We start from the raw sequence: 47100 nt of genomic DNA, 5'->3' as shown, positions 1-47100 counted from the left end.
CTGGTGCAACAGGCGCAATTGGTCCGCAAGGCCCTGCAGGAGCCACAGGTGCTCAGGGTTTAAAAGGTGATAAAGGCGATACTGGAGCGGCTGGTGCAACAGGTGCAATTGGCCCACAAGGTACTGCAGGAGCCACAGGAGCCCAGGGTTTGAAGGGAGATAAAGGAGATATCGGAGCAACAGGTGCACAAGGTACTGCAGGAGCTGTGGGTGCAACAGGTCCTCAAGGCCCTATTGGTCTAACCGGCGCTACTGGTCCTGCTGGGGTAGCTGGTGCGCAAGGCTCTCAGGGACCGGTTGGAGCTACAGGCGCGCAAGGCCCTGCAGGTACCAATGGCGTAGGAGGTGTTTCGCAAGCTGGTACTGGAATCAGTATTACGGGCGCAGGAACTGCAGCTAGTCCTTATATTATCAATAACACTATAATTGATACTGATAATCAAACCATTACTGCTTTTAGCTTAAATGCAGCCACAAAAATATTAACACTTACTTTGCAAAGAGGAAATACAATGACGGTAGATCTTTCTACATTGGCACCTGCAAGTACTGCTGATAATGGTTTAAATAAATCAAGCACTACCAATACCCAATTGGGAGGGCCGTTAACCGGAGCAACTACGATCACTACTACTGCTGCAAATACATTGGCCATTCCAGGTTTGCAAACTGGCGCTGAAACGGACAAAGTAGTAACGGTTACCTCAACAGGTGTTTTACAAGCCTTAAAGGGTGCATTGCCCAAGTTCTTTTATGCCCCTTCTGTAGTGGTGCCTACGCACGACTCGAACGGGGTTCCATTGGTAGGGAATCAGACTTTGGATATTTATAGCAAGTATTCGCAGCAATTTGGTTTCTCTGGTGGAATTGGCCAGGCCAGAAGCAACTCTTCTTCTACGCTGCCGGTATTGCCAGCAAGCGAATTGGATTATTTCGTTACCTATTTCGATAATACGGTATTCAATACTGTAACGGTTTCTGCTGCTGGTGTAATTACTTATACTGTTAAACCAACAGCAGTAGCAACAGAAGCTTCGTTCATGAACATTGTATTTAAAGTTAAATAGCATGAATAGGATAAAGAGAATGTGCAATAGGTTATTTAATTTAAAACAATTGGGCAAAATAGTTACACTGAGCTTAACACTTTGTTTGTTCTTCTGGAATAAACAAAGTGCACAGGCACAGAGTTCTTATGGAGATTTTCCTTATGCCCAATCTTTTACCTCAGGTACCAAACCTTCCGAAGTATCTACTCCAACCGGAGCGGGAACTAACGATGTGGCATTTACCACTAATGGTTTACGTTTAACACGTGCTGCCAACAGCCTTTTCGGTGCTATTTTTATAAATAACAGACAGTTTTCTTCTAAAAACGGAGTTAAAATTGCATTTGAGTTTGGAATGTACGGTGGAAACGGAGCAGATGGTATTTCAATGTTTCTATTTGATGCAGCAGTAACTAATCCGGTTATTGGCGCTCCCGGTGGTGATTTGGGTTATAATTTTGCCCGTGCTAATGATTCTTGGGCAGCAAATCGTAAAGCTGGTCTTACCGGTGCTTATTTAGGCGTAGGTATAGATGCTTTTGGGAACTTTAAAACTAAGCAGTTTCAAACTGATAAAAGATGGAATGGAGTAAGCCTGGCTGGTTCAAGTCATGTTACCTTAAGGGCAGCTGCCGGACCAGTGATTAACAATACCGGTCAAGGTCAGGGTTTTACAGGTTATCCGGTAATGATTACCCAATCAACTTTGGCAGTACCGACAGGTAATGGAGGTGCTATTTTAAATCAAACTGGCGGAGGTTATACCTTTTCTACGGGACCATCAACAGGTTTCGACCTTAAAACAACAGGCCTGGGTGCCACAACAGCTGATGCCGATTATAGAAAGGCATTTATAGATTTAGTTCCTAATAATGACCTTTTAGGCAACAATAATGGGTTTTATATAACAGTTAAGATCCAACATGGGAGCACCATTACTACGGTGATTGATAATTACCTCTACCGTACTTCTTTTACCTATACCGAAAATGCCAATGCAGCCGGTAATACCGATTATAATACCAATAGTAATACTGGTGCTGATACACAGCGAACCTTATCTGCTACTGTTCCCGATTTTTTACGCATCGGTTTTGCTGCCAGTACAGGTGGTTTAAACAATATCCATCTGATCAAAAACTTAACGGTTACCTTGCCCTATGCGGCTGAAGCAGCAGATGATTTGGGTGCTACTTGTAGAAATATACCAGTAGTTGTTGATCCTTATGCCAATGATATAGCTTATGCTGGTCTCATACTTTTATCGCCAGTGCCAACTGCATCGAAGGATAATATTGATGCCAGCCAATTCAGGTTTTTGAACAGCGATGGTACTACTGCAACCAACCCTTTCTCGGTAACCAATAACCAAGGTACGTTTACCTACAATGCTACAACAAAGAAAGTGACCTTTACCCCAGCTGTAGGCTTTATCGGTACGGCATCCATCAACTATAGTATTAAAGGGATAACGGTTCCAGTTGTGGGTGGTCCTTATGGCGATGAGGCTTATCGTTCTCAGAATGCCACGATTACGGTTAGGGTTTCCAAATGCCAGGTCATCACCAACCCCATGTTGCCTTCAGGTAACGAATAACCGCTGAAGCGATAATTCATTCAACATGAAAATAAAAACATTACAAATATTAATTATTATCCTGCTGCTTTTACTGGGCTACCAAATAGAGGTTCAGGCGCAAACAGGGGCAGGGAGTAGTACTGTTGATAATTCGACTGTTTATATTGCAGCCGGAACAACCGAGCTTCGTTTCTCTGAGGAAACTTATTTTGGGCCTGATGCCGACTGGACTATCGACGGCACGCTGACCATTTACAGTAAAAATGTATGGATTGCCCCCGGTGCAAAATTTAGCGGTAAAGGGAAGATTATCATTTACAATCCGGGCGATAATCCTTTTTACACCGATATGCCATCGGGTCCAACACAGATTGATGGCAACAATGGTAATTTCATTAACCTCATTATCGAACACCACAATACAAGCAACATTGTTTTAGCCAATGTTACCGATCCGGGATACAATACCAAAAATCCGGTTGGAGCAGATGGGGCTACACTAAACATTGCCGGAACATTAGATATGGCTGCTAACGGAGCCGACATTATATTAAACGGTAATAATTTAGTTTTCAATGCTAGCGGTAAAATCAGTAATTACAGCATGTCGCGGATGGTGGTTACCGAAAACAGTTTAACCGGCCATATGGTTAAAGATATTAACGCCAATGCTGCATTTGTATTTCCGATAGGCATTGCAGAAGGCGATTATACACCCGCAACATTAACGCCCAAAATACCAACACGGATTTTTGCCAGTGTTCAGAATTATAATGCCGACAATAATATACCCGGCACCGATATGATAAAAGGGATGGATAGAACCTGGAATTTATATGCTGCTACTCCGACTACTGCAACCGTTACTTTACAGCACAATACCATTACCAATGGCTCGGGTTTTATTGATGCAAAGGCTTCCATTACCCAGTATTTAGGCTTTGGTAAATGGGATGTAAGCGCAACAACCAACCCTGCTCAGGGTGTTCATACCCGCAGTAACGTAAGCATAGCGGGCGATATGCTGGCCAATGGAGCCTTTTTTACCAAGCACTCGCTCGATGGTACTAATTTAATTATTCCCAACCTGTTTACGCCAAATGGCGATGGCAATAACGATACCTTCGAAATCCGCGGACTCGAATTTTTTGATGCGAATGATCTCGTTATCGTAAACCGCTGGGGAAATGAAGTGTATAAAGCAAGTAACTATCAAAATAACTGGACCGGTGAAGGCCTTAATGAGGGCACGTATTATTACGTACTGAGGGTTAAAGCAGATGCATCTGCTGCATGGCAGGTGTATAAAGGATACATCACATTAATCAGGGCATTTAGAAGATAATTGGTTGAGGTTCGATTGCCTTAAACCGATGTATGTACATCATCACCATGAAAAAAATACTCACCATAACAGCCTTAATTTTATTGACTAAGCTTTCTTCTGCACAGCAGGATGCACAGTTTAGCCAGTACATGTTTAATGGCATTTACATTAACCCTGCCTATGCAGGTTACCGCGAACAGTTAAACGTACATGCTTTTTATCGCAACCAGTGGACAGGGTTAACGGGTTCGCCAAAAACCATGTCGGTAGCGGTTGATGCCATTGCCAATAACGGAAATGTCGGGCTGGCCCTGCAACTCTCTGGCGATAGGCTTGGCGCACAAAGAAACCAGTCTGTTTATGCCAATTATGCCTATCGCATTCGTTTAAATGCCGATGGAACTTCGAGGCTGGCCCTGGGTTTGGGTGTAGGGGCAGTTCAGTTAGGAATTGATGGCGCAATGCTTAACCCCAACGATTTTGAAGTTTACCAGCCTACTGGCATGGAAAGCACCATTGTGCCCGATGCCCGTGCCGGTGTTTACTTCGCTAACGACCAGTTATATGCCGGTATTAGTGCCGATAACCTCGTTTCGCAGTATATAGATATTGATCGCTATGCCTTTATTCCGCAACCCAAACCACATTATTACCTTACTGCAGGCATGCTCATTCCCTTATCGCAGGATATCCTGTTAAAACCTTCTTTTTTATTGAAAGACGACCGTGGAGGACCAAGCAGCATAGATTTGAATGCCTTTGTAATTTTAAACGAAAAGCTCTGGTTGGGAGGATCGTACCGCACGGGAATTAAGCTGTACAATAAAGACTATCTGCAAAAAGATTTAAGCAAAATGAATTCGGCAGTGGCAGCAGTACAACTGTTTCCAACCAACAACCTGAGGATTGGTTATGCCTACGATTTTTCTATTGGTGCCCTGCAGCAATATAGCGGCGGAACACATGAAATATCAATCAGCTATTTTTTCAATAAAAAGAACATGCGCATGTTAACCCCAAGAATTTTTTAAGCCATGGCTCATTTATCCATACCAAACTTTATTGCTGTTAACTACAAAAGATTTTTAGCTACGGCTATGTTAACCTTGCTGCTCCTTTTTGGCGCTAAACCTGGCCAGGCGCAATACGTGCTCAATGCTGCCGATGCCCAATACGAGCTTTTTAATTATAGCAAGGCCATAAACCTTTACGAACAGGCCTACCAAAAGAAACCAACGCAGTACACCGCCGAGCGGCTTTACCATTGTTATGCCTTTATCAACGATTACAAACAGGCCGAAAGCTGGAGTGCCATTGCCGCTGCAATGCCAGATGCGAAACCCGAAAATATACTGGCCTATGCCAAAGCCTTACAGCAAAATAGTAAGTACACCGAAGCCAAACAGCAATTTCAAAAATACGCTGCTACTGGCGAAACCGTTGCCCCTGCCGATATAAACCGCTGGTTATTGAGCTGCGATTCTGCTTTGTATTGGATGAAAAACCCCACATCGGTTATCATTACCAATGCCGCTAAACTTAATTCTGCCCAATCAGACTGGGGGCTTAACACGTTTGGTAACGGCGTAACTTTTGCTTCCGATCGCGGTGCTGATGGTTCAGTACAAAACGGTTCCGATCGGCCCTTTTTTAAATTTGATGGCACAAAGAAACCCGATAAAAATATTTACGGCTGGACCGGAAACCATTATTTACGCCTCTATACACAAAGGGAATTAACCGATAGCGTAAGTCCTTTTCCTATTCAAACCCACACCGATTATCATATGGGGCCTGCCAGCTTTACGCAAAGCGGAAAGGAAATGTATTTCACCTTAACCAAAATCCCAAAGCATCCGGTTTATGTAAAAGGCAAACTGGCTACCGTTAACGTAGAAATCTATTCGGCTAAGTTAGATGAAAAGGGAAATTGGGGTAGTCCTCTCGCTTTTAGCTATAATAAAGTGGATGAATATTCGGTTAGCGATCCTTTTATCAGTGCCGATGGCAATACCCTTTACTTCAGTTCAACTATGCCCGGCGGCCTGGGCGGGGCAGATATTTATTTTTGCCTGAAAAGAGCAGATGGTACCTGGCAGCTTCCCGTTAATTTGAAAGCACTGAATACTGCCGGTAACGAACGTACACCTGTGTTGGGCGGGCATCAGGATTTTTATTTCAGTAGCGATGGTCGGGTAGGTATGGGCGGATTGGATATTTATAAAGCCAATCTCGTAGGAGATAAAATCAGTAAGATCGAAAATATGGGCTACCCGCTCAATTCGCCTCAGGATGATTTTGCTTTTCTGAAAACTAATGCACTAAACGGATACCTGAGCTCCAATCGCACAGGTGGCTTAGGAAACGATGATATTTACAGCTTTACTGCACCTCAATTATTGGTATTTAAACTTACCGGAATTGTTTTCGATAAACGTACTAACCTTCCACTCAACAATGCGTTGATTACGTTAAATAAAACCAATATACAAAACCTGAAAGTGTTAACAGGTGATGATGGTACATTTCAGTTCAATTTAGAAAAATCGGCTGATTATGAACTTACGGGAGAGAAAACCGCTTACCGCAACGATTTGGCCCAGGTAACCACCAAAGGCCTTACCACCAGCACCATGCTTAAGCAAAATCTGTATCTGGAAAAAATAGAGCTCGAGAAAGCAATTAAGCTGGAAAATATTTATTATGATTTCGATAAATCTGATATCAGGCCTGATGCAGCTATTGAGCTTAACAAACTGGTTAAAATTATGAAAGATAACCCAACCATTTGGATTGAGCTGGGTTCGCATACCGATAGCCGGGGTAACGATCAATATAACATGCAGCTATCGCAAAACAGGGCCAATGCTGCCGTTCAGTACATCATTAACCAGGGCATTGCCCCGAACCGGATTACTGCTAAAGGTTATGGCGAATCGCAACTGCTTAATAAATGTGCTAACGGTGTAAAATGTACAGCAGCCGAACACCAGTTAAACCGGAGAACCGAATTTAAGATTGTAAAATTATAAAACGTTGCTGTGCAGCAAGCGGCTTTTAGCGTTAGGGATAGACTAAAAAGCCCTTGTTTGCATGGCTTCGTTTTTTAGCAATTATTCTAAATACACCATAACCATAGGGTTTATATTTTCTCCTTATTAACAACTAATTAATTTCGGAACTCCTACGGATTTTCTTCACATGTTATCGAAGCAATTCCGAAGAAACAGGCTATATTAACCTTTGTTTACAGGCTTAATTTAAGGTTGCCAATTTATTTCACCACCTAAGACATGTAAGAATATTAAAGGTTGGAACGAAGACACGATTGCAATTTATTTACCATTTAAGACATATAAGCTCATGTAAGGGTAATTGTACTTATATGAAACTTATATGTCTGATATGGTTTTTGTTTTACATGGTAATAAATTGAGTTGTCATCCTGAGCTTGTCGAAGGATCTGCCTTAACCTAATTCAATCATTCAAAACTCAATTACGCCAATACCTCTTCGCGCATTTCCTGGGCTGCTGCCACCATTTCAATCAGTGCTTTTTTGGTTTCATCCCAATGGCGGGTTTTTAATCCACAATCAGGGTTTACCCAAAGCTGATCGGCAGGAACCACAGCTTTCGCTTTTTCCAAAAGCTGCACCATTTCTGCTCTTGAAGGTACCCTTGGCGAGTGGATATCGTACACACCAGGCCCAATTTCGTTCGGGTATTTAAAGTCGGCAAAGGCATCAAGCAGTTCCATTTGCGAACGCGAACATTCAATTGTAATTACATCGGCATCCATATCGGCGATATTTTGGATAATATCGTTAAACTCCGAATAGCACATGTGAGTATGGATCTGCGTTTCGTCTTTTACACCGCTTGCCGAAATTTTAAAGGCCGTAACCGCCCATTTCAGGTAAGCCTGCCAATCTGTTTGGCGTAACGGAAGGCCTTCGCGTATGGCTGGCTCATCAATTTGAATGACTTTTATTCCTGCATTTTCGAGGTCTACCACTTCATCGCGGATAGCCAGTGCAATTTGGTTACAGGTAACTGATCTCGGCTGGTCGTTACGTACAAAAGACCATTGCAATATCGTAACCGGACCGGTTAACATGCCTTTTACAAGGATTGGGGTTAACGATTGCGCAAATGCTGTCCAGTAAACCGTCATGGCTTTAGGGCGGTCTACATCACCATAAATAATAGGGGGTTTAACGCAGCGGCTACCGTAGCTCTGTACCCAGCCATTTTTGGTAAAGGTAAAGCCGTTAAGCTGCTCACCAAAATACTCTACCATATCGTTACGCTCAAATTCGCCATGTACCAATACATCAATGCCAATTTCTTCCTGCCAGCGAATGGCTTCTTCGGTTTCCTTTTTTAATAAAGTATCGTATTCGGCAGGTGTAATTTCTCCCTTTTTAAATTGTGCCCTCCAGTTTCTAACTTCGGTAGTTTGTGGAAAAGAACCGATAGTTGTAGTAGGGAAAAGCGGCAGTTTTAAAATATCCTGCTGTGTCTTTTTCCTGATCGAAAAGGCATTTTCGCGTTCTGCATCTTTATCGGTAATGCCACTTACCCTTTGCTTTACTGTTGTGTTATGGATCAGCGTAGAAGTTCTGCGGCTTTCAATGGCGTTTTTGTTTTCAGTGAGTTTAGTCAGTGCCTCCTGACCGGGGGTTTCATCAGCCAATGCTTTGAGGGTAACCACCTCATCAATTTTCTGTTTGGCAAAGGCCAGCCATTGCTTAATTTCGGGGGTAAGGGTTTCCTCGTTGGTTTCCAGGTCCAGATCGCAAGGCGAATGCAATAATGAGCACGAAGGCGCAATCAATACGCGGTCGCTACCCAGTTGGGCTACTGCTTTTTTGATGATGGCTAAAGATTGCTCAAAATCATTTTTCCAGATATTTCTACCATCAACCACTCCAAGAGATAAGCTTAATGTAGCCGGAATGGCATTTAGTACTTCATCCAGCTGCTCAGGGCAACGTACCAAATCGATGTGTAAAGCCTGTACAGGTAAGCCGGTAGCCAGTGCAAGGTTATCTTTTAAGCCCTCAAAATAAGTGGCTACCAATACCTTAAGCTGCGGAAATTGTTTCCTGATTTCGGCATAAACATAATTGTAGGCTGCACGGGCTTTTTCGTTAATATCTAACGCTAAAAACGGTTCGTCGAACTGGATCCACTCTGCTCCCTGATCTTTCAGCTCTGTTAAAATCTGGAGGTAAACCGGTAACAGTTTCTTAATCAAGTCGATTTTATCAAAACCGGTTTCTTTTTCTTTGCCCAGTAACAGGTAAGAAACAGGCCCAATAATTACAGGTTTGCTGTTAATGCCCAGTTGTTTTGCCCTTACAAATTCGTTTACAATTTTGCCTGAGAAAAGGTTAAACTCCTGGTTTTTATAAAATTCGGGTACAATGTAATGGTAATTGGTATCGAGCCATTTGGTCATTTCCATGGCGGTAATGTCTAAACCATCTTTCTGGTAGCCCCGGGCCATGGCAAAATACAAATCGAGTTCGTTATTGGTTTTCTGCAGTACCACCTGGTTATAACGTTTTGGAATGGCGCCTACGGTTAGCGACATATCCAGGATCTGGTCGTAATAAGAAAAATCGTTTGAAGGAATCAGGTCGATACCTGCCTCTTGTTGTAGTTTCCAGTTTTGATCGGCAATGTTACGGCCTTTGCTCAGCAGCTCTGCCAAAGTAATTTTGCCGGCCCAATATTGCTCGCTGGCTTTTTTTAGTTCTCTGTTGCTCCCGATACGCGGGTAGCCTAGGTTGTGGGTTTGCATTTTTTCAACTTTTTAAATGGTTAATAATCATTGTAAAAAGCCCCTTGTTAATTTCGCAATGCAATAAGGAAGGAAGTATGAAGGAGCGCAATGCCACGGAAACAGGGCACAACAAGCCCATAAAGGTTTTGTACCAGTGTAACAGCATTTGTCTGACATCAGGCTTCAATCGCGAAAGCATTGTCAATTCCGGAACAGAAAGGTATCCTGACTTGTAACCGTTTTATCATCTATGGATGTTTTTGATAAAATCTTAAATGTTACTTACAGTTGCGCGACAGTTCGTGATTTACACACGATTCCCTTTTCACTTCCGGTTATTGAAATATATACAAGAACTCTTTTGCTTACAATCAGTTTTTAATTCTTTTCAAAGGTAGTTAAGTGGATATTAAAACTATTGATTGTGAAATAATAAGGTTAAACAGCTGTTTTTGTGTTGTTTTTTAGTGTATTTTGCTTTTGAGTACTTAGATTTGGCAGCAAAAAAGAAAAATATTCTATGAGCGAGCTTGATGAAACTGATTTATTACTGTTGAAGATTTTAGGCAATAACTCCAGTTACACCACAAAAGAGCTGGCAGCGCAGGTAAACTTATCGCCGTCGCCGGTTTTTGAAAGGGTAAAACGGTTAGAAAACAATGGCTATATTAAAAAATACATCGCTATACTGGATGCGGAGAAATTTAACCAGGGCTTTATTGTTTTTTGTAACATTAAACTGAAACAGCATGACCGAAAAATCGGCCACCACTTTGTGGCCGATATTTTAAAAATAGATGAAGTTACAGAATGTTATAATGTTTCTGGCGACTATGATTTTATTTTGAAGGTATATGCGAGGGACATGAAACACTATCAGGATTTTGTTTTCAATAAACTCGGCTCAGTAGAAAGTATTGGGAGTACACACAGCACTTTCGTAATGGCCGAGATTAAAAATTCGCATAACATTAATTTTTAAGGGGCTGTGGCATTCTTTCGTTTGTCTACAAGTTTGCCACACTGAGCCTGTTGAAATGCCTATTTAAACTGGTAAGTTTTAACATAATCAAATACAACCTCGTCGGGATATACGCCCTTGGTGTAGTCGCCGCCAAAACCAGTTAATTCGGTACTTAAGATCATGTATTCTGAAATACCCGACAGGCCTTTACTTGTGCGGAATACTTCGGTTCCATCAACAAAAAAGACGTATTCTACGTTGTTCCAAAGTAATCCAAAAGTGTGAAAATTATTGTCGTTAATGGTTTCGCTGGGTACAATTTTACTTTCGCTTTTGTGGGTTGCACCGTAGCCTCCCCAATGTACGGTATGGTAAGTGGCGTTTGGATTCGGCTTCAGGTATTCAAAAATATCAACTTCTGCACCCACTGCAAGTGCATTATCTGGCTGTGAACCCATTGTATTTGTTTGTAGCCAAAAAGAGGAGTGTGTACCAAGCGATTTTTGCATTTTAGCCCTGCATTCAAAATAACCGTACTTCTGGGCAAACTTACCATCGGTACACAGTTGCCCAACATAATATTTTCCATCAGTATCTTTAATCGTTTGTATCACCAGATTTCCTTTGCCATCAAGCGAAATGGTTTTATTGCCCGAAACAGTAGCATATCCCCTTACGGTTCCATCAGCCCTGTAAGCCCATTTCGTTGCATCGATTGTTGTGCCGTTAAAATCATCAACAAAAACAGGAGTCATCTGGTGAATAAAGTCGGCTGGTTTTAAAGGTTTTTGGAGAAATGGATCCGTTTTTTGCGAAAGCGTTGGTACTTCGGGAACATCATTTTTCTTGGCGCAGGATAAAAGTAGAACGGCGATTAAAATTGAAACTGTGTTTTTCATAATACATTTAAAATTTGGTTACAGGATAAAGGTGTACCTTTTTTAGAATAAGCAGGGGCTAAAATCCTTAACAAATGGGGCGAAAAATACAAAGATATTATGGGTAATATGGATGACCTGTTGCAGCAGGTGCATAGGCCTGTAGGTAGGAAGCTGCTTGTGGCCTGTAAGCTTAACATTTTCTTAATGTTCACCAAACTTAAAGGGTATACTGTCCAAATACCTTTGCCGAAAAAAGATTTATGAAACGAATAGTTGCCCTAATGGCCTTGTTGTGGCTTTCGGCGGGATATGTATCGGCACAAGAAAACCATGTGGTATTGATTAGTATAGATGGCTTACGCCCCGAATTTTATTTAGATCCGCAATGGGGCATGATTAATGTACGCCAGGCCATGCAAAACGGAGCATATGCAGAGGGCGTAAGGGGCAGTTTCCCAACGGTTACCTATCCTTCTCACACCACCATTGTAAGTGGTGTATTGCCAGCCAAACATGGTATTTATTATAACACACCTGTTGAACCGCTGGGCATTTCGGGCAAGTGGTTCTGGTATTACAAAGACATTAAAGTACCTACCATCTGGACAGCAGCTAAAGATGCAGGTTTAACAACCGCAGGGGTGAGCTGGCCGGTTACCGTTGGTGCGCCAATTACGTATAACCTGCCTGAGTATGTAATTCTTCCACAAGGTAAAGGAGAGAAAAAAGACGAGATTAAAGCCATGTCTTTGGAATCGAACCCTAAAGAGCTTTTTCAGGAAGTACAGGATTATGCGGTAGGTAAGTTTAACGAGGAATATGGTGCTTCGGTTGATTTTTATACCAGCGACCAGAATAAATCGCGCATGGCAGCCTATATTTTAAGAAGATATAAGCCAGCTTTCCTGGCATTGCACATTGCACTTTTAGATCACTTTGAACATGAGCAGGGCCGCGATGGAGATAAAGTAAGATCGGCTATCGTAGGGGCAGATGTGGCTATTAAAACCATTATGGATGCGGTAGAGGCATCGGGTATGAGCAAAAACACTACTTTCATCATTACCGGCGACCACGGTTTTGTTGATATCCACACACAGTTTAAACCTAATGTAGTACTAAACAAGCTTGGCCTTTACGATGATGCCAATAAAGAAGGCTGGAAAGCTTACTTTCAGCAAAGCGGTGGATCTGCCTTTTTACACCTTAAAGATCCAAACGATAAAAAAAGCGTAGAGCAGGTAAAAAAAGCATTAAGCCAGTTACCGGAAGGCATCCAAAGAACTTTCCACGTATTGGATAAAGAGGGGATTGCTAAAGCACAAGTCGATCCAACAGCTGTTTTAGCGCTTGCTGCAAATCAGGGTTTCAGCTTTGGAGCTTCGGCCACGGGCGATATGCTTGCTCCGGCCAGCGGTGGTACCCATGGCTACCTTCCAACTGATTTTAAAGAGATACAAACCGGTTTTGTTACTTTCGGTAAAGGAATAAAAGCAGGTGCTGTTTTGCCCTTAATTGGTCAGGAAGATATTGCACCTTTAATTGCAAAATTGCTTAACCTGAACCTAAAAACAGATGGCGTGTTATACCCGGGCATACTGGCTCCGGTAAAGAAATAACAGGCAAATAACTGGTTAAAAAAATAAAGGGCTTCGAAAGTATATTTTCGAAGCCCTTTATTTTTAATCTTTTTTTTAACAGGTTTAAAATACGCCAATGTAGTGGTTTCCTGTTTTGTTAATCAGTTTAGCGCCTTTGGTTACGTTACCCGTTCTGCTGTTGATGATGTAAATGTTGCCATCTTTACCAACTGGGGTTACAGCTACAAAAACTTCATCGCCATTTACTACCCAACCCTGATATTGAAAAAAGTAAAGATCGGGTTCATAAGGTAAGGTTACCTGTTTAGCGGTTTTGGCATTTAAATCTACCCTTGCAATAAAACTTTGTTGTTCGGTGGCATTAAAGGCTGAGGCAGCTGCTCCATCATGCGTGTACATGATAAAGGCAATTCCGTTTCGGGCATATGTCCAGCTTTCTATGTAGGCTCCTTTAACACCTAAAGCTGCATCTAAGCTAAATTTATAGGCGTTATCGTATTCGTTATTTGGGTTAATACGCAGGATATGTGAACCTGCCTCTTGCGTAGCCTGGTAAATGTAACCATCTTCGGCCAGGTAAGAATTGAAATTGCGATAACCATTGGTGTTACCTGTGCTCACAGTAGAACTGATTAAAGTTGGGTTTTTTAGTGATGGATAATCAACCAGTAACGATTTTGCAGGGATTTTAACAGTCCCCGAATTATCAGCAATGCCCGTTGCGGTATTGTACTTGCTTTTAGAAACACCAATAATTAACTTGTTACCCGCTTTGTTTAATACCGGGCCATCTAAACGTCCAATGTAAAAACCCTGAGCCTCTTCGGTTGCTAAAAGCGGAATTTCATACTGCTCGTAAGTTTTAATGCCTGCAGCCTGCAGGTTTAAAGACAATACTGTTGATTTTGCCCTTGCATATTTATAGGTTATTCCATCCGCTTCTGTAGTAATTTTTACACCCGAAACGTTTACTGCAACACCAGTTTTATCGTTATCGAATAGTTTCACCCAGCGGGGTGAAGTAGTTGCGTAGCTGGAAATATTTACCTTGTCGCTTAATTCAGCATAGCTGCTACCACCATTTACTTTATATTTAGAAAACTCTCCTCCGTTTGGTCCGGTGTAAGCAATGTTAAAAAGTGTACTTCCATCAAGCGATGATTGTAAACGGGCAGTACGTTGCGACCTTACTGGAAAACCATTGGTATAAACATCTATAGATTTGTTGGGGTCTTTGGCATCGTTTACACTTACCGAATACACCATTGTTCCACCATTACCATCTCCCGGGGTAGTACCCATCAAAGCACCCGAAAGGGTAATCCAGCGGCTGGAGTTGCCCAGGTTTTCTTCCGGCTCTGGTATTTTATTATTTTTCGAACAACCTGAAATAGTAGTTGCCATTGCTACAGCTCCAAGCATCAAGAGCTTTAAAAATTGCTTTTTCATATTAATGATTAATTAGATTTAAAAATTGTTAATGGTATAGTTAAACTTTAAATAAAATGCTCTTCCAGGTTTTTGGGCGGCAAAATTATCGTAAGCCTCTTTGTTAAATATGTTTTTGGCGTCGAAACTGATCACCATCCTTTGGTTAGGGAAACGGTAGCTGGTGCCTAAATCCTGTATAAACTGGGTAGGGGTAATGTTAAATTCGTCGCGTTTAAGCTGCCAGATGGTTTCGAAGGGGTGTACATAACCGAAATTGTAATACAGGTTTAAAGCCGATTTTTTCTGCAACAGATTATCTATGCGGTATTGTACATTACCGTTTGCGGTAAAGAAGGGTTCGTTTGGAATTTGATTGCCGTTAAAGAGCGAAGCTCCATCCTGCAGCAATGCATTGAATCTCGACAAGTTCAGTACCACATTCAGTTTACGGTATATGTAGTTTACTTCAGCTTCGAATCCGATAGATCGTACGCCGGATAGGTTTACATTGTTGGAGGTTTCCATATTGGTAATATTCCGGTCGCTTGATAAAAGCACGATTTTATCTTTGGTGTTACGTAAAAAACTACCTCCTGAAATAGAAATGCGATGTTGGTTAAAGCGAAAGGTACCTGCACGGAAGCCCAGGTTAAAATTATTACTGATCTCTGGACGGATAGATGGATTGGCCACTAAATTGTCGGCCTGGTTACCGAATATCTCCGATTCGCCGGGCATTCTTACTGCTTTCTCGGCCGAGGCGATAATAACAAAGTTGGGTTTAAGGGAATATGAAGTGGCAAAACCATAACCAGTGGTATTTCGGTCGTCGCTGGTTATCCTTTCTATACGGGTAGGCTGTCCGTTTACATTTTGTTGTACGGGGTCTGTCCGGTCTATTTTTTGTTGATAGTATTTACCAAATAAACTGGTTCTTAAACGGCCTTCAAAAGCTTCCATTTCGTATGAGAAAGCCGAAACATTTTTAGTCAGGTCGCTGGTCGACAGATAATTTCGTTCCAATATGGTTCTCAGCTCGTCCATATCCTGCCTGTCTACCACATAAAACATATGGTTAAAAACTACTTTATGGTTTTCGGCAATATTGTAACTTAAACTGGCGCGTAAAGTCGCAATTTGCCTGCTGATGTTGTTCATGGTTGGGGCAGCCTGTTGTGCACCACCAAGTGTGCGCAAGGGTTCGCCTTTTATGCCAATTACTTTCTGCCCATCCCAGTTGTAGCGGTAACTTACCGTATCCTGAATGTATTGATGCCTGTCGCTGTAAACACCGTTAAAGCTAAAATTTAAGCCTTTTAACAACAGGTCGTTCTTTTTATAATCGAGACCAATTACATGTGCCTGCGATTTTGAAAATCTGCCCATATAAGGCCTGCTCATGTACTGGCCATGTTGTACCTCATCGTAAGTATCCGAAACGTTATAGTTTACCATCAGGTTGTCGGCCCATTTTACATCGGTAAAACCCAGTTCGAAACGGCCACCATACGATTTGTAGGCATCATTAAACCGCTTTCCCCGAGTTTCGATCATCTGGCCGTTGGGCTGTTCATTACGTACAAACTTGCCCCATACCTCATAATCGTTATCAGAGTAGCTGTAAAAACCTGATCCGCGTACCGTAAAACCAGATTTGGCATCGCGGTACATGCCGCTTAAATCGGCCTGTTGGGTATTAAAAGAGCCATAAGAAACTGAGGCATTTAAGTTGTTGCGCAAACCGCCTTTTTTTAAAATCACGTTAATGCCTCCGCCCAGGTAATCGCCGGCAAGGTGCGCAGGCAATACGCCTTTATACACTTCTATCCGCTCAATCATAGATGGTGGAATATTGTTGAGGTTGAAAGAAGAACCATAGGTAGAAATCTCTATTCCATCAATAAAAATTCCAATGGCGCGGCCTGACATTCCGTTTAAGTTGTAATTTGCTTCAGAACCGATACCGCCACTCTGGCGAACCCTAACTCCAACAGTTCTATTAAGAAGTTCGTTGGTTTGTAAATTCCGTAATGATGCTGCTTTGGTATCAATTACATTCACGGCAAAACCCGAAGTTTCGATCTTCCTTTTTTCTGTTTTGCCCTGCACGGTTACCTGCTCCAGCTCGCGATCGGAAATGGTTAGCACCTTTGGGTTTAGCACAGTTTTATCTTTATTAATATTAACTGCGAAGTTTTTGTGGCGTATTTCAACAGAACTGATAATCAGCGTATAATTGCCATATTTCACTGCCTGCATCTCATACTTGCCATCAGCATCTGTCATGGTTTTTCTGTCAAGCTCTTTCAGTAAAACAGTAGCACCGCTAACCGCTTCGCCCTGCTCGTTGGTTACCTTGCCCCACAGGGTGCCGGTTTGGGCTGATGCTGCGGAAGTGATACAGGATATGATGAGGATTAATAAACAGTGTTTCATTAAATAGTGTAATTTTTTATATTTGTTCTTTAGAATAGGTCTTAATAAGAATAACTTTGCCGCAAAGATAAAAGCTGAATATGACGCAATCGGGAGAAGAACTAACGCTTAAGGGAGAATATAAACACGATATAGAAAGTGTGTTTTCGTTTAATAAAGCGATTGCTTTCAGCTATATTATGGATGTAGCAGACCGGAAGAAGATCGAAATCAGGATGAGCCATCCGGATGATGAGCAGTTAGAAGTTTTTCAAATGATTTTTGTGTTGAAAGGGAATGTCACCGTCCACACCTCTGATGCACCGGATAAGGTAAATATCAGTGTACATCAACACAACCTTTGCCGGGTAGCCATTCAGTCGGTGCGCATGGTTATGAGCGATAGTAGCGACGAAGTGGTTTGTATTAACCTGAGTGCTGCTTTTTTAAACCGGTATGTACCGGTTAACCATCCGGCACATCGCAGACTCATGGCTGTACGCACAGGCAAGGAGGCCCCGGTCATACTTTCACCAGTAAACTTGTCTGTTACGCCCGAAATTGGTACAATTTTGCAACGACTGAGCGATGCAGCTCAAAGTAATTTCTGCGATCAGTTGCTGCTCGAATCTAAAGTAATTGAACTACTGGCGCTGCAACTTGGACAATTTGAGCAGCTTCAAAGTAGTATAGGTACGCCAAAGCTTAAAACCGAAGAATTAGAAAGGATGCAGGAAGCACGGGAAATCTTAATACACCATGTTGGAGAAAAGCTGTCGTTACGTACCCTGGCCCACCTGGTGGGTACCAACGAGTTTAATCTTAAACGCGATTTTAAAACTGTTTTCGGTAATACCGTATATGGTTACCTCAATCAGTTTAAAATGGAAAAGGCCAGGTCAATACTCCTGGCAAAAGATATTACCATTGCCGAGATTGCTAAAAAGGTAGGCTACAAGCATGCTACACACTTTACCAGCGCATTTAAAAAATACTTTGGCTACTTGCCCAATAAAATTAAAGCAGGCAAATTATCGTTATTGATCTTCATGGAAGATATTATTGTGCTTTTTGATAATCTCTTTTGTGCAATAGTTTAGTAGGAATAGTTTTCTATCAAACCATAGAAACTCCTTGGTTTCCTTTTGTACCAGTTGAAATCTAAAGACTGATTTTTTACAGTAATTTTTGGTAGCAGAAGAATCGTAATCCCGGGCGTTTGGCCAGTGTAATTTCTCCACTAAATGCATAACCTAATTTGGGGAACAGCGCTTGTGTAGCCTTATTCTCACTATTGGTATCTACCCTTAAAATGGTAATGTTACGTGTTTGCGCCACAGTTTCTGCCTGCTGCATTAAGGCCCGGGCAATGCCTTTGCCCTGTAAATCGGGGTTTACCGCCAGGCGGTGGGTTACAATGGCATTTTCGGTAATATCCCAGCCGGCATCAGCATATTCGGGATCCTGATCGGTAGTAATGGCTGTAACCCCTGCAATTTGATTGTCTATTTCAGCTACCCATAACTGCGCCAGCGCAATGTCTTTCTCAAATACTTCGGGGTTTGGATAATCGTTTCCCCACTGGAAATTTCCTGCAGCCTGCATTAAGGGCACTACTTTACGTACCAATTGCATTATACCTGCTATATCTGTCGTTTCGGCTAATCTGATTGTCATGGACCAAAGATAGCAGAATGAAGAAAAGCATCGTTCATCGCTATGTCAGAACAGGTTTTTACAGAGGATAAATTTGTGCAAAAGAAATAAACCACAGATAAAAAGAATAACCACAGATTTAAATAAATGATCTGTGGTTATCTGTGGCAAAAAACAGGAATCTTTTTTTCCCGGTTAGTTATTCAAAATCTCTTTGGTTTTTGATAGAGTTTCGGCTGCTGTTGTTTTAGGCAGATTACTGATCTCGAACTGTTTCAAAGCATTTTCAAGCTGTTGCAGTTTTTCGCTTTGGTTTTTATCAGTATATTCTTTTCTAAGTAGTTTTATTTTTTCAAAATCCTGTGCGCCTTCAATCATTTTTTCGAAACGTACCGAGCTAAATGGTCCCGGGTAAACCAGGTAAGTGTCGCCGGCAGGCCATGCCGTAAAACGCGTATCGGTTAACGGACTTTTGGTCCAGCTGTTAAAGGCCCAACGCAAGTAACCATCCATGTTTTTGTTGGCGGTGTACCAACCCATCCAAACCGACTCTGCCGGCGATGAAAAACTAAAAGCATTTGGGTAAGGTTCGGTACAGCAAGTGTACCAGGTGCTTATTTTGCCCGCTGCATGGCGGTTTTTCAATACCTCGGCAGGGTATTCCCATTTAGAGGCAATGCAATAGTTAAAAATATCTTTTTCAATTTCCTGGTGATATTCGCCGGCCAATGCGATTTTCCATTCGCTATCAATCGATTTTAGCAGGCTGATTACACTTTTCATGGCAGGCATAGGCCTTTCGTCCATGGCAATGTAGGTTTTGTTAAACCAGTTTTTCTGTTTCAGGTGGCGGGTAAAATCTTTAAGCATGGTGCCCCAAAAAACGTTGTAACCTGGGGTGCCAATGGCTTCCGTAAAAACAGCTTCTTTGTTGGTGCTCTCGTCGAAATAGCTGAATGCAATTTTCCAGGGTACCATACTGTAGCAGTTAATGCGCTGGTTAATGCCGCAGCTCATGGTAAAAGCTACATATTTATCAAACAGGCTATAATCGTAACTCCAGCTACCATCTTTTTTCTTCGTCCATTTAATCAGGCTGGGGTAGTCGTCGTAAGTTTGGTGTCCCCAGGGTTCGTTTACAATGCTGGTGGTAATGGTTTTTTGTCCGGCATTAGCCAGCATTTTATAATAATCTTTCATTAAGTCAAAATGCTCGTTGCTCCATAATTTTACCTGGTGCACCCGTGCAATGGCTGCCGGATGTTGCCAAAGGTCTAAATCGTAAGCCCACTGCTCTGGCGAAGTTAAGGTTCTGTCTACCAACCTAACCGAAATTTCGAGGCTGTTTGCTTTATCTCCGTTAATGCTAACGGTTCCTTTATAAATACCAGCTTTTGCTCCCTGCGGAACTTTTATGCTTAGCCAAACCGGTTGGGTACTATTAGGCGTTAAAGTAAGTACTTTAGTTTTGGTATCGATAAGATCGGCAACGTACGAAGAATCAAAATCTTTCGATTTGCGGTAACCGCAACCATCTCTGAATTCGTCGGTAATTACATATTTGATAAAGCCTGTTGATAGGTTTTCTTTTTTAATGGTATTACCTTCAGGGCTTTTTAAATCGCTTATATTCAAGCTTACCGGGGCGGTGCCTTTTGTCCAGATCAGGATTTGGGTGTTTAGGATTTCGCCTTTCCAGGAGTTAAATACCCAGCTTTTGTTGTTGTTTACCGTTGGCGGCACCTCGCGGGCAAAGCGTTGGTTGCTGCTGGCAAAGCTTAGGTTTAATCCGGCAGGTACTTTTGCCCATTGGGCAGTAACAACATCTGTACTTAATTTGGGTGCTTTTTGGAGGGCCAGACTGGCATCTTGCGCATTAACCGTTGCAGCGGTTAACAGGGTTAAAATAAATAGAGAAAACTTCATAATCCACAAGTTAACAAATTGTAAATCATACTGTAGAAAGCATTTTTAGCGCAATCGTTTGTGTGATTGTAACAAAGATGATGCAAGACGGAAGGCAAGAGGTAGAGGGCTGGAAGGTTAGGAGGTTGAAGGGAGGGGGGCAAATAAAAAAATACCCGTTTGTATATCTAGTATATCGCCAAAATGGCAATCTAGTGCTTTACATCTTTACGAAGCAGTTTGCTCACATGGCTTTCATCGGTAAGGTCGAATTCGGCTGCAATTTGCTTCAGTCCAAATCTCCCACTGGCCATCCGCTGTTCGATTAAATGCTTGCGGTAATCGTTAATGTAGCTACGAAGTGTGAATCCGGTGTTCCGCTTGAAATACGGCCCAATATAATCTTCAGAGCGTTTAAAGTGGGCAGCCATTACGCTTGCTTTTAACTGCTTAGGCTGGTAAATGTGTTTATGCAGGTAACAGAAAAGGGCCTGTATATCTTTTGTGCGCTGGCTATTGCTTTTAATTTCGGGCATGTTGCGCTGCATAATATGCGCTAGGGTAAGGATTTGTGCCCAGATCAGCATTTCATTCTGCAGCATATTGTGCTTTAATGCCAGTACAAGCGTAATGATCTGGTCGGCAACCTGTTGGTCTTCTTCTGAGAAATTAAAACCTGAAAGGTGGGTTTCCCGACTCTTGATCAGGTATTCTAATTGCTTGATCCCTAGTAGACTAATGTCGTTTTGATGGATGTAGATATCGGTGAATTTCATATAAATAAAATGTGTCTTCTCTTCGATCTCAAAATAGTGTTCATCATCAGGGCCGATTAAAAACAGGTTGCCCTGCCGATAGGCAATCGGTAACTGGTTAATGAAATGAACACCAGAACCCGATTTGACATAAATCAGCTCATAGTGGTTGTGCCTGTGTACTGGGTACGGCCATGCTGTTGCCTCGAACTCCGAAACCACAAGAGGTTGAAACTGGATATATCGCTTAATCATAGATTTATACAAATTTATCAAAGTATTTTACAAAAGTGCCTGTGGTTTTATCGTTCACCTTTGCATAGTAATAAATAAAACAGCAATGAAAAACATTAAAACCGCACTCGTAGTAGGTGCAAACGGGGTAATTGGAAGTAAGCTGATTGAGCATTTGGAAAGTTTGGGCAATTGGAATATTATCGGTTTATCGCGTAGAGGAGGCTTAAGCACAAATAAAACACAATACCTCACTGTTGATTTACTGAACGAGGCTGAAAGCAAGCAGCAATTGCATAAACTGCACGGGGTAACACATATTTTTTATGCTGCGTACCAGGACCGATCAGATTGGGCTGGCCTTGTTGCCCCAAATATGGCAATGCTGGTTAATGTAGTTAATGCGATCGAAAGTGTAGCAGAGAACCTGCAGCATATAAGTTTAATGCAAGGTTATAAGGTTTATGGTGCACACTATGGGCCATTTAAAACGCCTGCAAAAGAAAGTGATGGTGCACATATGCCTCCTGAGTTTAATGTATCGCAGCAAGAGTTTTTAACAGAACATCAAAAGGGTAAAAAATGGACCTGGTCGGCGCTTAGACCTTCGGTTGTTGCCGGAACGGCCTTGGGTAATCCTATGAACCTGGTGATGGTTATAGCTGTATATGCTTCAATTTCAAAAAAATTAGGTGTACCCCTTCGTTTTCCGGGTAAACCTGGTGCATACGATAAGTTGCTGGATATTACCGATGCCGGATTACTGGCAAAAGCTACGGTTTGGGCTGCTACAAATACAGCATGTGCCAACCAGGCTTTTAATATTACCAACGGCGATTTAATTAGATGGAATGACCTTTGGCCTAAAATTGCCACCTACTTTAAAATGGAAACTGCTGCTCCTTTACCAATGCCTTTACAGCAAGTGATGGTCGATAAGGCAGAAATATGGGCAGACATACAGGCCAGTTATGGTTTAGCCGACACTAGTTACGAAGCAGTATCGTCATGGGCTTTCGGCGATTTTGTTTTTTCATGGGATTACGACTTCTTTTCGGACGGAACCAAAGCAAGAAGAATGGGGTTTAATGAATATATAGACACTGAAAAAATGTTCTTCGACTTATTTGATGAACTTAAGCATCAGAAAATTATTCCTGAAATTTAGGGTTAAGTTAAAATAGTGGTTTAAAATAAAAAGCAAAGCAACCTGCTGGTTACTTTGCTTTTTATTTGGATATATCTAAAGGTTATACATCCCGCCATCCACAATCAGCTCCGATCCTAAAATAAATGAAGAATCATCAGAGGCGAAGAAGGTAATTGTTTTGGCAATTTCTTCGGCATCGCCAAACCTGCCTACCGGAATTTTTTGGGTAAGGCTGTCGCCCATTTGCTTTAAATCTTCTGTCGATAAACCAAGCTTATCTGTACTATGTAAAGGCGTAACAACCGGGCCAGGGCTTACAGCGTTTACCCTGATTTTGCGATCGGTTAATTCGGCCGAGAGGTTTTTGGCCAGGGTTAGCAAAGCTGCTTTACTTGCGGCGTAAACCGTTGCACCTGCCATGCCAATGTGCGCGTTTATCGAAGTGTTTAGTATTATCGATCCACCATTATTAATTAATGGTAATAATTGTTGTAAACTAAAATAAGCACCTTTAAAATTGATGTTCATAATTTCATCAAATGTTTCTTCGGTCATGGTGGCCAGCGCATCAAACTTTCCTACTCCTGCATTTATCACTACAATATCTAGTGTTGGTGTAATGGTTTTTACCTGCTCGGCCAGTTTGGTAACTTCTTCCATGTATGCGCTATCCGAAATTATGCCGTAAGCATTGTCACCCAGTTTGGCTAATGCTTCATTTACCGATTTCTCGTTTCTGCCTGTAATAATTACTTTGGCGCCCTGAGCTAAAAAATCTTTTGCTGTTGCGAAACCTATACCGCTGTTTCCTCCTGTAATGATGGCGGTTTTACCTGCTAATTTTTTCATATCTTTATGTTTTAATAGCTCAAAGAGACGGTAAATCCCCATGCCCATCAAGTAGGTACTTTTTGGTTCGGTACGTACTTTTTTGTAAGAAATGCCCCGAGTTTCTTTAAATACCTGTAGCAAAATTTTATATGACAAAGAAAAGACAAGCCTATTATACCTGTTCAATGGAAGCTGCCTTAAATGTAATTGGAGGGAAGTGGAAACTAACGATTTTAAACCGTCTATTATCGGGGCCTAAACGGTATGGAGAGCTTCATCGCAGCGTTGCAGGCATTACCGAAAAAATGCTTACCCAGCAGTTGCGCGAGCTGGAAGAAGATCGGGTAATTGCCCGCACAATTTATCCGGTAGTACCACCCAGGGTAGAATATGCTTTTACCGAATCGGGAGAAAAACTGAGCGATGTTTTTAAGGCTTTAGAAATATGGGGGAGTAATTTTCAGTACCGCATTAACCCGATATCAGGTAATGCAGATCACGATAAAAGCTGTTATGCCTTTAAAGAAGAAGAGCAGCCAGATCAACTTATCCACAACCCATAAGCACATGCCGGTTTAATTTAAAGGAAAATCGGATATTTGCAGCTGCTTATCCTTTATTCCTTTATGAAACCCTACCTGCAGCTTTTCGATTTTTCGAAGAAAATCAATTACCGGACTGAAATTCTTGCAGGCTTAACCGTTGCCATGACCATGATTCCCGAATCGTTGTCGTTTGCCATACTGGCTGGCTTCCCACCGCTAACTGGTTTATATGCCGCTTTTATTATGGGGCTGGTAACGGCCATTTTGGGTGGCAGGCCAGGTTTGGTTTCGGGCGGTGCAGGAGCAACGGTAATTGTGCTGATTGCTTTAATGAAAACGCAGGGTATCGAATACGTTTTTGCTGCCGTAGCCCTCGCGGGGGTAATTCAGATTTTAGTTGGCTTGTTTAGGCTGGGCAAATTTGTAAGGTTGGTGCCGCAACCCGTAATGTTCGGTTTTGTAAACGGCCTGGCGGTAATTATTTTCATGTCGCAGTTGCAGCAGTTTAAAACGCTGGTTAACGGTACCGAAGTATGGTTAAGCGGTACTCCGTTATATATCATGCTTGGGCTGGTGTTGTTAACGGTTGCTATTGTAATTGTGCTACCTAAAATAACCAAAGCGGTACCGGCATCGCTGGTGGCCATTATTGCTGTGTTTATTATTGTATTGGGTTTCGGCATTCATACCAAACTGGTTAAGGATATTGCCTCTGTAGCGGGTGGTTTTCCGCCGTTTCATATTCCAAATGTGCCTTTAAACCTCGAAATGCTTAAAATTATTTTCCCTTATTCGCTGATTATGGCTGGGGTAGGCTTAACCGAGGGCTTGCTAACCTTAAACCTGGTTGATGAAATTACGGCCAGCAAGGGCGATAGAAACCGCGAAAGCATGGCACAGGGGGTAGCCAATATCTTAAATGGTTTTTTTACGGGTATGGGCGGCTGCCCGATGATTGCACAAACCCTGGTTAACCTTTCGGCAGGAGCAAGGGCACGCTTATCGGGCATTATTGCGGCGTTAACCATTTTGCTTATTATTTTAATTGGTGCCCCGGTAATAGACCGTGTACCCATGGCTGCCCTGGTTGGGGTAATGATGATGGTTGCCATTGGTACATTTGAGTGGATGAGCTTTAAGGTAATTAATAAAATGCCTAAGCAGGATATTGTAATCGGTATTTTAGTGGCATTAATTACCATCTGGCTACATAATCTGGCCCTTGCGGTATTGGTTGGGGTAATTATCTCAGCACTGGTGTTTTCATGGGAAAGTTCTAAGCGCATTAGGGCTAACCAATATATAGATGAAACTGGTACAAAGCATTATGAATTATTTGGTCCCTTGTTTTTTGGCTCGGTAGCCAATTTCAATGCCTTATTTGATATTGCAAACGATCCGCAAAATATAACAATAGATTTTAAGCACAGCAGGGTTTTTGATATGTCGGGGATTGATGCTTTGAATAAGCTAACCGAAAAATACCATGATGCAGAAAAGAAGTTGCAGTTAAGGCATCTGAGTGATGATTGCAAACGTCTGCTTAAAAATGCCGACAAAATTATTCAGGTTAATATTGTTGAAGACCCCACATACCGTGTGGCTACAGAAAGATAATTCAATCTACATTTCGTTTGCCAATCCGTTTTACCTTCTTTAATGGGTAACATAATTGCTAGGTTTTATCAAATCTTTTACAGACACTGAAAGGCTTAAGGCTTTCGTATCTGAAATGTTGCTTTTTGCTAAAACGTTTAACTAGTTCTGGAATTCGCAACTAAAAACCGGTTGTTTTATTGTGATCTGCTCGCTGTTTTTTCTTTAAATGCTGTTTTATAGGATGTTAAAATATCAATATATTTTATTAATATTTAATTTTTTATCTGTCCATTCGACAATTAAATTAGGACAATTAAATATTATGCCCTCATTTTATAAAAATTTCATAAAAATGACAATTCTATATTAAAACGTTTTAGTATTATATATATTTGATTTAACCAAATACTAATTATATGAGAATTACTAACCTTTACTATCAAAGTACCCGTCTTCTGAACTTGAGACCCATCTTGCCGTTTCCGAAAAAATAAGTTTTAGAAAATCATTTTTTTACCAATTAAAAGATCCATTAACTATGCGATACTTATGGGCGTGCCTTGTCTTTTTTGCAGTGTTTACGTTAAACGTTTTACCGGTTTTTGCTGGCGCTAATAAAATGCATAAAGGCCTATCAATTAAATCCTTTGTTCTTCAGGATACGACGAAAATCAAGTTCGTTTCCTTAAAAGATTCATTGAGAAAAGACAGCTTAAACCAGATTAAGCAAAAAACAATTTACAATAAGTTATCTGGTGGCGTACAGAAAAACACCGGCAACTTATCCCTTTTCCCTGCCATCTCATTACAGCAAAATTTAAAGGGCAATTATGCTGGTTTGTATGTTCAGGAACCATCGGGCGAACCTGGTACCATACAGAATATGTTTTTGAGGGGAGCACCTATGCCACTCTTATCCAAAAAGGATGTATATGCCTCGCAGCCTTTAGTGGTGCTGGATGGGATTCCGCTCATTGGCGAACATCCCTTCGCTTTTGATATTCAGCAGTACGATTTTAACAGGATTGGTCCGGCTACCAATTTGTTGAGCACCATCGATATTAACAATATCGCATCGGTTGAAGTATTAAGCGATTTAGCCAGTACGGCCATTTACGGGCCAAGAGGCGTAAACGGCGTAATTCTGCTCAAATCAAAATCGCCTGATGGCATTGCACGCAGCATTAGCTTTAACTCTTACATCGGTATGGTGCAAAAGCCAACCGTTAGTACCATTAATGGTAAGTACGAAAACACATTCAGACAGCGCTTTTATGATATTTATACCACAAACGGCAGGTACTCTGACGATGAGGCCTATCCGGTTTATTTAAGCGATTCGTTAAATAATGTATATAGCGGTAAGTCTGACTGGACCGATTTATACTATAAAAATGCACTTGTTTATGGTATCAATTTAGGTTTAACAGGAGGTTCGGACAGGGCCAGTTTCAGGTTCTCGCTCGGTAACACCAAAAGTGAAGGTGTGGCAGATGGAACGGGATTAGACCGTTACAGCGCCATGTTTAATATCAACATGAAACCGGTCAAATGGTTATTGTTCTCGGCAATGATTAATGGTAACCGTTTAAACCGCACCCGCAACAGAAGTTTAAGGGACCGCTTTGCACAGATTAACTATTTCCCGGATTTAAGTGCGCCACTGGCGCCCAATAAAGATTATTATGCCAGCTACCTGAACGAGTACACTAAAGGTTTTGACGATAATAAAACCAATAGTATACAGGGCTTTGCCAAGCTGGTGGGTACTTTGGGTAAATTTAAAATCAGCTCATCGTTTAATGTAGATTATAACGAAGGGTACCGTGATGTTTTTTATGCCCGTACTTTATTGCAGGGAAATAGCTATGCCTCTAACTATTACGGCTTTAATCAGCGTTTAATGATGGATAATAAGGCCACTTACGACCTTAACCTTAAAAACGTACACGATTTTCACTTTGAGCTGGGCCAATCCATGATGTGGGATATTTATAAGTATAACAATGCTTATGCTTATAAAGGCGCCAACGATTACATTAAAATTAACCTGTTAGATTCCAAGCCTAAAAACGATGATGGTTCGGATAATGGCAATTATTTAACCCCAACAGCTTTTCCAAGAGAATTAACTTATCGTTTCTTAGATAAAACAGCTGATAACCTGTTATCATTCTATGGTAAGGTAAATTATTCGTACAACGATAAATATTTCGTTTCGGGTACCTTACGCCTGGATGGTTCATCAAATGCGCAACCTACCAAACGCTGGTTTTACTCGCCGGTACTTTCTGCCGCATGGAACATTAAAAACGATCTGTTAAAAGATACTAAACTGGTTGATGATCTGGTATTGCGAGCTAGTGTAGGTAGAATGGGCCGCGCTTTTACATACGATAACTATGCACAAGGCCCGCAGTATACTGCATCAGTTGGTTATACCGGAAACTTAACCGTACCGGGTTATAACGCTATTGGTGTGCTTACTAGGCCTTACTCTTTTGGTTGGGTGGGTTATGGTGTGCCATGGTCATATTCCGATCAGCTTAACATCGGTGTAGATGTGGCGATGCTCAAAAACCGCCTGCATGTATCGGCCGATTTTTATACCAAGGCTGAGAAAAACCAGCTGCTGGGCATTCCATCGTATGCTGAGTATGGCTACAAACAATCGATAGAAAGTGGCCTGAATATGAGCAACACCGGGGTAGATTTAACCATTAGTGCTTTGGTAATTGCACAAAGCAAATTCTCATGGAATTCGGCCCTTAACCTTAACCACAACAGCAATAAGTTAACAGCATTGCCAAGAGGTTTAAATGAAATTATTATTGGCAACAGATTCTTAAAAGTTGGCCAACCGGTAGATCAGTATTGGTTATTGGAAAACGAAGGCATTTATACAGCAAATAGCCAGGTACCTGTAGTAAACGGACAACCTTTAAAATACAATGGTACGCCTTTAAAAGCAGGCGACCCACGCTGGAAAGACCAGAACGGCGATAACATTATCGACGAGAAAGATAAAGTATTGAAAGGCCATTCGCTACCGGTTTTATCGGGTGGTTTCGATAACTCTTTTACCTACGGTAACTGGAGTTTAGGTACCAACCTGTATTTCAACCTGGGCCGCAAACTCATTAACCAGGACATGGCTAATCGCTTTGATTTTGTAAACCGCGAAGGCAATACCGATGTATCGTCGGTAAAGGAAATTACTTTCTGGGAAAAAAGAGGCGATTACAGCAAATACCCACTGTACAATCCATGGAGCACTGTAATTCCTTACCGTACCGATCAGGATTTGTTTTTAGAAAATGCTTCATTCCTGAAACTGAGATCTGTTTCACTGGGATACGATTTAGGAGCGGTACTGAAAAAGAAGAACATCAAAATCAACAAGTTTTTTGTGTACGGATCGGTAAATAATGTATTTGTAATTACGCCTTACACCGGGCAAGATCCTGAGCTGGTAAGTTACGATGGTATTGATACCGGTTATGGCCAGCCTATACCAAGAACGTATACTCTGGGTGTTAAAATGGAATTATAATATGGAAAGCAATACGAACAAAACATCAACAATGATGAAGAAGATATTATACACATTTCTGCTGGCTACAGTGGTTTTATCAGGTTGTAATAAAGCCCTTGAAACCGATTCGACGCGCGTTGTGGGCGAGAAAAACATGTGGAACACCGTAGAAGATGCAAGGGCAGGTATTATGGGTGTTTATGCGCTTACACGTGCAGCACTATCTGATAACAATGGCCACTGGATTTACGGCGACGTGAGGCCTGGGGAGTTTACAAGCCCGAAAAGACAAGACCTGAAAGCCATTATCAGCAACAATTTAAATGCATCTTACCCGGTAGTAGAATCGCTTTCTGATTGGACCAGGTTTTATGCCATTGTAAATGGTGCGAATGTTTTTATGGAAAATGTAGCCCATGTAAAAGCGACCGATAAACGTTACTCGGATAACAACATGACGGTAGATATTGCTCAAGCTAGGTTTTTAAGGGCTTTTGCTTATTTCTACATGGTACGCATCTGGGGCGACGTACCTTTCATTATCTCATCAAACGAAGGGGTATTTGAAAACAAACCGCGTGAAAATCAGGCCAAGATTTTAGCATGGGTAGAAAGTGAAATGTTAAAGGCCGCAGCCGATTTACCTTACATTTACAGCGGAGGTGACATTCAGCAGCCCAGCAATTATTACAATGAAGACAGAAGCCGTTGGGGCGGTGCGTTGGCCACTAAAGTGACTGCTTATGCTGTTTTAGCACATGTTGCAGCCTGGACAGCCGATTATTCGAATGTGGCCAAGTATGCCAAATTTGTAGAAGATAATTATGGCAAAAGTGGTGGTGGTTTTACTTCGAGCACCGATTTGAGCAACTCAAATGGCTTTTTCTACAATAAAAACACCAGACAAATGTTTGGCTTTAACTCTGATTATGGCCACATCGATGGTTCATCAACCGGACATATCGAAGAGCTAACACTGGCCGAACCAATTATTACCAAAGCCATACCGGATATCTATTTACCGAAAGATTCGATTCTGAAATATTTTAACTGGCCAAATGATGAACGTTTTGCAGTGGATACCTTAGGTCAATCTAAGTACGACCGGTATTTCACTAATTTAAATGGTAAGTATCCCATTTTTAGTAAAATAAAGGTAATTCAGGGTGGAAGTACCGACCCCAACTTCAGGTACTTTACAAGTGCGCTTATTTTTACCCGCTTAGAAGATATTGTGCTTTTAAGGGCCGAAGCACTATCGGTTTTAGGCGACCAAACCGGCGCTGCTAATGAATTGCTGAGTATCCTTCTGCGAAGAACAGTACCGGGTACATCTATTAGTTTTAATGCGAATGGCGATTTGATCAAAATGATTTTTGAAGAAAGGCACCGCGAATTATTGGGTGAGGGGCAACGCTGGTACGATTTAATCCGCTACAATAAAATCAGACAGAACGATGCCAAATTTATGAACCTGATCAATTCGGGCGGTATTTACTGGCCAATTTCGCGTAGGCTTTTGTTGCAGAATAATTTATTAACACAGAACCCTTACTGGCGCTAAACAATAAAGAAATGAAACCATCATCATCTTTCAAATCGCACTGCGAAATGCTTAAGCTCATGATGGCTTCATCACCATTAAAATATAATCAGATGAAAAAATTTGTAAAATATGTGGGAGCCATAACCATGCTTTTATTGCTAGCCCTGGTATATTCGGCTTGTAAAAAGAACGGAGGCTATTACGAAGCTGCCGGTGAGACCGCGCCGTTTTCGGGAAATATATATGAATATTTAAAAAGCAAGCCTGGTGTTTACGATTCGCTAATTGTAGCGGTTGACAGGATGGGGCTAAAAAAGACACTTACCGATAGTAATGTGACCTTGTTTGCCGTTACCAATCCTAGTTTTCAGCTGGCTTTACGTAATTTAAATGCCCTAAGAAAGCAATCGGATAAAGATCCCTTGTTTTTAGCCAATATTGATGGCGTACAGTTGGATACGATGATTTCTTACTACATCATCAGAGGGGTAAAACCAACCGATTCGTTAAAACTACAGGATGGTTTGAATTTAACCAGCGTAAAGGTTGCTTATCCCATGCATGCCAAATCGGTAAAAGGATCGGCATCGGGCCAGGTGGGTGCCGGACCCGAAGTAATTGAATTCAGTAATACCAAAAAAAGCAAGTTTATCAGAAACTGGTCTACCAGTACTACTGCTTCAAATAATATCCGCACCAAAAACGGAATTGTACATGTAATCAGTCCCGATCACCTTTTCGGTTTCGATGGTTTTGTTACCCGTTTAACCTTTGTTCCGCCTCCGCCAAACTTAATGACTATTGTAGGAGGTACATTTTCTACCAACCGCGAAAACGGTGGTGGGCCAACCAGTGGTGAGAACTCTAAAAAGGTAATCGATGGCGACGATCATACCAAGTTTTTATGCGATTTGAACGGCTTTTTAACGATGCAGTTTAAACTTAAAACACCAGAGGTGTCGTCTGTTTATACCCTAACATCAGCTAACGATGCGGTAGAAAGAGATCCGAAAGCCTGGACGTATGAGGGGTCTCAGGATGGTGTAAACTGGACCGAATTACACCGCGTTTCCAACTTCTTCTTCGAAGAAAGGTATCAGCAAAAAGTATTCAGGTGTACCAATACAGTGGCCTACCAGTACTACCGCGTAAATATTACCGAGTTAAGAAGCGGTGGTGTATTCCAGCTGGCCGAATGGACAATTAATAAAACGAAATAGATGATGGAGTACGGAAAAAATAAATTAGAAAAACTTATGAAGTCAATCCTAAAAAAGGAACATCTTTTTGTAGTGTTTGCGCTGGTTGTTTTTAGCGGATGTAAAAAACTATACAATTTGCCTGACGAAAAAGATTACTTAAGTAACAATGTAAATTTTAGCAATAAAATTCTGGAGCCGATTATTGGCCGTAATAATTTAATAGGTGGTTTTAATGGCGATAACTCAACAGCACCAATCACTTTCGAAATTTTAAATGCAAGGTTTGGAGATGGAAGGCCGGTGAACGATATTTTTCAAAAAGTACCTACTTACGTTTGGATCGCCCCATACACGGGTTTAGAAAAAAGCCTGGCTGAGATTGAGGCCAAAAGAAAACTCGAGGAGCATTCTTTATTGGAAATCCGTTCTTCAGGACAGTTTATTTTGTGGGCATCGGCAACGAACCAACTGATTAAGCCAAGGCCTATAGATAGTACCAACTTTTCGCAGGATACCCGTTTTTTCGATGTAAAAGTTAAAAATACAGGTGGCGAGCGATTAATTAAAGATTTCCAGATCAGGCCGTTCAGGGAGCGCCCTTATGAGCCTTCTAACGATTTTAATGCTTACACAGGCTTGCCTGCACCTGATCCTAAATTCCCGCTTGATAAAAAACTAAGGGATTATATCCGCCCTTATTTAAACAATGTAGTTGGCGCTAATAGTAATAAAAATCTGGTAAGCAATAACGACCTTAAAGATGTGGTGGTTTACATCCGTCCGTTTATAGGCGGCAATGGGCATTCGTTGCGAATCAAAGCTTTAAATAAAGATTCGGTAGAAATCAATCCGGCCTTTTTTAACGAAACCGTTTGGGATAAAATGATACATGGCTTTAACATGCAGAAAACCGATAAGTACGTACAGTATGATGTGGCTTATCCAATTCCACTGGTAGAAGTTCCAACCTCGTACGCCACTGGTGGTTCGAGGGCAAAGGCCGAGCTGAGCTATTCAAGAGGCGCTTTTGGTGGAGGTCGTATCATTGCCAATTTCGGTGTCGATTTCGCCATTTACCGGGCAGGAGATTGGGAAGTTGTATTTCACTTTAAAACAGATAACCCAAAATTTGCAAACGAGTAGGCAACATTTAAAGCTAATATTATGAGAAGAAATATACTTTTTTATGCATTGCTTATAGTATGCATAATGTTAGGCACGAGTGCTTATTCGCAAGAAAAATACATCATTGTGAATGGTACAGTTGTCGATAAAGAAACAAAACAAGGCGTACCCGGGGTTTCAGTAATTTTAGAAGAAACCAACAAAGGTTTAACCCAAACCAATGGTAAAGGCCAGTTTACGGTTAACGTACCGGTGGGTGGAACCTTATTGTTTAAATTTTTAGGTTTTAATACCCAGAAAACAAAAATTACAGGAGCTACCAATATAACAGTAACCATTAGCGAAGACCGCAAGGCACTGGATGAGGTAATTATTGTAGCTTATCAGAAAAGAAGTAAGGAAACCACTACGGGTTCGGCTACTTTAATACAGGCAAAAGAAGTTCAGGATATTCCGGTATCAAACGTAGAGCAGCTTTTGCAGGGTAAAGTTCCGGGCTTAAACATCCAAAATAACACCGGTGCACCTGGTTTCAGGGGTTCGGTGCAGGTGCGTGGTCTTTCGAGCTTAAGTATTTCGGGTAGTGGTAACGAATCTTTCTTACAACCTACATCGCCACTGTACATTATTGATGGTGTGCCTTTGGATGCCGATAAAGCTGCAGAGTTTGGTTTTCAGAGCCAGGGCCCGGGAGTAAGTCCGCTTTCATTAATTCCGCAAGAAGATATCGAAAATATCCAGATCCTGAAAGATGCCCAGGCAACTTCGATGTATGGATCAAGGGGTGCTTACGGGGTAATTATCATCACTACAAAAAGAGGTAATTCTAAAGTGCCACGCATTAGATATGTAACCAATGCCTTCGTTAATGCGCCACCTAAACTGCGCGAAACATTAGGCGGAAATTCCGAGCGCTCGTTAAAAATTCAGCAGATTATCCTTAATGCCCAAAACGTAAACGATATCCGCGCCATTTCTAACACGCCTTTTCTGGCCGACAGTTTAAATGCATACTGGAATAACTCTACCGATTGGCAGAGCGTATTTTACCAAACCACTTACAACCAGAGTCACAATTTGGCACTAGATGGTGGCGACCCTAAATTTAACTATAAAGCCAACGTAGGTTACTATACCGAAAAAGGGGTAATTAAAAATACAGGTTACGACCGTTACAACCTGAACATGAACATGGAGTTTAAACCAAACGATAAATTCAGGTTCTTTGGTTTCATTAACGGTTCAGTAGGTAAGCAAAATAAAGGTAACGGGGTAGGTTTACTTCAATCGGGTGTTGCTGCCAACGGGCAAGCTTCTACTTTGTTGCCGCCGCCATCTTTCTATCAGGCTTCGGGCGGGGTATTATCGGCTTTACAAACCTTAAACGATAACAACTCGAGGAACTTACGTACCAACGTAGAAGCGCGTTACGAATTTATACCAGGTTTAGCGGCCTCTTCTACCTTAAGTTACGATTATACTTCCGATACTGAATCAACATTTACACCTGCTGCTGCCAATGGTCAGTATGCTAAACTATATGATTATGTCGGCAGAAACTTTCAGTTGTATAACCGTAATGGTATCACTTACGCTAAAAGTTTTGGCGAAAAACACAACATTTTCGTAAACACCTTTAACGAGATTTACAAACAAGGTGCTCAGGCTGGTATTACCCGTCAGGAAAGATTGCCTAACGACCAGTTGCAGGGCCCAGCGGGTTACGATGCTTACAACTCAAGAGGTGGTGGTGTATTAAGCAATTACAGAAACGCAACCATTGCATCGTTTGCCGGATCACTTTCTTACGACTACGATAAAAAATATGTGGCCGAATTTTCATACCGTTTAGATGGTACCTCATCAAGCGGACTGGAGAATCCATATTCTAAAAACCCATCAATAGGTTTAAGGTGGAACTTCAACAAAGAAAACTGGTTAACCGATTTAAAATGGCTTTCGTATGGTAGTTTGAGGTTAACCTGGGGACAAAACATTGTACCAACCGGCAACCTGCAAAGTATTTATGGTATTTATAACCTTAATGGTAACTTTAACAACAACCCTACTATTGGTATCAATTACGATCTGGTTCCGAATCCGAATCTTAAACCAACCACAACTACGCAGTATAACTTTGGTTTCGATTTAGGTTTGTTTAACGACAGGTTATCGCTAAACTTCGATACCTATTACAAAAAGGTAGATAACCTGTTGTTCGATAGGTTTTTATCGAATACTACAGGTTTTAATAAACTGGCCAGTAACGATTTGGGTATTGCCAACTACGGTAGTGAGTTAATGGTAACCTTCAGGCCGGTAGTAAGCAAAGATCTCGATATTTCTGTATCGGTAAACGGAGCATTAAACCGAGATGTATTGTTGAAACTTCCTGCCGAATATAATGGCCAGTATATCAGGTTCGATGGTTCGGGTTATTTACAGCACAATGTTTTCCGTGTTGGTAGGAATACCCTGTCTAACTATTTAAGAATTAACCAGGGCGTTTACAGAACCGATGCCGATGTGCCGGTAGATCCGGTTACCGGAAAAAGGTACCAGAGCAGTGGTCAGTTTTTCTTAGGTGGCGATCCGATAATTAAAGATGTAAATGGCGATTATATTTTAGATAACCGCGATTACGAAATTACAGGTAACTCACAGCCTTTGGTTACAGGTGGTTTATCAACCAATATCAGGTATAAAAACTGGGGCTTAAACGTGTACGCAACCTACACTGCAGACCGTACCATTTTAAACAACGCCCTTGCTGATAGGATTGCCATTATGCGTAACCCTTTCTCGCAAACCTCGGTGGTGCCTTTAAACGATCTGGATATCTGGAGAGCACCAGGCGATGTAGCTAAATACCCTTACCCTTATGATTATGCCCGGTTCGATCAAATTCAGCCTTTGCGTGCCGACCAAACCCTTTGGCAGGAAAGCGGAAGCTATTTGAAAGTAAGTAACGTAACGCTTTCGTACATGTTTGATAAGAAATGGATCAGAAGATTTGGACTTAACCAATTGCGGATTTACGCTTCGACCAATAACCTAGTTACTTTTTCGAAATACAGTGGACCTAACCCTGAGAACGTAACCACATTAGGTCGCGATATTTCGAATGGTTATCCTGTACCACGTACTTATAACCTTGGTTTAAACTTAGAACTTAATACAGGCAATTAATCAATATTATTATGAAAAAAGTTATCATTTATACTATAATTATGGCGGCAACTTTCTGTTTGCCTTCCTGTAAAAAGTTTTTAGATGTACAGCCGCTCGATAAACTAACCGGAAACAATTTCTTCCAGTCAAAAGAAGATGTGGTGGCCAACATTTATAATTTATCGCGTATTGTTTTTGGCAAGTACAACGAAACACACTTTGTTGGTGCAACCGGCGAGTACCGTTCGGGCGAAGTGCTTTACGAAAGTCAGTCGGATTTGGCACCTGCCCGCGAGTTTGTTGAGATTTTGGGTAAAAACAACATCTTGTTTTTAATTTCTGGCGGCAGGCCATGGGATTTCTACAACTTTAGCCGCATTACCGATTGGACTGCCTATTATCAGGCCATTCAGGGTGCAAATATTTTAATTGCCAAATTGGATGAAGGTGTTCCCGGCGTTTCAGAAGCCGAGAAAAATTCTTTCAAGGCCGAAGCAGCATTTATCCGCTCGCTGAGCTATTTCACTATGGTGCGCTTATATGGCAATGTGGTTTACTATACCGATGCATTCCACTCTACCGCACAACCTAGAGAAAACTTTGTTTCCGTGTTGAATAAGTGCATCGCCGATTTAAAAACTTATAAAAACAGTATCGCCTGGACGTATACCGATCCGTCATTAAAAGGTGTACGTGCAAGCAGGGGCAGTATTGTGGCATTAATGATGGAAATGAACATGTGGAATGCAGGTTTCGATCCCGCCAATGCCCAAAAATACTATCAGGAAACAGCCGATTTAGGTAAAGAACTTATTGCAAGTAATGCTTACCGTTTATTGCCAATTAACGAATGGGCAACTGTGGTAAAAGGCCGTTCGGATGAGAGCTTATTTGAGTTTTACCGCAGTATTAACTACGGCGATGCAAACGCAAATATTGCCCCTATTGCCGATATGTTTCTGCACTATCCGTACAAAAGACCAGAATATACGCACCGCGTAAGTTTTGCCTACTACCGTGGAGAATACATGCAGAAACTTTTTCAGGATGGCAGCGACAAGCGGATTACAAGCTGGTTTAACGAAGATATTTTTGCCGATAATGGAAAGTTTATGATGCTGAAGTTTGCACAGAACTCATTTTCTACAGGCGAGGAAGATGCCAACCCTGATAACACCTTTATGGTTTTTCGGTATGGTGGCGAAATATTACTGGCTGCAGAGGCATTGGCAGACTTAGGCGAAGATGCAGAATCTATAAAGTTGTTAAATATGGTTAGAGATCGCGCACAAGCCTCAAAATATACTGGTGGTGGCGGTTCGGCCCTTAAAGATTTTATCTTTTACGAAAGATCGAGAGAGCTGATTGGCGAAGGCCACCATTATTTCGACCTGGTGCGTACCAAAAGGATTTTAAGCAACCAATGGTCGTACAACGTATTAACGGCCGATAAATTTAGCCGTGGTGCCTGGACCTGGCCAATAAACTCAAGTGCATTAAACAATAACCCCTTCATGGTACTGAACGAGTACTGGGTTAACGGCGGTAATTAATTTGATTAAAAAGATTAAGAAGAAGATATGAAAAAGCTAATGATGATATGTGCGGCACTTTTACTCTTGTTAAACGCTTGTAAACGTGACGAATATTATATAGATGGCGGCAGGGCCAACCCCGAATATCAGGGCAATATGTTGCAATACCTGAAAGATAAAAAAGTTCCTTTCGATACCGTAGCACAAATTGTTAAGCTGGCTGGTATGGAAGAGCAATTTAGTAAGGAAGACTTTACCTTTTTTGCTTTCGATGATGATGTGATTAAAAGAACAATTGGCGACATACACACTTTCGAGAGGAATAAAAATCCAAGGTTACAATCTTTAAACCAACTGCTTTACGAAGCAGGAAAAGATACCGTAAAAACACTTGATCAGATTAGTCCGCTAATTTGGCGCAAGTATCTGCAACGCTACATGTTTAAAGGTGTAAATGCATTAAAAGATTATCCGCAGATTGATATGGATTTAAAAAGCATTTACCCTGGTGCCCTCCATTATGATTACAATAACGATGTATCAAACATAGGGGTGGTTTATAACAGTGCCAACGGTATTAAGTACATAGGCTACAGGCAATTGGTACTTTCTTACATCCCTGATATTTCAAAACCAAGTGATAATTGGTACATCAGTTATGTGGCGTCATCTGATATTAAACCAACCAATGGCATGGTGCACAGCCTTCGCTATCAGGGCGCATACATTGGATTTAATCTCTACGAGTTTTTTAATGATGTGTACAATACCGGTTTAACACCAAGTAACAAATAATTAGCCTGTTGTAATTTTAAAAGAACAAAAACATGAAAAAAATAAAATACATGCTAATCGTATTTTTTCTTTGCTCCTTAGTTATTCAGGGATGTAAAAAAGAAGAAGAATTGGGTAGCGATCCGTATGCAGATGGAAAGGCTGCTTTGGGTATTGGTATTAGCCAGACTTTACTGCCTGTTCCGGCAGAAGGGATAGTAGGCACAACGGTTACCGTTAAGGCCACAGGGCTTTTACCATATAAAGATCAGTTAAGCTTTATGTTTAATGGCGAAAAGGCACAGGTGTTAAGCGTAACCGCAACCGAAATTACGGTTAAGGTACCCGATGCCGGAAGTACAGGAATCACTTCAATTGCCATTGGCGATCAGTTAATACTTGGTCCGCAGTTCGTTGTAACAGGTATCATCAAAAATGATGTAACCTGGAAAGCAACAGCCGGTACAAATGGTTACGTAAGCCAGTTTTACGAAATGCTGGATGGCCGTGCACTGGTAATTGGTGCTTTTAACAACTACGATAATAAAGGGATTATTACCAATATTAACCGCATTGCCAGAACATCGTTAGATGGCGATTACGACCGTACTTTCAGAACGGGTAGAGGTGCCAATGGTTCATTATCTCGGGTAATCGAAATTGGCGGGAGGTTTATTATTGCCGGCGGTTTTAGTGGTTACAACCAGCGTACCGAAAACATCAGCAACATTACCAGCTTATACCCTAATGGAGCGATTGATACCATTAAAATACAAACCAAAAAGAAACCAACCTTAACCGATACGGTTACCCAAAAATGGTTTCCTAAATTTAATGGCGGTACCAACGAATATATTAACCGTGTTTATCCGCATCAGGGAAAAATTCTGGCAACAGGTAATTTCAGGTATTATGTAAAACGTACATACGATAAAGATAATTACGATTTTACACGCGATACGGTTATTCTGGATAGTACCGAAATCCGTCAGATATTGAGGTTCAATCTCGATGGTTCTTTAGATAAAACCTATCGTTTCAATACAGGAACAAACAAGGGTAACGTAAGCGCCAATGGCCCTATCGATACCTACATGCATACCGATGCAGCCAACCTCGAAAAGCTAATGGTCTTTGGTAATTTCAACACTTTCGACGGGCAACCTGCTGTACGGATATTAAGGCTTGCAGCCAACGGAACGGTAGACCAAAGCTTTAACCCGGGCAGTGGGGTAGATAATGGTATCGGCTCGCTTACTTACAATGCTACTACCCACAAGTATTTAATCACCGGAACCTTTACCCGTTACAATGGCAAACCTGCCAATGGAATGGCCCTGATTAACGAAGACGGAAGTTTAGACGAATCGTTTAGCGCGCGGGCATTTGAGGGTGGCTATCCTGGTTTTGCACGGCAAATTACAGGCGGACTGATTGTAGTAGGTGGAGGCTTTAAAAAATACAATAATGTAACCCGTAATGGTTTTATGGTACTTACCGCGGCAGGTTTACTTGCACCGGGATATAATGCCACAGGCCCATTCTCCGGAAACCTGTCGGATGTGGTTGAAACCAAATCTGCCGATGGTAAAAAAGCCTTGTTGCTGATTGGCGGCTTTAACCGTTTCGATAACCAGCCCTATAACAATATTGTAAGAGTAACTATTGAATAAGCCCAGTTAAATATAAATTAAGATGAGCATAATGAAAAAATATAAATTATTGATTGGTCTCATGGCCGCAATAATTACAACCGCCATATTTTCTTGTAACAAAGATTTCGATAGAACGCTTACCACTAAAGATGGTACCGATACTACCAAGGTAAGGTATGGCAGCCGTAAGGTTTTGTATCTTGTTGTTGATGGTGCAAGAGGACAATCGGTAGCGGCGGCCAATATTCCAAATATTACCGCTTTACTGCCAACCTCTATTTACAGTTGGGTGGCCTTAAACGAGCCTGAATCTACCCAGAACGCCAGCAATTGGGCAAACATGTTAACAGGGGTAAAGAAAACCAAAAGCCTGGTAAACGATGATGCGCTGACCAATAATAACCTGCAGAATTATCCGATTATTTTTAAACGGATTAAAGAAAGCAGGCCGCAGACTAAAATTGCGGCTTATACCTCATCGGCAGTGTTTAAGAGCTTAACCACCGGTGCCGATATCAGCGATCTGGTAGCTGGCGACGATCAGGTAAAGGCAGCGGTAATTAATCAGCTGAATACCGATACAGCCTCTGTGGTTGTTGGGCATTTTACCGATGTAGATAAAGCTGGTGCCGCTTCTGGTTACGATAATTCATTTCCTGCATATAAATCGGCAATCGAAAAATTTGATGCCGGTGTTGGAGAGATTATCACCGCTTTAAAGAAACGTAAAAACTATGCAAATGAAGATTGGCTGGTCGTAATTGCCTCGAGCGATGGAGGTGCATTTACACTTCCACCGAACGCCGACGATCAAACCATTTTTAGTAAAACAGCCAATAACGCATTTGTAATTTATTACAGCGCAAGTTATAAGAAAAGGATACTTGTTAAGCCATTTACCGGTAATCGCTACCTGGGCAAAACAGTTAAACTGGTTGGACAAGATATCAGGGCAGAAATTGCAGGTACTGATGCAAGTGTTTATAACATAGACGATACCACAAAAATGACCATAGAGCTCAAGGTGAAAAAAAACAAAGAGCAGTTTTTCTGGCCAAGTATTTTGGGTAAAAGAAACGAGTGGTCGGGCGGTCACCCTAGCGTGGGCTGGGTAATTTACCTCGAAGACCGCTACTGGTATTTTGAGTGGAGAGGAACCAAAGACGGCGATTATAAGCAATGCAGAGGTGGCGACCTCATTCAGGGGCGCTGGGAAAATCTTTCGGTAAAATTAGAGCAGCGTGGCAATCAAAGGTTTATCCGTACCTACACCAACGGAACTTTCAATAACGAAGTTGAAATTACAGCTTCAGGCTCACTGGCTAATTCGAATGCACTTAAACTGGGCTATTTAAATGGTCAGGGTCACGGAGAACCTGATGTTTACGTTACCGATATCCGTTTCTTTAAACTAAGCGTACCCGATGGCGTTATTGGGCAATACGCCTGCGAAACAGCTATTGATCAAAGTCATCCTTCTTATAACTTTTTGGTTGGTTATTGGCCTGCAACCGACGGAAACGGCGATAAAATGATCGATCTTTCTTCTCAGGCCCGCGATTTTAAATTGCAGGGAGCATACGTTTGGGAGAATTTTAACGATCTAATCTGTCCGCCTGCTGCCAGTACTTTGGCAGTGATGGTACCACAAACAGCCGATATACCAGTTCAGGTAATTAACTGGTTAAAGATAGCCAACAAGCAAACCTGGGCGCTTGATGGTAGAGTGTGGTTAGATCAATAAAATTTTGCGGATCATTTAAAAATATCGAAAATGAAAAAAATTATATACACTGTATTAATAGGCCTAACCATTATTATTGGTGCCTATTCATGTAAAGAATCGCAGATAGAAGATTTGAAATTGCCTGATAACGAAAGTAGTAGTATCACAGGAGAAGGAATTGTTGTTGGTAATGTTTCTATTGATAATCAATTTGTTAGGGTGCCATTTAAAATTTCCCTAGCAAATGCTGCACAAGAAGCTTTTCAGGTGGGTTTAACCTTAAATAACGATACCGTTGCACAGTTAATCAATAACGGTACTTTAACCAATGCTGTACTAATGCCTTCAACAGCGGTAGAATATCCTACTGTAATTAATGTATCGTACGGTGCAAATAGTGGCGAAGGTATTGCCATTGTGCGCAAGGCTGCACTAGAACGTTATTATGGTAAAAAAGTAGTTTTTGCCTTAAAACTGGCTGCACCTGGCAAAGGTAACAAAGTAGCCAATGGTAAATCGAACATTTTGGTTGTAATCAATACAAGCGAACTCTTTAAATCTACCGATATCCATTATTTAACTTTTCAAGGTGGGGGCATTTATAATGTTGCCCAAGGGCCTAATTATCAAGTGGGGCCTGCAGGTGTTACTATTCCTTTAATTATCAGTTTAGAAAATGCACCTACGACAGCCTTTAACGTAAAAATTAAAGATAATGTAGATACGATTGCAACGTTGCTTTCGGCAGGTACCCTTACAAATGCCATTCACCTTGCCGCTAAAGATTTTACGATTGATACTTTGGTGAGGTTTAATACCGGTGCAAGCAGTGCAACAGTCAGGTTATCCATTCCGTGGCCGGTTTTCGATGCCAACATTGTAGCCAATAAAAAATTCGCTTTTGCATTGAGCTTGTACGATAACACCAATCACGTAATCCACCCAACAAAAGGTAAGGTAATTGTAGTTGTAGATCCAAATGTAAACCTCGATAACAACTCGCCGATTATTGGCAATGGTACCGGTTTAATTGCCAAATACTATACCAATACCCAGCTGGCTCCAGATGATGGCCGTGAGCCTTTTGCTACCCGCGTTGATGGTACGATTGAGTTTTCGGGCGATGGCTGGCCGGATAACGTAAAAAATACTTCTGGTACATCTTTAAGCCGTGATAATTTTGCCACAAAATGGTCTGGCGAATTTTTGGCACCGGTAAGAGGGGATTATGTTTTCTACCAAACCCGTTGGGATGATGGATCGCGGTTATTCATTAATGGTAAGGCAATTATTGATGACTATACCACGCAGTGGGATAAACCAGAAAGAAAAGCAACTATCCGTTTAGAACGCGGTATCAGATATAGGATTGAAGCGCACCACCGCGAAAATGTGGGTGGTCAACAAGCTTACCTCGAATATGAGGTGCCATCAGCTGGTATAACAGGTAAACGTGCTGTACCGAGAACACAATTATTTCCAACTCCATAAACATAAATAGATATGAAAAGTAACATGAAAAGATTATTCAACATCTGTGCGCTTTTACTGCTTATCATTGTGTTAACGGTAAAGTGCAAAAATAGCGATACGGAGGAGGTTGTTCCCGTAGTGGAAGAACCCAAACCATTGGTAGCTTTCGATTACAAAATACCAGATCCGGTAAAATACCAGGAGGTACAGTTTACGGCCGAGCTGAAAAATTATAAAACCTTGTTGTGGCAGTTTGGCGATGACAGTACTTCGGTTGAAGTTTCGCCTAAACACGTGTACCGCTTTCCGGGCACTTACCGGGTAATTTTAACCATCCGTAACGGACAGGGCTACTCTGCAACCAAAGAGATTAATTTGAAAGTTGTCGATCCGAATTTCGACCCGACCAAATATGGCGAAAACTACATGAAAACCATTGGCGGTAAATTTTCGGTTAACCTCGAGGCCGGCGCCGGTCCCGATTCGAACGAGGGCTCTAAAAAGCTGGTTGACCAGGATATTAACACTAAATTTTTACAGGCAGGTTTTGATGGAACGCAGCGCTGTACTTTCGAACTCAATACCCCACAAGTGGTGGGTGCCTATACCATGACTTCGGGTAACGATGCAGCCGACCGCGACCCAAGGTACTGGATTTTACAGGGCTCGTTAGATGGTATTCAGTTTACCGATTTGCACACCGTAACAGTTTGTCCATGGGCCAATGAGAACAGTGGCGTAAGCAGGAAACAGACTAAACTTTTCCACTTCGATAATTACATTGCCTATAAGTTTTACAGGCTTTACATCAAATCGAACAGGGGAAGCCGTATATTCCAGCTTGCCGAGTGGACAATCAATAAAAAACAACCATAAGTAACATTCTCTCCACACCATTTGAAAATACATGAGGCCTAAAAACTTCATGTATTTTTTTTGAGAAGATTTTACTGATATCTATCGTTCAAATTTAATTGTCAATTGGACAATTAAAATCTGAATTCTCTCGTCTAATTAAATTATATTTTATACTTTAGTAAAACGTTTAACTAACGCTGTTTCTAACCGGAATATAAATTTCATTACACACACAATTATGAACAAAATCAAAACTTTAAAATTTTTAGGCTTACTGGGCTGCATGTTTGCAGGTGGTTTATTAAAAGCGCAGGACCGAAAGGCACCGGCTTATCCCTTAATTACGCACAATACCTATTTCAGCATCTGGTCTAACACCGATAAATTAAACGAATCGTCAACCGAACACTGGACAGGAGCAGAGCATTCGCTTTTAGGGCTTATTGATGTAGACGGGGGGATTTACCGTTTTTTAGGTAAAGAAGCTACGAATTACAAAACCATAGTGCCTGCTTCTGACGAAAAAGGCTATCAGGTAAATTATACCGAAACCGAGCCAATAGGCGATTGGAAAACTGAAAACTACAACGCTGGTAGCTGGCAAACAGGTACTGCACCCATTGGCGATGATGCCAAAACCGTTAAAACCTTATGGAAATCGCACGATATATGGGTGCATCGAACATTTAATGTTGCCAACCCTAAATCAATAAACGAGCTGTTTTTAAAAATAAACCACGATGATAACATTGAGGTTTACCTTAACGGCAAGAAAGTATATACCAAAGAAGGTTGGACCAATACTTTCCAATACATTGCCTTAAGCAACAGCGATAAAAATGCATTAAAGGCTGGTTCAAATGTAATTGCAATCCATTTACTTAATACAGCAGGTGGCCGTTACCTCGATTTCGGCCTGGTTGATAAATTAAAAGATAACGCGGAAAAAGTACAGCTGGCTAAACAAAAAAGTGTTGATATTAATGCCACGCAAACCATTTACAACTTTACCTGTGGTAAAATCGATTTAAAATTAACCTTTACTTCGCCATTGTTAATGAACGATTTAGGTTTGTTTGCTCGCCCGGTTTCTTATGTTTCCTACCAGGTGAAAGCCAACGATGGTAAAACGCACCAGGTTAAGGTTTATTTAAGTGCATCAACCAATATTGCAGTTTACAGACCTTCACAAGTGGTAAATACTACAAAATATAACACGCCAAAATTATCGGTTTTAAAAGCAGGTACGGTAGAGCAACCAGTGCTTCAGAAAGCAAGCGATGACATGCGGATTGACTGGGGTTATTTTTATGTTGCTGCCCCAAAAACCAGCAATGCTATCCAGTTTGTAACTTCCGAAAAGGATGCTGCAGATGCTTTCAGAAACGGAAATTCAGCCTCAACAGCTAAGCAAGGCAAAATGCTGGCGCTAAATACCCTTATTCCTTTTGGCAATGTGGGCAAAACGGCTGTAGAAAAATTTGTTGAACTGGGTTACGATGAAATTTATTCAGTACAATATTTTAACCAGAATTTAAGGCCCTGGTGGAATACTTCTGGCAAGGAAACCATCGAAGGTCAGTTAACTGCTGCAGCTAATGAGTACAAATCGGTGATCGCCAAATGCGAAGCCTTTAATAAAACAGTGTATGCCGATGCATTAAAATCAGGCGGAAAAGAATATGCAGATTTGTGCCTTTTAGCTTACCGCCAGAGCATTGCCGCCCACACATTGGTAAAAAGCCAGCAGGGCGAAATTTTATGGCTATCAAAAGAGAACAATAGCGGCGGTTTTATCAATACCGTTGATGTAACTTATCCATCAGCACCATTATATCTGATTTATAATCCACAATTGTTGCAAGGTATGCTAAATGGTATTTTCTATTTCAGCGAAAGCGGAAAATATCCTCACCCTTGGGCTGCACACGATTTAGGTACCTATCCTTTGGCAAACGGTCAAACTTATGGCGAACCCATGCCGGTTGAAGAATCGGGCAATATGATTATTCTAACTGCTGCTATTGCTAAAGCACAAGGAAACGCCGACTATGCTAAAGCACATTGGAAAACACTAACTACCTGGGTTGATTATTTAACGAAAGAAGGTTTAGATCCAAAAACACAACTCTGTACCGATGATTTTGCCGGTCACCTGGCGCGCAACGCAAATTTATCGGTAAAAGCTATTGTAGGTATTGCCTGTTATGCGCAAATGGCACAAACTTTAGGTTATACAGATGTAGCTAAAAAATACCGTGACATTGCCGAAAGCATGGTACCAAAATGGATGGAAATGGCAGATGCTGGCGATCACTACGCTTTAACCTTCGATAATAAAAATACCTGGAGCCAAAAATACAACCTGGTATGGGATAAGGTTTTGGACTTAAATCTCTTCCCGCAAAAAATTTACGATACCGAAACCAAATATTACTTAACCAAACAAAATAGGTACGGTATTCCATTGGATAGCAGAAAAGCTTACACCAAAAATGATTGGATTTTATGGACAGCTACATTTGCACCAACCAGAGCAGAGTTTGAGGCTTTGGTACATCCGGTTTATAAACATGCTATAGAAACAGAATCAAGAGTACCATTAAACGATTTCTATGATTCGAATACCGGTATTCGCGATAATTTTAAAGCCCGCAGTGTAGTTGGTGGTTTTTACATGAAAATGTTTGCCGATAAACTAAAAGCCAAATAGGATTTAATTTAATACCCTTTAAACAATCGAAGGTCCTGTATTTAATGCAGGACCTTTTTTATTGTGTGCCAGG

General features: G+C 41.4%; 30 protein-coding genes, 1 pseudogene and 1 riboswitch. Of the genes and pseudogenes, 23 read left to right on the top strand and 8 right to left on the bottom strand.

Annotated elements, in window-relative coordinates; genetic code table 11:
- The 5 genes and pseudogenes from DBR40_RS27165 to DBR40_RS23185 all read left to right on the top strand — a co-directional run.
- Positions 1–1067 (top strand): annotated as a pseudogene (locus DBR40_RS27165) (collagen-like protein); the annotation flags it as partial.
- Between the two features lies 1 nt (position 1068).
- Positions 1069–2646, top strand: coding sequence for a hypothetical protein (locus tag DBR40_RS23200; RefSeq protein ID WP_124562121.1), 1578 nt, complete (start codon positions 1069–1071; stop codon positions 2644–2646).
- A 25-nt stretch (positions 2647–2671) separates the two neighbouring features.
- Entirely contained in the window at positions 2672–3973 is a 1302-nt protein-coding gene (locus DBR40_RS27050) for a gliding motility-associated C-terminal domain-containing protein (RefSeq protein WP_233603970.1), read from the top strand.
- Between the two features lie 47 nt (positions 3974–4020).
- Entirely contained in the window at positions 4021–4986 is a 966-nt protein-coding gene (locus tag DBR40_RS23190) for a type IX secretion system membrane protein PorP/SprF (protein WP_124562120.1), read from the top strand.
- Between the two features lie 3 nt (positions 4987–4989).
- A complete protein-coding gene (locus DBR40_RS23185; protein ID WP_124562119.1) occupies positions 4990–6987 on the top strand; it encodes an OmpA family protein in 1998 nt (665 codons plus the stop codon).
- A 465-nt stretch (positions 6988–7452) separates the two neighbouring features.
- Here the strand turns inward: DBR40_RS23185 and metE are convergent, their stop codons facing one another.
- A complete protein-coding gene (metE, locus tag DBR40_RS23180; RefSeq protein WP_124562118.1) occupies positions 7453–9765 on the bottom strand; it encodes a 5-methyltetrahydropteroyltriglutamate--homocysteine S-methyltransferase in 2313 nt (770 codons plus the stop codon).
- Positions 9766–9944: 179 nt separating this feature from the next.
- Positions 9945–10124: riboswitch (cobalamin riboswitch) on the bottom strand.
- A gap of 143 nt (positions 10125–10267) precedes the next feature.
- On the opposite strand from metE, the gene DBR40_RS23175 reads away from it, so the two are divergent.
- The gene (locus DBR40_RS23175) at positions 10268–10729 is read left to right on the top strand and encodes an Lrp/AsnC family transcriptional regulator (RefSeq protein WP_124562117.1); all 462 of its coding nucleotides are present in this window, start codon (positions 10268–10270) and stop codon (positions 10727–10729) included.
- 59 nt (positions 10730–10788) lie between these two features.
- Here the strand turns inward: DBR40_RS23175 and DBR40_RS23170 are convergent, their stop codons facing one another.
- On the bottom strand, positions 10789–11610 hold the full coding sequence (locus DBR40_RS23170; RefSeq protein ID WP_124562116.1) for a family 16 glycosylhydrolase: 822 nt from the start codon (positions 11608–11610) through the stop codon (positions 10789–10791).
- A gap of 242 nt (positions 11611–11852) precedes the next feature.
- Between DBR40_RS23170 and DBR40_RS23165 the strand changes: the two genes are divergently transcribed.
- Positions 11853–13211, top strand: coding sequence for an alkaline phosphatase family protein (locus tag DBR40_RS23165; protein ID WP_124562115.1), 1359 nt, complete (start codon positions 11853–11855; stop codon positions 13209–13211).
- Positions 13212–13295: 84 nt separating this feature from the next.
- Here DBR40_RS23165 and DBR40_RS23160 read toward each other — a convergent pair whose 3' ends face one another.
- Both DBR40_RS23160 and DBR40_RS23155 read right to left on the bottom strand, forming a co-directional pair.
- Positions 13296–14642 (bottom strand): hypothetical protein, encoded by a 1347-nt coding sequence (locus tag DBR40_RS23160; protein WP_124562114.1) that lies wholly within the window; start codon positions 14640–14642, stop codon positions 13296–13298.
- An 18-nt stretch (positions 14643–14660) separates the two neighbouring features.
- Positions 14661–17060: a TonB-dependent receptor gene (locus DBR40_RS23155; protein ID WP_124562113.1), complete on the bottom strand. Its 2400-nt coding sequence runs from the start codon at positions 17058–17060 to the stop codon at positions 14661–14663.
- 80 nt (positions 17061–17140) lie between these two features.
- Between DBR40_RS23155 and DBR40_RS23150 the strand changes: the two genes are divergently transcribed.
- Positions 17141–18139, top strand: coding sequence for a helix-turn-helix transcriptional regulator (locus DBR40_RS23150; protein ID WP_124562112.1), 999 nt, complete (start codon positions 17141–17143; stop codon positions 18137–18139).
- A gap of 76 nt (positions 18140–18215) precedes the next feature.
- On the opposite strand, the gene DBR40_RS23145 is transcribed toward DBR40_RS23150, so the two are convergent.
- The 3 genes from DBR40_RS23145 to DBR40_RS23135 all read right to left on the bottom strand — a co-directional run bounded on the left by DBR40_RS23145 (position 18216) and on the right by DBR40_RS23135 (position 21610).
- Positions 18216–18716 (bottom strand): GNAT family N-acetyltransferase, encoded by a 501-nt coding sequence (locus DBR40_RS23145; protein WP_124562111.1) that lies wholly within the window; start codon positions 18714–18716, stop codon positions 18216–18218.
- Positions 18717–18890: 174 nt separating this feature from the next.
- A complete protein-coding gene (locus DBR40_RS23140) occupies positions 18891–20621 on the bottom strand; it encodes a DUF4091 domain-containing protein (RefSeq protein WP_124562110.1) in 1731 nt (576 codons plus the stop codon).
- Between the two features lie 191 nt (positions 20622–20812).
- Positions 20813–21610, bottom strand: coding sequence for an AraC family transcriptional regulator (locus tag DBR40_RS23135; protein ID WP_124562109.1), 798 nt, complete (start codon positions 21608–21610; stop codon positions 20813–20815).
- A gap of 85 nt (positions 21611–21695) precedes the next feature.
- On the opposite strand from DBR40_RS23135, the gene DBR40_RS23130 reads away from it, so the two are divergent.
- Positions 21696–22757, top strand: a complete 1062-nt coding sequence (locus tag DBR40_RS23130; protein ID WP_124562108.1) for an SDR family oxidoreductase — start codon at positions 21696–21698, stop codon at positions 22755–22757.
- 75 nt (positions 22758–22832) lie between these two features.
- Here DBR40_RS23130 and DBR40_RS23125 read toward each other — a convergent pair whose 3' ends face one another.
- Positions 22833–23588 (bottom strand): SDR family oxidoreductase, encoded by a 756-nt coding sequence (locus DBR40_RS23125; protein ID WP_124562107.1) that lies wholly within the window; start codon positions 23586–23588, stop codon positions 22833–22835.
- A gap of 131 nt (positions 23589–23719) precedes the next feature.
- Here DBR40_RS23125 and DBR40_RS23120 point away from each other — a divergent pair, with 131 nt between their 5' ends.
- From DBR40_RS23120 to DBR40_RS23055, 14 genes are all read left to right on the top strand, one after another.
- On the top strand, positions 23720–24133 hold the full coding sequence (locus tag DBR40_RS23120) for a winged helix-turn-helix transcriptional regulator (protein ID WP_124562106.1): 414 nt from the start codon (positions 23720–23722) through the stop codon (positions 24131–24133).
- Between the two features lie 63 nt (positions 24134–24196).
- Positions 24197–25732, top strand: coding sequence for a SulP family inorganic anion transporter (locus tag DBR40_RS23115; protein WP_124562105.1), 1536 nt, complete (start codon positions 24197–24199; stop codon positions 25730–25732).
- Between the two features lie 679 nt (positions 25733–26411).
- Positions 26412–29267 (top strand): SusC/RagA family TonB-linked outer membrane protein, encoded by a 2856-nt coding sequence (locus DBR40_RS23110; RefSeq protein ID WP_233603969.1) that lies wholly within the window; start codon positions 26412–26414, stop codon positions 29265–29267.
- Between the two features lie 34 nt (positions 29268–29301).
- Positions 29302–30813 (top strand): RagB/SusD family nutrient uptake outer membrane protein, encoded by a 1512-nt coding sequence (locus tag DBR40_RS23105; protein ID WP_233603968.1) that lies wholly within the window; start codon positions 29302–29304, stop codon positions 30811–30813.
- Positions 30814–30824: 11 nt separating this feature from the next.
- Complete coding sequence (locus tag DBR40_RS23100; protein WP_233603967.1) at positions 30825–32015, top strand: fasciclin domain-containing protein; 1191 nt, start codon at positions 30825–30827, stop codon at positions 32013–32015.
- Between the two features lie 36 nt (positions 32016–32051).
- Positions 32052–33140 carry a DUF5007 domain-containing protein gene (locus DBR40_RS23095; RefSeq protein ID WP_124562103.1) on the top strand — a complete coding sequence of 363 codons (1089 nt, stop codon included), beginning with the start codon at positions 32052–32054 and terminating at the stop codon, positions 33138–33140.
- 21 nt (positions 33141–33161) lie between these two features.
- Entirely contained in the window at positions 33162–36311 is a 3150-nt protein-coding gene (locus tag DBR40_RS23090; protein WP_233603966.1) for a SusC/RagA family TonB-linked outer membrane protein, read from the top strand.
- A gap of 11 nt (positions 36312–36322) precedes the next feature.
- Entirely contained in the window at positions 36323–37846 is a 1524-nt protein-coding gene (locus tag DBR40_RS23085; protein WP_124562102.1) for a RagB/SusD family nutrient uptake outer membrane protein, read from the top strand.
- Positions 37847–37873: 27 nt separating this feature from the next.
- Positions 37874–38623, top strand: coding sequence for a hypothetical protein (locus DBR40_RS23080; RefSeq protein WP_124562101.1), 750 nt, complete (start codon positions 37874–37876; stop codon positions 38621–38623).
- Positions 38624–38655: 32 nt separating this feature from the next.
- Positions 38656–40275 (top strand): DUF5008 domain-containing protein, encoded by a 1620-nt coding sequence (locus DBR40_RS23075; protein WP_124562100.1) that lies wholly within the window; start codon positions 38656–38658, stop codon positions 40273–40275.
- A 31-nt stretch (positions 40276–40306) separates the two neighbouring features.
- Positions 40307–42001: a DUF4983 domain-containing protein gene (locus DBR40_RS23070; RefSeq protein WP_158674118.1), complete on the top strand. Its 1695-nt coding sequence runs from the start codon at positions 40307–40309 to the stop codon at positions 41999–42001.
- Between the two features lie 30 nt (positions 42002–42031).
- The gene (locus DBR40_RS23065; protein ID WP_124562098.1) at positions 42032–43474 is read left to right on the top strand and encodes a PA14 domain-containing protein; all 1443 of its coding nucleotides are present in this window, start codon (positions 42032–42034) and stop codon (positions 43472–43474) included.
- 12 nt (positions 43475–43486) lie between these two features.
- Positions 43487–44332 (top strand): PKD domain-containing protein, encoded by an 846-nt coding sequence (locus DBR40_RS23060; protein ID WP_124562097.1) that lies wholly within the window; start codon positions 43487–43489, stop codon positions 44330–44332.
- Between the two features lie 220 nt (positions 44333–44552).
- Positions 44553–47027 (top strand): glutaminase family protein, encoded by a 2475-nt coding sequence (locus DBR40_RS23055; RefSeq protein WP_124562096.1) that lies wholly within the window; start codon positions 44553–44555, stop codon positions 47025–47027.
- Positions 47028–47100: the final 73 nt, after the last annotated feature.

This window comes from Pedobacter sp. KBW01 (genome assembly GCF_003852395.1).
In the GTDB taxonomy this organism is placed as follows: Bacteria; Bacteroidota; Bacteroidia; order Sphingobacteriales; family Sphingobacteriaceae; genus Pedobacter.
This window is presented reverse-complemented; position numbering and strand designations above follow the sequence as displayed.

Coding starts and splice junctions, on each gene's coding strand:
- DBR40_RS23170 (WP_124562116.1), bottom strand. CDS start 11,610: ATGAAAAACACAGTTTCAATTTTAATCGCCGTTCTACTTTTATCCTGC.
- DBR40_RS23160 (WP_124562114.1), bottom strand. CDS start 14,642: ATGAAAAAGCAATTTTTAAAGCTCTTGATGCTTGGAGCTGTAGCAATG.
- DBR40_RS23060 (WP_124562097.1), top strand. CDS start 43,487: ATGAAAAGTAACATGAAAAGATTATTCAACATCTGTGCGCTTTTACTG.
- DBR40_RS23100 (WP_233603967.1), top strand. CDS start 30,825: ATGAAACCATCATCATCTTTCAAATCGCACTGCGAAATGCTTAAGCTC.
- DBR40_RS23080 (WP_124562101.1), top strand. CDS start 37,874: ATGAAAAAGCTAATGATGATATGTGCGGCACTTTTACTCTTGTTAAAC.
- DBR40_RS23115 (WP_124562105.1), top strand. CDS start 24,197: ATGAAACCCTACCTGCAGCTTTTCGATTTTTCGAAGAAAATCAATTAC.
- DBR40_RS23145 (WP_124562111.1), bottom strand. CDS start 18,716: ATGACAATCAGATTAGCCGAAACGACAGATATAGCAGGTATAATGCAA.
- DBR40_RS23065 (WP_124562098.1), top strand. CDS start 42,032: ATGAAAAAAATTATATACACTGTATTAATAGGCCTAACCATTATTATT.
- DBR40_RS23120 (WP_124562106.1), top strand. CDS start 23,720: ATGACAAAGAAAAGACAAGCCTATTATACCTGTTCAATGGAAGCTGCC.
- DBR40_RS23150 (WP_124562112.1), top strand. CDS start 17,141: ATGACGCAATCGGGAGAAGAACTAACGCTTAAGGGAGAATATAAACAC.
- DBR40_RS23185 (WP_124562119.1), top strand. CDS start 4,990: ATGGCTCATTTATCCATACCAAACTTTATTGCTGTTAACTACAAAAGA.
- DBR40_RS23085 (WP_124562102.1), top strand. CDS start 36,323: ATGAAAAAAGTTATCATTTATACTATAATTATGGCGGCAACTTTCTGT.
- DBR40_RS23125 (WP_124562107.1), bottom strand. CDS start 23,588: ATGAAAAAATTAGCAGGTAAAACCGCCATCATTACAGGAGGAAACAGC.
- DBR40_RS23070 (WP_158674118.1), top strand. CDS start 40,307: ATGAAAAAATATAAATTATTGATTGGTCTCATGGCCGCAATAATTACA.
- DBR40_RS23165 (WP_124562115.1), top strand. CDS start 11,853: ATGAAACGAATAGTTGCCCTAATGGCCTTGTTGTGGCTTTCGGCGGGA.
- DBR40_RS23130 (WP_124562108.1), top strand. CDS start 21,696: ATGAAAAACATTAAAACCGCACTCGTAGTAGGTGCAAACGGGGTAATT.
- DBR40_RS23105 (WP_233603968.1), top strand. CDS start 29,302: ATGAAGAAGATATTATACACATTTCTGCTGGCTACAGTGGTTTTATCA.
- DBR40_RS23090 (WP_233603966.1), top strand. CDS start 33,162: ATGAGAAGAAATATACTTTTTTATGCATTGCTTATAGTATGCATAATG.
- DBR40_RS23135 (WP_124562109.1), bottom strand. CDS start 21,610: ATGATTAAGCGATATATCCAGTTTCAACCTCTTGTGGTTTCGGAGTTC.
- DBR40_RS23095 (WP_124562103.1), top strand. CDS start 32,052: ATGAAGTCAATCCTAAAAAAGGAACATCTTTTTGTAGTGTTTGCGCTG.
- DBR40_RS23175 (WP_124562117.1), top strand. CDS start 10,268: ATGAGCGAGCTTGATGAAACTGATTTATTACTGTTGAAGATTTTAGGC.
- metE (WP_124562118.1), bottom strand. CDS start 9,765: ATGCAAACCCACAACCTAGGCTACCCGCGTATCGGGAGCAACAGAGAA.
- DBR40_RS23155 (WP_124562113.1), bottom strand. CDS start 17,060: ATGAAACACTGTTTATTAATCCTCATCATATCCTGTATCACTTCCGCA.
- DBR40_RS23190 (WP_124562120.1), top strand. CDS start 4,021: ATGAAAAAAATACTCACCATAACAGCCTTAATTTTATTGACTAAGCTT.
- DBR40_RS23075 (WP_124562100.1), top strand. CDS start 38,656: ATGAAAAAAATAAAATACATGCTAATCGTATTTTTTCTTTGCTCCTTA.
- DBR40_RS23200 (WP_124562121.1), top strand. CDS start 1,069: ATGAATAGGATAAAGAGAATGTGCAATAGGTTATTTAATTTAAAACAA.
- DBR40_RS27050 (WP_233603970.1), top strand. CDS start 2,672: ATGAAAATAAAAACATTACAAATATTAATTATTATCCTGCTGCTTTTA.
- DBR40_RS23140 (WP_124562110.1), bottom strand. CDS start 20,621: ATGAAGTTTTCTCTATTTATTTTAACCCTGTTAACCGCTGCAACGGTT.
- DBR40_RS23055 (WP_124562096.1), top strand. CDS start 44,553: ATGAACAAAATCAAAACTTTAAAATTTTTAGGCTTACTGGGCTGCATG.